The 57,671-nt window shown below is 70.3% G+C and carries 51 protein-coding genes (2 of these 51 running past the window's edge); 36 read left to right on the top strand and 15 right to left on the bottom strand.

Annotated elements, in window-relative coordinates; genetic code table 11:
• From OG758_RS23090 to OG758_RS23065, 6 genes are all read left to right on the top strand, one after another.
• Positions 1–459, top strand: partial view of a serine/threonine-protein kinase gene (locus OG758_RS23090; protein WP_326711722.1) — the 3' end only. 1,194 nt of this gene lie to the left of the window's left edge; the window shows 459 of its 1,653 coding nt (coding positions 1,195–1,653); its start codon lies off the left edge, out of view; the stop codon is at positions 457–459.
• 299 nt (positions 460–758) lie between these two features.
• The gene (locus tag OG758_RS23085; RefSeq protein WP_326711721.1) at positions 759–1,496 is read left to right on the top strand and encodes an A24 family peptidase; all 738 of its coding nucleotides are present in this window, start codon (positions 759–761) and stop codon (positions 1,494–1,496) included.
• 158 nt (positions 1,497–1,654) lie between these two features.
• On the top strand, positions 1,655–2,854 hold the full coding sequence (gene mqnC / locus OG758_RS23080; RefSeq protein WP_116511252.1) for a cyclic dehypoxanthinyl futalosine synthase: 1,200 nt from the start codon (positions 1,655–1,657) through the stop codon (positions 2,852–2,854).
• A 7-nt stretch (positions 2,855–2,861) separates the two neighbouring features.
• A complete protein-coding gene (locus tag OG758_RS23075; RefSeq protein ID WP_326711720.1) occupies positions 2,862–3,461 on the top strand; it encodes a hypothetical protein in 600 nt (199 codons plus the stop codon).
• Between the two features lie 34 nt (positions 3,462–3,495).
• Positions 3,496–4,185 (top strand): demethylmenaquinone methyltransferase, encoded by a 690-nt coding sequence (locus tag OG758_RS23070; protein WP_326711719.1) that lies wholly within the window; start codon positions 3,496–3,498, stop codon positions 4,183–4,185.
• 180 nt (positions 4,186–4,365) lie between these two features.
• The gene (locus OG758_RS23065; protein WP_326711718.1) at positions 4,366–6,897 is read left to right on the top strand and encodes a zinc ribbon domain-containing protein; all 2,532 of its coding nucleotides are present in this window, start codon (positions 4,366–4,368) and stop codon (positions 6,895–6,897) included.
• Between the two features lie 75 nt (positions 6,898–6,972).
• Here OG758_RS23065 and OG758_RS23060 read toward each other — a convergent pair whose 3' ends face one another.
• Complete coding sequence (locus tag OG758_RS23060) at positions 6,973–7,314, bottom strand: PASTA domain-containing protein (protein ID WP_116513482.1); 342 nt, start codon at positions 7,312–7,314, stop codon at positions 6,973–6,975.
• Between the two features lie 87 nt (positions 7,315–7,401).
• Positions 7,402–7,908, bottom strand: a complete 507-nt coding sequence (locus OG758_RS23055) for a GNAT family N-acetyltransferase (protein WP_326711717.1) — start codon at positions 7,906–7,908, stop codon at positions 7,402–7,404.
• Positions 7,909–8,006: 98 nt separating this feature from the next.
• Here OG758_RS23055 and OG758_RS23050 point away from each other — a divergent pair, with 98 nt between their 5' ends.
• From OG758_RS23050 to OG758_RS23040, 3 genes are all read left to right on the top strand, one after another.
• Positions 8,007–9,290, top strand: a complete 1,284-nt coding sequence (locus OG758_RS23050) for a geranylgeranyl reductase family protein (RefSeq protein ID WP_326711716.1) — start codon at positions 8,007–8,009, stop codon at positions 9,288–9,290.
• A gap of 86 nt (positions 9,291–9,376) precedes the next feature.
• Positions 9,377–9,703, top strand: a complete 327-nt coding sequence (locus OG758_RS23045; RefSeq protein ID WP_326711715.1) for a putative quinol monooxygenase — start codon at positions 9,377–9,379, stop codon at positions 9,701–9,703.
• Positions 9,704–9,812: 109 nt separating this feature from the next.
• On the top strand, positions 9,813–11,615 hold the full coding sequence (locus OG758_RS23040; RefSeq protein ID WP_326711714.1) for a hydroxysqualene dehydroxylase: 1,803 nt from the start codon (positions 9,813–9,815) through the stop codon (positions 11,613–11,615).
• Between the two features lie 122 nt (positions 11,616–11,737).
• On the opposite strand, the gene OG758_RS23035 is transcribed toward OG758_RS23040, so the two are convergent.
• Entirely contained in the window at positions 11,738–12,544 is an 807-nt protein-coding gene (locus OG758_RS23035; RefSeq protein WP_326711713.1) for a C40 family peptidase, read from the bottom strand.
• A gap of 714 nt (positions 12,545–13,258) precedes the next feature.
• Between OG758_RS23035 and OG758_RS23030 the strand changes: the two genes are divergently transcribed.
• The 15 genes from OG758_RS23030 to recQ all read left to right on the top strand — a co-directional run bounded on the left by OG758_RS23030 (position 13,259) and on the right by recQ (position 31,439).
• The gene (locus OG758_RS23030) at positions 13,259–13,618 is read left to right on the top strand and encodes an NADH-quinone oxidoreductase subunit A (RefSeq protein ID WP_007383963.1); all 360 of its coding nucleotides are present in this window, start codon (positions 13,259–13,261) and stop codon (positions 13,616–13,618) included.
• A gap of 13 nt (positions 13,619–13,631) precedes the next feature.
• Positions 13,632–14,186: a NuoB/complex I 20 kDa subunit family protein gene (locus tag OG758_RS23025; protein ID WP_006133126.1), complete on the top strand. Its 555-nt coding sequence runs from the start codon at positions 13,632–13,634 to the stop codon at positions 14,184–14,186.
• On the top strand, positions 14,183–14,923 hold the full coding sequence (locus OG758_RS23020) for an NADH-quinone oxidoreductase subunit C (protein ID WP_227296709.1): 741 nt from the start codon (positions 14,183–14,185) through the stop codon (positions 14,921–14,923). Before OG758_RS23025 ends, OG758_RS23020 begins: the two co-directional genes overlap by 4 nt.
• Positions 14,923–16,245 carry an NADH-quinone oxidoreductase subunit D gene (locus OG758_RS23015; RefSeq protein WP_326711712.1) on the top strand — a complete coding sequence of 441 codons (1,323 nt, stop codon included), beginning with the start codon at positions 14,923–14,925 and terminating at the stop codon, positions 16,243–16,245. Before OG758_RS23020 ends, OG758_RS23015 begins: the two co-directional genes overlap by 1 nt.
• On the top strand, positions 16,242–17,120 hold the full coding sequence (gene nuoE, locus OG758_RS23010) for an NADH-quinone oxidoreductase subunit NuoE (protein WP_326711711.1): 879 nt from the start codon (positions 16,242–16,244) through the stop codon (positions 17,118–17,120). The genes OG758_RS23015 and nuoE overlap by 4 nt, the downstream gene beginning before the upstream one ends.
• On the top strand, positions 17,117–18,472 hold the full coding sequence (nuoF, locus tag OG758_RS23005) for an NADH-quinone oxidoreductase subunit NuoF (protein ID WP_266561337.1): 1,356 nt from the start codon (positions 17,117–17,119) through the stop codon (positions 18,470–18,472). The genes nuoE and nuoF overlap by 4 nt, the downstream gene beginning before the upstream one ends.
• On the top strand, positions 18,469–20,967 hold the full coding sequence (locus OG758_RS23000) for an NADH-quinone oxidoreductase subunit G (protein ID WP_326711710.1): 2,499 nt from the start codon (positions 18,469–18,471) through the stop codon (positions 20,965–20,967). Before nuoF ends, OG758_RS23000 begins: the two co-directional genes overlap by 4 nt.
• Positions 20,964–22,346, top strand: a complete 1,383-nt coding sequence (gene nuoH / locus OG758_RS22995; RefSeq protein ID WP_326711709.1) for an NADH-quinone oxidoreductase subunit NuoH — start codon at positions 20,964–20,966, stop codon at positions 22,344–22,346. Before OG758_RS23000 ends, nuoH begins: the two co-directional genes overlap by 4 nt.
• Positions 22,339–22,950 (top strand): NADH-quinone oxidoreductase subunit NuoI, encoded by a 612-nt coding sequence (gene nuoI, locus OG758_RS22990; protein ID WP_227296714.1) that lies wholly within the window; start codon positions 22,339–22,341, stop codon positions 22,948–22,950. The genes nuoH and nuoI overlap by 8 nt, the downstream gene beginning before the upstream one ends.
• Positions 22,947–23,771 (top strand): NADH-quinone oxidoreductase subunit J, encoded by an 825-nt coding sequence (locus OG758_RS22985; protein WP_326711708.1) that lies wholly within the window; start codon positions 22,947–22,949, stop codon positions 23,769–23,771. The genes nuoI and OG758_RS22985 overlap by 4 nt, the downstream gene beginning before the upstream one ends.
• Positions 23,768–24,067 carry an NADH-quinone oxidoreductase subunit NuoK gene (gene nuoK / locus OG758_RS22980; RefSeq protein WP_100598032.1) on the top strand — a complete coding sequence of 100 codons (300 nt, stop codon included), beginning with the start codon at positions 23,768–23,770 and terminating at the stop codon, positions 24,065–24,067. Before OG758_RS22985 ends, nuoK begins: the two co-directional genes overlap by 4 nt.
• Before the next feature lie 14 nt (positions 24,068–24,081).
• Positions 24,082–25,983 (top strand): NADH-quinone oxidoreductase subunit L, encoded by a 1,902-nt coding sequence (gene nuoL / locus OG758_RS22975; RefSeq protein ID WP_326711707.1) that lies wholly within the window; start codon positions 24,082–24,084, stop codon positions 25,981–25,983.
• 5 nt (positions 25,984–25,988) lie between these two features.
• On the top strand, positions 25,989–27,560 hold the full coding sequence (locus OG758_RS22970) for an NADH-quinone oxidoreductase subunit M (RefSeq protein WP_326711706.1): 1,572 nt from the start codon (positions 25,989–25,991) through the stop codon (positions 27,558–27,560).
• Positions 27,557–29,221: an NADH-quinone oxidoreductase subunit NuoN gene (gene nuoN / locus OG758_RS22965; protein WP_326711705.1), complete on the top strand. Its 1,665-nt coding sequence runs from the start codon at positions 27,557–27,559 to the stop codon at positions 29,219–29,221. The genes OG758_RS22970 and nuoN overlap by 4 nt, the downstream gene beginning before the upstream one ends.
• Positions 29,222–29,462: 241 nt before the next feature.
• The gene (recQ, locus tag OG758_RS22960) at positions 29,463–31,439 is read left to right on the top strand and encodes a DNA helicase RecQ (RefSeq protein ID WP_326711704.1); all 1,977 of its coding nucleotides are present in this window, start codon (positions 29,463–29,465) and stop codon (positions 31,437–31,439) included.
• A gap of 58 nt (positions 31,440–31,497) precedes the next feature.
• On the opposite strand, the gene fahA is transcribed toward recQ, so the two are convergent.
• On the bottom strand, positions 31,498–32,760 hold the full coding sequence (gene fahA, locus OG758_RS22955; RefSeq protein ID WP_326711703.1) for a fumarylacetoacetase: 1,263 nt from the start codon (positions 32,758–32,760) through the stop codon (positions 31,498–31,500).
• 213 nt (positions 32,761–32,973) lie between these two features.
• On the opposite strand from fahA, the gene OG758_RS22950 reads away from it, so the two are divergent.
• The 3 genes from OG758_RS22950 (at position 32,974) to OG758_RS22940 (ending at position 36,450) form a co-directional block, all read left to right on the top strand.
• Positions 32,974–34,239 (top strand): carboxylate--amine ligase, encoded by a 1,266-nt coding sequence (locus OG758_RS22950; RefSeq protein WP_326711702.1) that lies wholly within the window; start codon positions 32,974–32,976, stop codon positions 34,237–34,239.
• A gap of 87 nt (positions 34,240–34,326) precedes the next feature.
• A complete protein-coding gene (locus OG758_RS22945; RefSeq protein ID WP_326711701.1) occupies positions 34,327–35,529 on the top strand; it encodes an NAD(P)-binding domain-containing protein in 1,203 nt (400 codons plus the stop codon).
• A gap of 99 nt (positions 35,530–35,628) precedes the next feature.
• A complete protein-coding gene (locus OG758_RS22940; RefSeq protein ID WP_326711700.1) occupies positions 35,629–36,450 on the top strand; it encodes an HAD family hydrolase in 822 nt (273 codons plus the stop codon).
• 31 nt (positions 36,451–36,481) lie between these two features.
• Here the strand turns inward: OG758_RS22940 and OG758_RS22935 are convergent, their stop codons facing one another.
• Together OG758_RS22935 and OG758_RS22930 are read right to left on the bottom strand one after the other, a co-directional pair.
• The gene (locus OG758_RS22935; RefSeq protein WP_326716002.1) at positions 36,482–38,482 is read right to left on the bottom strand and encodes a CocE/NonD family hydrolase; all 2,001 of its coding nucleotides are present in this window, start codon (positions 38,480–38,482) and stop codon (positions 36,482–36,484) included.
• A gap of 28 nt (positions 38,483–38,510) precedes the next feature.
• On the bottom strand, positions 38,511–40,025 hold the full coding sequence (locus tag OG758_RS22930) for a peptide MFS transporter (protein ID WP_326711699.1): 1,515 nt from the start codon (positions 40,023–40,025) through the stop codon (positions 38,511–38,513).
• 224 nt (positions 40,026–40,249) lie between these two features.
• On the opposite strand from OG758_RS22930, the gene OG758_RS22925 reads away from it, so the two are divergent.
• Entirely contained in the window at positions 40,250–41,260 is a 1,011-nt protein-coding gene (locus OG758_RS22925; protein ID WP_326711698.1) for a polyprenyl synthetase family protein, read from the top strand.
• Between the two features lie 49 nt (positions 41,261–41,309).
• Here the strand turns inward: OG758_RS22925 and OG758_RS22920 are convergent, their stop codons facing one another.
• Positions 41,310–41,609: a hypothetical protein gene (locus OG758_RS22920; RefSeq protein WP_326711697.1), complete on the bottom strand. Its 300-nt coding sequence runs from the start codon at positions 41,607–41,609 to the stop codon at positions 41,310–41,312.
• Between the two features lie 261 nt (positions 41,610–41,870).
• Here OG758_RS22920 and OG758_RS22915 point away from each other — a divergent pair, with 261 nt between their 5' ends.
• The 3 genes from OG758_RS22915 (at position 41,871) to OG758_RS22905 (ending at position 45,079) form a co-directional block, all read left to right on the top strand.
• Positions 41,871–43,127: a LolA family protein gene (locus tag OG758_RS22915; protein ID WP_326711696.1), complete on the top strand. Its 1,257-nt coding sequence runs from the start codon at positions 41,871–41,873 to the stop codon at positions 43,125–43,127.
• A 100-nt stretch (positions 43,128–43,227) separates the two neighbouring features.
• Complete coding sequence (locus OG758_RS22910; protein ID WP_326711695.1) at positions 43,228–44,184, top strand: ABC transporter ATP-binding protein; 957 nt, start codon at positions 43,228–43,230, stop codon at positions 44,182–44,184.
• Positions 44,171–45,079: an ABC transporter permease gene (locus OG758_RS22905; protein WP_326711694.1), complete on the top strand. Its 909-nt coding sequence runs from the start codon at positions 44,171–44,173 to the stop codon at positions 45,077–45,079. Before OG758_RS22910 ends, OG758_RS22905 begins: the two co-directional genes overlap by 14 nt.
• 12 nt (positions 45,080–45,091) lie before the next feature.
• Here the strand turns inward: OG758_RS22905 and OG758_RS22900 are convergent, their stop codons facing one another.
• The 3 genes from OG758_RS22900 to OG758_RS22890 all read right to left on the bottom strand — a co-directional run bounded on the left by OG758_RS22900 (position 45,092) and on the right by OG758_RS22890 (position 47,903).
• Complete coding sequence (locus tag OG758_RS22900) at positions 45,092–45,682, bottom strand: flavodoxin family protein (protein ID WP_326711693.1); 591 nt, start codon at positions 45,680–45,682, stop codon at positions 45,092–45,094.
• 168 nt (positions 45,683–45,850) lie between these two features.
• A complete protein-coding gene (gene rarD, locus OG758_RS22895) occupies positions 45,851–46,846 on the bottom strand; it encodes an EamA family transporter RarD (RefSeq protein WP_326716001.1) in 996 nt (331 codons plus the stop codon).
• Positions 46,847–47,045: 199 nt separating this feature from the next.
• Positions 47,046–47,903 (bottom strand): SDR family oxidoreductase, encoded by an 858-nt coding sequence (locus OG758_RS22890; RefSeq protein WP_326711692.1) that lies wholly within the window; start codon positions 47,901–47,903, stop codon positions 47,046–47,048.
• Positions 47,904–48,013: 110 nt separating this feature from the next.
• Here OG758_RS22890 and OG758_RS22885 point away from each other — a divergent pair, with 110 nt between their 5' ends.
• Complete coding sequence (locus OG758_RS22885; RefSeq protein WP_326711691.1) at positions 48,014–48,388, top strand: winged helix-turn-helix transcriptional regulator; 375 nt, start codon at positions 48,014–48,016, stop codon at positions 48,386–48,388.
• Positions 48,389–48,420: 32 nt separating this feature from the next.
• Here OG758_RS22885 and OG758_RS22880 read toward each other — a convergent pair whose 3' ends face one another.
• The 5 genes from OG758_RS22880 to OG758_RS22860 all read right to left on the bottom strand — a co-directional run bounded on the left by OG758_RS22880 (position 48,421) and on the right by OG758_RS22860 (position 55,254).
• Entirely contained in the window at positions 48,421–49,500 is a 1,080-nt protein-coding gene (locus tag OG758_RS22880) for a 2-oxoacid:ferredoxin oxidoreductase subunit beta (protein WP_326710788.1), read from the bottom strand.
• Complete coding sequence (locus tag OG758_RS22875; protein ID WP_326711690.1) at positions 49,493–51,424, bottom strand: 2-oxoacid:acceptor oxidoreductase subunit alpha; 1,932 nt, start codon at positions 51,422–51,424, stop codon at positions 49,493–49,495. The genes OG758_RS22880 and OG758_RS22875 overlap by 8 nt, the downstream gene beginning before the upstream one ends.
• 334 nt (positions 51,425–51,758) lie before the next feature.
• Positions 51,759–52,418: a response regulator transcription factor gene (locus OG758_RS22870; RefSeq protein ID WP_276314690.1), complete on the bottom strand. Its 660-nt coding sequence runs from the start codon at positions 52,416–52,418 to the stop codon at positions 51,759–51,761.
• Positions 52,419–52,593: 175 nt separating this feature from the next.
• On the bottom strand, positions 52,594–53,943 hold the full coding sequence (locus OG758_RS22865) for a sensor histidine kinase (protein ID WP_326711689.1): 1,350 nt from the start codon (positions 53,941–53,943) through the stop codon (positions 52,594–52,596).
• Positions 53,944–54,075: 132 nt separating this feature from the next.
• Positions 54,076–55,254, bottom strand: coding sequence for a sensor histidine kinase (locus OG758_RS22860; RefSeq protein ID WP_326711688.1), 1,179 nt, complete (start codon positions 55,252–55,254; stop codon positions 54,076–54,078).
• 165 nt (positions 55,255–55,419) lie between these two features.
• Here OG758_RS22860 and OG758_RS22855 point away from each other — a divergent pair, with 165 nt between their 5' ends.
• The 4 genes in view from OG758_RS22855 to OG758_RS22840 are tightly spaced (each overlapping or abutting the next) and all read left to right on the top strand, a layout consistent with a single transcriptional unit that may run on beyond the window.
• Entirely contained in the window at positions 55,420–55,812 is a 393-nt protein-coding gene (locus OG758_RS22855; RefSeq protein ID WP_326711687.1) for an NADH-quinone oxidoreductase subunit A, read from the top strand.
• The gene (locus tag OG758_RS22850; protein ID WP_266673248.1) at positions 55,803–56,432 is read left to right on the top strand and encodes an NADH-quinone oxidoreductase subunit B; all 630 of its coding nucleotides are present in this window, start codon (positions 55,803–55,805) and stop codon (positions 56,430–56,432) included. The genes OG758_RS22855 and OG758_RS22850 overlap by 10 nt, the downstream gene beginning before the upstream one ends.
• A complete protein-coding gene (locus OG758_RS22845; protein ID WP_326711686.1) occupies positions 56,429–57,535 on the top strand; it encodes an NADH-quinone oxidoreductase subunit C in 1,107 nt (368 codons plus the stop codon). Before OG758_RS22850 ends, OG758_RS22845 begins: the two co-directional genes overlap by 4 nt.
• Positions 57,532–57,671, top strand: partial view of a complex I subunit 1/NuoH family protein gene (locus tag OG758_RS22840; RefSeq protein ID WP_326711685.1) — the beginning only. The gene runs 829 nt beyond the window's last position; 140 of the gene's 969 nt are visible here — the first part of the coding sequence; its start codon is at positions 57,532–57,534; its stop codon lies beyond the right edge, outside the window. The genes OG758_RS22845 and OG758_RS22840 overlap by 4 nt, the downstream gene beginning before the upstream one ends.

The following is a 57,671-nucleotide window of genomic DNA, read 5'->3' as shown; positions in this document are numbered from 1 at the left end:
GCGGTCACCTTGGGCTCGGCCTTCCTCTTCGACCTGCTGCCGGGGAATTCGGACTCGCAAGGCGGCTCGGACACGGGTGGGAGGCCGCCCGCGGCCACGCCGTCCGGCGGGCAGGTCCCGTCCGGCTATCTCGGCAAGTGGCACGGCAAGGTGGTGCAGGCCGGGGTTCCGTTCGGCACCTTCGACGTCGAGGTGCGGCAGGCGAGGCCGGGGCAGAAGGTCGGCACGGTGACGTCGACCGATCCGCTGGGCATCAACTGTGTCGACGTACTCACCTTGAAGTCGGCCACGGGCAAGGAGCTGGTGGCTGGGGGAGAGGCCGCCGAGTCGAACCCCGGAACGTGCGCATCGTCCGCCCACACCGTGCATCTACGGCTGGAGGGGAAGGTGCTGGTGTACTCGTCGGAGTATCCGGAGGCGGGCAACCCGAAGGCGCGCCTGGCGCGGGTGGGCGGCTGAGCCGGGAGCGGCGGCGGGTGCTGTATCTGGCGACGTTCGGGGTCGACTTGGGTGCGCGGCGCATCCACGGCGTGCGCGTTCCGGTGGCGGTGAGGATGTGTGCTCGTCGTCAGTGTGTGACCGATGAACCGGTCCTCGTGTAGATCGGCCATGCGGCGACCGGACCTGGGTTCAACGTGTACGCGTGCCCGCCGTGCGCCGACACGTATCCGCCGATGAGTGACCCGCTGGACGCCCTCATGAGGTCGATGGGGGCTGACGCCTGACGGGCTCCCGGGGGAGTACGTAGGGTGCGAGGCGTGGATGTGGACCTGCTGTTGGTCATCGGGGCTGTCTTCTGGGGTGTGGTCGCCGGAGGGCTTGTGCCTCGTGCCGCCTACCGGTTCTCCGTCGAGCCCGACGAGGACTGGCGGGCCGTGTGCCCCGCCGGACATCCCATCGGCGGCCTCGCGGGCGGCTGGCTCGGGCGTGCCCGGTGCGCGGACGGCACCCCGTACGGGCCCCGCACCGCCCTCGTCTCCCTCGCCACCGCTCTTGTCTGTGCCGCCCTCGCCGCCGCGACCGGCGCTCGCCCCGAACTCGCGGCCTGGCTGCTGCTCGCGCCCGTGGGAGTGCTGCTCGCGGTGGTCGATGCCAGGGTGAAGCGGCTGCCCGACGTGCTGACCCTGCCGCTCGCCGCGGCCGCCCTCGCCCTGCTCGGGCTCGCCGCGCTGCTGCCCGAGCCCGGCGGCGCCTGGCGCACATCCCTGCTCGGCGCGGCCGCGCTCGGCGGCGGCTACCTCGCGCTCTTCCTCATCAACCCCGCCGGGATGGGATTCGGGGACGTGAAACTGGCCGTCGGACTGGGTGCGGTGCTCGGCTGGTACGGCTGGGGCCTGCTGCTCATCGGAACGTTTGCCGGGTTCCTGTTCGCGGCGCTGTACGGGGGTGTGCTCGTGGCGTTGCGGCGGGCGGGGCGGCGGACCGCGATCCCGTTCGGCCCGTTCCTGATCGCGGGCGCCTTCGCCGGCGTGCTGATGGGGGCGTACGCCGCCTGATCCCGGGTGAGGTCCGGTGGGGAACCGCGGTGTCGGCCGGTCCGCTGACCGGGCGGGCGGGGTGGGTCGGAGCGGGTCGGGGCGCCTGGCCTCGGGCAGCCTGAAGAGCTGGCGTACGCTGGATCGGTCCGTCCATTGACCCCCCGAAAGGGACCCCGGTGACCGAGAAGGCCGACCTTCAGACCGTCCTCGACCGTGCCGCCGCGGGTGGACGCATCACCCCCGAAGAGGCGCTCGACCTCTACCGCGACGCTCCCCTGCACGCGCTCGGCGCGGCCGCCGACGCCATCAGGCGCCGCCGGTACGCCGGCACCGAGCACATCGCGACGTACATCATCGAGCGGAACATCAACTACACGAACGTCTGCGTGACGGCGTGCAAGTTCTGCGCCTTCTACGCCGCGCCCAAGGACACCGCCAAGGGCTGGACGCGCGACCTCGACGACATCCTGCGCCGCTGCGCCGAGACCGTCGAACTCGGCGGCACGCAGATCATGTTCCAGGGCGGCCACCACCCGGACTACGGCGTCGAGTACTACGAGAAGCACTTCTCCGCCATCAAGCAGGCGTTCCCCCAGCTGGTCATCCACTCCCTCGGCGCGTCCGAGGTCGAGCACATGGCCCGCATCTCCAAGGTCTCCGTCGAGGAGGCCATCGAGCGCATCCACGCGGCCGGCCTCGACTCCTTCGCGGGCGCCGGCGCCGAGCTCCTCCCGGCCCGCCCCCGCAAGGCGATCGCCCCGCTGAAGGAGTCCGGCGAGCGCTGGCTGGAGATCATGGAGGCGGCCCACCGCCTCGGCGTCGAGTCGACGTCCACGATGCTGATGGGCACCGGCGAGACCAACGCCGAGCGCATCGAGCACCTCCGCATGATCCGCGACGTACAGGACCGCACGGGCGGCTTCCGCGCGTTCATCCCGTACACGTACCAGCCGGAGAACAACCACCTGAAGGGCCGCACGCAGGCGACGCTCTTCGAGTACCTGCGGATGATCGCCATCGCGCGGATCTTCCTCGACAACGTGGCCCACATCCAGGGCTCCTGGCTGACCACCGGCAAGGAGGTCGGCCAGCTGTCGCTGCACTACGGCGCCGACGACCTCGGTTCGATCATGCTGGAGGAGAACGTCGTCTCCTCGGCCGGTGCCAAGCACCGCTCGAACCGCCTGGAGATCATCGACCTCATCCGCAAGGCGGGCCGCGTCCCCGCGCAGCGCGCCACGACGTACGAGCACCTCGTCGTGCACGACGACCCGGCGAACGACCCGGTCGACGACCGCGTCCAGTCGCACATCTCGTCCACCGCGATCGAGGGCGGCACGGCCCACCCCGAGCTGAAGCTCGTCTCCACCAACTGAGGCTCATTTGCTGACGATCCACGTGGCCGAGGCCTCGCCCGAGGCCGCGGTCCTGGTCGACGGGGCGTCCGTCGCCGCCCTCGGCCCGTACGAGGACCTCGCCGCCGTCCGCCCGCAGGCGCGGGTGCGGCGGTGGCCCGGCATCCTCACACCCGGCCTGCTCAACCCGTACGGGCCCGAGATCCTCGAGGGCACGTACCACCCGGACCCGCGCGAGGCCGACGAGTTCGGCACGCGGCCGGTCGTCGGGGAGCGCGCGCGGGAGATCTTCCGCGCCGATCCGTCCCGGGTCGGGGCCAGCGCGCGTCGCGGCATCCAGCAGCTGTTCGCGCACGGCACGGTCGCCGTGGCCGGGGAACTGCGCTCCCGCGCCGTGGTGGACGCGGTGCGCAGGGCCGGGCTTGCTCTCGGGCAGCGCCCGCCGAACCAGCCCGGGCCGGTGTCCTTCGCGCCGGTGCCGCTCGTCCTGCTGCCGCCGCTGACCGCGGGCGGACCGGCCCGGTTCGCCGTGTTCGACGTGCCGGACCGTGCCTCACTCGCCCGGCTCGGCCCGGCCACCTGTGTGGCCACGGTCATCGAAGGGCGCCTGGTGTACCGGCGCCGCTGACGCCGGCCCGGGGGCGTACTGCCACAATGGACGCGTGACCCGCGCATCCCTGGACAAGCAGCCGCACGAAGTCGCTTCGATGTTCGACGACGTGGCGGACCGGTACGACCTCACCAACGACGTGCTCTCGCTCGGCCAGGCCCGGCTGTGGCGCAAGGAGGTGGCGAAGGCCGTCGACGCGCGGCCCGCGCAGAAGGTCCTCGACCTCGCGGCCGGTACGGCGACGTCCTCGCAGCCCTTCGCGCAGGCCGGCGCCTATGTCGTGCCCTGCGACTTCTCGATCGGGATGCTCCAGGTCGGCAAGAAGCGGCACCCGTGGATGCCGCTCACCGCGGGCGACGCGACGAAGCTGCCGTTCAAGGACGACACCTTCGACGCCGTGACCATCTCCTTCGGCCTCAGGAACGTGCAGGACACGGACACGGCGCTGCGCGAGCTGTACCGGGTGACGAAGCCCGGCGGACGCGTCGTGATCTGCGAGTTCTCGCAGCCGACGTGGGCGCCGTTCCGCACCGTCTACACCGAGTACCTGATGCGGGCCCTGCCGCCGGTGGCCCGCGCCGTGTCCTCGAACCCGGACGCGTACGTCTACCTCGCCGAGTCGATCCGCAGCTGGCCCGACCAGCCGGCGCTCGCGGCCCGCCTCCAGAAGGCCGGCTGGTCGGACGTGGCCTGGCGCAACCTGACGGGCGGCGTCGTGGCGCTGCACCGGGGCGTCAAGTAGCGGTCTTCCAAAGCGGGTTTCCAAGTGGCGGGCCCTCAATTCCCGCTCCGTGCCCGTCCGTTGTGCCGAATCCCCGCCGCGGGGAACCGGTCACCGGGAAAGATGTGTCCGTTGAGTACGTGGTGACAGCCGGTCACCTCTGGTGACGGTACGACTTTCCCGGATGACGGAGCACTTCCCATGGCGTCGTTCTGCCCGCACTGCGGAGCCCAGGCTCCCGACGAGGCCCGCTTCTGCATGAAGTGCGGGCGGGAACGAACGCCGGAGCGCGAGCCCACGGTTCAGGGGCCCGCGGCTCCTCCCGCGGCGTCCCCTGGTCAGCCGCCCGTTCCGCCGCTCGCGCCGCCCGTCGCTCCGCCGCCGCCCGCGTTCGCCCCCGGCGGGCCCTCGCCCGTCGGCGCCTTCCTCGGGCGCGCCTTCCGCGGCGACTGGGCCGGCTCGGCGCAGGCCGCGCTGTGGCCCGTCGGACTCCTGGTGATCGCCGCCGTCGCCCTCGCCGTCCCTTCGTACGGGCAGGGCAGCGACGTCGTCGTCGGGTTCGGCGACCGGATGCGGATCTCGCTCGCGCTGCTGCTCCAGTCGCTCGGCGGCGGCTTCGAGGTGTCGGCCTCCGGCGGCTCCTCGCCCTTCGGCGGCGGGGGCTCGCCGTTCGGCTCCGGCGGCGGTGACATGGGCGCGGAGTTCAGCGGCGGCGCCGCGCTCTCCCTCGTTCCTCTCACCGTCACCGCCCTGTGGATCCTGGCGCTCTGGATCGGCGTATGCGTCCTGCGCTCACGCCTCCGGGCCCGCGCGACGAGCCCGGCCGTCCCCGGCACTCCTGGGCTCGAAGCCGCCCTGCGTGTCGCCCTGTTGGTGACCGTCGGCGTTCTCGTCCTCGGCCTGTTCGCGCAGCCCTCGATCCAGGGCGTGCGGATCTCGTCGTCGCCCGTGCTCGCCGCGCTCGGCGCGCTCCTCATCTCGCTCGCCGTCGCCGCGGGAATGCTGCACAGGGACGATCTGGCCCAGTGGCTCGCCGCCCGGCCGGCGGCGCTGGCGCTGGTGCGGGCCACCGGGACGGCGCTGCGCGCGCTCGCCGTCGTCCTCGTGATCTGCTCGATCGCCGCGTTCATCAGCATCGCCCAGATCGACGACCTGGGCGATGTCTCCGACGTGTCCGACCTCGGCCAGGCCGACCTGTCGCCGCTGGTCGTCGCCCTGCTCGTGCTGCCGAACCTCGGCGCCATGGCGCTCGGCCTCGGCTGGGGCGCGCCCATCTCCTTCGAGGCGGGCGGCAGTTCGACGTACGGGGGCGGGTACCAGCACCAGTCGTTCGGCCTCTCCGAGCTCGGCGACGTCACCAACTCCTGGGCGGTCGTGGGGGCGCTGGCGCTCGGCACCGTCTGCGCGCTGACCGTGGGCGTGATGGCGGCCCGACGGTCGTCCGACCGGCGCGAGCAGCTTCTTTCCGCCGGGATCTTCCTCTGTCTGTTCCTGCTGCTCGGCGCGCTCGGCGGCCTCGGCGTGAAGGCCACCGGGGCAGCGTCCGACCTCGGCGGCAGCGGCACGGGCAGCGCCGGTGTGGGCCTCGGCATGGCGGAGGCGCTTCTGTTCGGGCTGCTGTGGGTGTTCGCGGCGGCGTTCCTCGCGCCGTATCTGATGCAGATGGCGGGGGCGCGGACCGGGATCGTCCCGGAACCGCAGGTGCCGCCGGGGGCGTTCGGGCCGGCGCCGGGTGCCCCTGTGCCGGGTGCCCCTGTGCAGGCGTATCCCGCGTCGGCGGCTCCCGTTCAGGCGCCTGCCGCGCCGGAAGCGCCCAAGGAACCGCCTGCCCCCAACGACCCGCCGAACCCCGCCGTGGCAGCCGCCCTGCCGACGGCCACCGCCGCTCCCGGGCCCACCCCCACGCCTCCCCCCGGGCCCACCCCCACGCCTCCCCCCGGGCCCACCCCCGGCCCCGCCGTCGCTGCTCTGTACGACCCGCACACCTTCCAGCTCGGCGTGCAGCAGGCCGCCGCGCCGGCCAAGTCCCCGCGCCGCGCCGGGATCTGGGTCGCCACCATCGCCGGCGCGTTCGTCATCGGGGGCGGCGTGGCGGCCGGGGTGCTGCTGCTCGAGGACAACGGCGGCAAGGACGACAGGGCGGGCCGCGACGACAAACCCGCCGTCAGCACCGAGCAGCCCGCCACATCGCAGGCGCCGACCCCGGCGCCGAGCCCCACCCCGAGCGCGACGCCGGACCGGGCCACGGACGCCACGCCGGGCACGACCCCGGACGCGACCGTTCCGTCCGGCTACCGCAAGGCCGTCGACCCCATGGGCTTCTCCTTCGTGATCCCCGACGTGTGGTCGCGCCAGGGCGTGGAGAACGGCAGCCAGATCACCTACGCGGGCAGCACCGGCGCCGAGCACTACCTCATCGGCGTCATCCCGGACGCGGGCTACACCTCGTACGACAACATCCTCAACATGGAGAAGCACGCCGAGGAGGACAGGAAGAAGCAGGACTACCAGCGGATCGACCTGCGCCGGAACACCTTCCAGGGGCGGCCCGGCGCGATCTGGGAGTACACCTACCGCGACGAGGGCGGCCGGACGATGCACGGCATCGACCAGTCGTACATCGCCGAGGACGGCACCGAGTACACGATCTACCTCGTGGGGCAGCAGGACGTGTGGGCCGACCTGAAGAGGACGTACCGGACCGGCCTGGAGTCCTGGCGCCTGACGAACTGACGCCGGCCGGGCGCCACGACGGTCACGGCCGGTCGTATGCGCCGGCCGCTGCGTGCCACCGCTGTGTGCCGACCACTATGTGCCGACCACCGTGTACGTCTCGCCCGGCTCGTCCAGTTCGCGCTGCAGCCCGCCGCCGCGCGGCCCCGGCATACGGGGCTCGTTCACCCCGGAGCCGCCGTGGCCCTCGCCGTCCGCCAGGTCGAACCAGACGGTGACGACGGCGCCGCGGGGCACCTCGGTGTCGGGCAGCGGGTACTGGCGAACGACGTAGTCGACCACGGTGAGACGGAAGTCGGGGCGGTCGGGCGCGGCCAGTTGCACGCCGCGCGCCGCCGCGGCCTCGCGCGCGTCGACGGCCATCAGGCCGACGAACTTCGGTACGCGCACTTCGGGCGTCTTGGGTGTAATGCGCACAGACTTCACCCCCAGCGGTACCCGAAGGGTAGCTCCGCCGGACCCCCGACCGGAAGCGGCAGGGCTGACGAGGCGAGCCGAAGGGAACTACAGTGCGAGCCTGAAGCAGAGGCCCGTACGCGGGTCACCCGGGACGGTGAACGTCTCGGCGGGTTCCATGCCGAGGCGTCGCGTCACCGCCACCGACCGCTCGTTGCGCGAGTCGACCATCGCCACCACGCTCCGTACACCCGCGGCCCGTACGCGCTCCACGGTTGCCAGGGCGGCCGCCGTCGCGTAGCCGCGGCCCCAGTGCGCCCGCCCGAGCCGCCAGCCGATCTCGATCTCGCCCGCCGGACCCCAGGCGTGCGGCCAGGGCTGCGCGCCCGTGAAGCCGATGACGTCGCCGTCGGTGCCGGTCATCGTCCACAGGCAGAAGCCGCGCTCCGCGTCGTGCCGGCGCTGCCGGGCGGTCAGCTCCTCGTACACGGACAGCTCGGCAGAGGCCCCGCCGTGGAACTCCATGACCTCCGGGTCGTCGAAGACGCGGTGCCAGGCGAAGGCGTCCTCGTCAGTGGGGACACGCAGCTGTACATCAGGCAGAGCTCGGTTCACAGGGCGGCCCTTCGGCTGGGTGATCAGTACCGCTGCATAGACTGCCCACATCCGGTGCCGTGCGGCACGCAGATTTCGAGTCTTCGGGAGAACCCGCCGTGACCGAGCCCCTCTCCGAGCACAGCGCAGATGTGATCGTCGTCGGGGCCGGGCCAGCCGGTTCGACGACCGCGTACTACCTGGCCAAGGCCGGACTCGACGTCCTCCTTCTGGAGAAGACCGCGTTCCCCAGGGAAAAGGTGTGCGGCGACGGCCTCACCCCGCGGGCCACCAAGCAGCTCGTGTCGATGGGCATCGACATCTCCGAAGAGGCGGGCTGGCTGCGCAACAAGGGCCTGCGCATCATCGGCGGCGGTGTCCGGCTCCAGCTGGACTGGCCGGATCTCGCCTCCTACCCGGACTACGGACTCGTCCGCAAGCGTGACGACTTCGACGAGCAGCTCGCCCGGCAGGCGCAGAAGGCGGGCGCGCGCCTGTACGAGCGCTGCAACGTCGGCGCCCCGATCATCGACGACCGCACGGGCCGTATCACCGGCGTCAACGCCAAGATCGGTGAGGAGAAGCGCGAAGTCACCTTCCACGCGCCCCTCGTCGTCGCCGCGGACGGCAACTCGACCCGGCTGTCCCTCGCGATGGGCCTGCACCGGCGCGACGACCGTCCGATGGGCGTCGCCGTCCGCACGTACTTCACCTCGCCGCGCCACGACGACGACTACCTGGAGTCCTGGCTGGAGCTGTGGGACCGCCGCGGCGCCCAGGACCGGCTGCTGCCCGGCTACGGCTGGATCTTCGGCATGGGCGACGGCACGTCGAACGTCGGCCTCGGCATCCTCGACTCCTCCGCCGCGTTCAAGGAGCTCGACTGGCGCGAGGTCCTGAAGGCCTGGTGCGCCTCGATGCCGGAGGACTGGGGCTACACCCCGGACAACATGACGATGCCGATCCGCGGCGCCGCCCTGCCCATGGCCTTCAACCGCCAGCCGCACTACACCAAGGGTCTGCTCCTGGTCGGCGACGCGGGCGGCATGGTGAACCCGTTCAACGGCGAGGGCATCGCGTACGCCATGGAGTCCGGCCAGATCGCGGCCGACGTCATCGTGCAGGCGCACGCCCGCGCGACCGACGCCCAGCGCGAACTCGCCCTCCACCGCTACCCGAAGGTCCTCAAGGACACCTACGGCGGCTACTACACGCTCGGCCGCGCCTTCGTGAAGCTCATCGGCAACCCGAAGGTCATGAAGATCGCGACGCAGCGCGGTCTGTCGCACCCGGTGCTCATGAAGTTCACGCTGAAGATGCTCGCCAACCTGACCGACCCGACGGGCGGCGACGCGATGGACCGCATCATCAACGGCCTGAGCAAGGTGGCGCCGAAGGCGTGACGTTCGGGCGACGCCCCGTACGCACTCCCACGATCGGGCGTTCGCCCGATTTGGCCCCCGCGCTCCGCGGGGGCCACCCTGGATGCATGATTTTCATCGCCGTGAAGTTCACCGCCCGGCCCGAGTACGCCGACTCCTGGCTGGAGCACACCGCCGATTTCACCCGCGCCACGCGCGCCGAGGAGGGCAACCTCTTCTTCGACTGGTCCCGCAGCGTCGAGGACCCGAACCAGTACGTCCTCCTGGAGGGGTTCCGGGACGGGGACGCGGGGGCCGCGCACGTGGGCTCCGACCACTTCAAGGCCGGCCTGGAGACGATGTCCGGTCTGATCGCCTCCGTACCGGAGATCATCAACACGGAGATCCCGGGCGGCAGTTGGTGCCCTATGGGTGAATTGTCCCCGAAGGGCTGATGTGCGGACGATGTGAGGGTGCTGTGGGCGCTGCCGCGCACCGGGTTACCGGGCGCGCCCCGGCTCCCTAGCCTGACGCATTCATGTCACATGCGTCAGGGGGCAGGGGATGACCACTTCCACCGGACCGGGCGGACCGACCCGTAGACGGATCCTGGCCGGCACCGGCGCCGTGGTCGGGGCCGCCGCGCTGCCGGCGACCGGTGCCACGGCTGCCCCCGGCACCGGCGCCAGCGTCGCCGTCCTCGGCGGCGGCGTCTCCGGCCTCTCGGCGGCCCATGAACTCGCCGAACGCGGCTACGCGGTGACGGTCCACGAGTACTACGACGTCCTCGGCGGCAAGGCCCGCTCCATGGACGTACCGGGCTCGGCCTCGGGGGGCCGCAGACCGCTCCCCGGCGAGCACGGCTTCCGCTTCTTCCCCGGCTTCTACCGGAACCTGCCCGACACGATGCGCCGCATCCCGTTCCCTGGCAGTCCGGGCGGTGTGCGCGGCAATCTCCGTAACGCCACCGAGGAACTCTTCGCCCGCCACGAGGGCCGCCCGGACCTGCACTTCCCCCTGCGGCGTGCCACGACCCCACCGCGTGCGGGCGATCTGACGACGACCTGGCTGCGCGACGAGATCACGGCAGCCCTGGACACGGGGACCCGTCTCCCCGCGCATGAGGTCGCCTACTTCGTGAACCGCCTCCTCGTCCATCTCACCAGCTGCGACGCCCGCCGCGAGGGCGAGTGGGAGGCCGTGCCGTGGTGGGACTTCATCCGCGCCGGCGACTTCAGCGAGGAGTACCGCACGCTCCTCGGCATCGGTCAGACCCGCAACCTCGTCGCCACCCGCGCCCAGGAGGCCTCCACCCGCACGGTCGGCCGCGTCATCATCGAGGCGCTGATCCTCTGGGGACTGCTCGGCCGCGGCCTCGACGGGCCCGACGCCGACATCGACCGCGTGCTGAACGCTCCCACGAGCGAGGCGTGGATCGACCCCTGGCGCACCCATCTCGCCTCCCTCGGCGTCGGGTTCGTGTTCTCCAGTGACGTACGGGAGGTGCTCTACGCCGACGGGAGCGTCACCGGCGTGCGGATCACCGACCCCGACGGCGGACGCGAGCGCGTCGTCACCGCCGACTACTACGTCCAGGCCATGCCCGTCGAACACGCTCGGCCCACCTGGGGCGCCGCCTTACGTGCGGCCGACCCGCAGCTCGCGCGCTGCGACCGGCTCCGCACGGACTGGATGACCGGGATCATGTTCTATGTGCGCCGGCCCGTTCCCTTGGTGCACGGACACGTCAACTGCCTCGACTCGCCGTGGGCGGTGACGGCGATCGGACAGGCGCAGTTCTGGGACGGGCGGGACTTCGCCGCCGACTACGGCGACGGGAGGGTCGCCGACTGCGTCTCGACGATCATCTCGGAATGGGATGTTCTTGGCATTCTCTATGGAAAGCGGGCCCGGGAGTGCACCCGCGAGGAAATCGTGGAGGAGTGCTGGGCGCAGCTCAAGGACGGCGTCAACGACAGCGGGCGCGCGCTCATCGAGGACGCGGACCGGCTGTCCTGGTTCATGGACCCGGCGGTGACGGGGCTCGGCGGGCCCGCTCCCGGCAACCGCGAACCGCTGTTCATCCACCCGACCGGCACCTGGCACCTGCGCCCCACGGCCCGCACCGCGGTGCCGAACCTCTTCCTCGCCGGGGACTACGTCCGTACCGACGTGGACCTCGCCACGATGGAAGGCGCCAACGAGTCCGCCAGACGGGCTGTCAATGCCCTCCTGGACCAGGACAATTCGGGTGCCGAGCGCTGCCGGGTCTGGGAGCTGTACCGGCCGCCCGAGCTCGAACCCCTCAAGCGCGTCGATGAGGCCCGCTTCCGGCTCGGCCTGCCGAACACCTTCGATCTGGGCTGAGGCCCGTTCGCGGCCCTTCCCACGGGCCTTCTTGCGCGTACGGCAAAGGCCGCCGCGCCCCGGGCGGGGGAGCGACGGCCTTTGCCGTACCTGTGTGTCTGCGTGTATGCGCTGCGAGAACCTCAGAGAACGCGGACCGCACCGCTCGCCGGGTAGCCGGACAGGTCCTGGATGACAACGCCCTTGGAGGGGTTGGCGGCGTCCAGGTACTGGCCGTTACCGATGTACACACCCACGTGGTACGCCGAGCCCGCGGCACCCCAGTAGAGGAGGTCGCCGACCTGCAGGTTGTCGAGGGAGACCGGGGTGCCGGCCGTCGACTGGTCCTGCGAGACGCGCGGCAGGCTGACGCCGGCCTGCGCGAACGCGGCCTGGGTCAGGCCGGAGCAGTCCCAGGAGTTGGGGCCGGTGCCGCCCATGACGTACGCGTCGCCGAGCTGCGCCTTCAGGAAGGCGATGACAGACGCGACGCTGCCGCTGGCGGGGGCCGCGACGTGGGAGGCCGCGGAGGAGGCGGTGGAGAGGGTGGTGCGCTCGGCGGAGCGCGACGCGCGCGCTTCCTCGGCCTTGCGCTTCGCCTCGGCCTCGGCCTTCTTCTTGGCCTCCGCCTTCTTCTCCGCGAGGGCCTGGTCCGCCTTGGCCTGCTTTGCGGCCTTTGCGACGGCCAGATCCTGCTCGGCCTGCAGCGCGTACGAGTTCGCGGCCTGCTGGGTGGCGTCCGCGGACTGGGCGACCTGAGTGGAGAGGTCCGCCGTGATGGTGGGCATCTCGATGGTCTCGGTCACCGGCTCGGCGGCGAACGCCGGGCCGGACGCACCGGCCACTGCCAGGGTGCTGAGGACGCCACCGGCAACTCCGGCGCGCAGGGCGATTTTCGACGCGCTGCGACGGGGCTTCCGGTGGCTGGGTATGTGAGCGGTGTGGGACATGAGTACAACCGCTATCAGGGCCTCCATGGTTCCTTCAAGAAACGTGTGGTGCGCCACAGTTGTCGTGTGAACGTTTGAATCCCGGGCGCGGCGGCCTTTATTGACGCCGTAACGGGCAATACGGACAGGGCTGATCAAGCCTGTGATCATGGGCTTTCTGCAATACGCCCGAATTGCCCTCGACCTACCACTCGTTGACACCGATGGCCAAGCCCGGTTTCTAACAGGTAACGGGCGGTGTGACGCAGGTCACAAAAGGGCCGCCTCTGCCGTCGGGCGCTCCTCGTGGACGCGTGCCCGCGTCCACTTACGTCCACACCTCTCCCCCTGATGTGTGAATGGCGGCCACTATCAGCCAGTTCTGTCCAGCGCCAATTTGCCTGCGCGCGCCAGCTCTTGATAGTGAGCCAACGCTTCTACCTGGGGTAACGAGCCAAGATGTCACCTCTGGTGATCACTCAGGCGCTTCGCGTGTGAAGATCACCGCTCATCCGACTTCATGATCCTTCGTCAGGTGGTGGAGATCACAAAGCTGTTGGCGCACCCCGTGTCGCAGATCACAGACCGGCAGGCATAGGATGCGGGGCAGTTGGGCTTGTGACCTGCTTCACATGTGAGCGATCTTCGTGCAATCGGGGGGTGGCTTCGCGGGGAGCGGGGGCGGGCCCGACGTATCCGCCAGCAGTCAGCGCCGACTGAGAGGAGCGAGGAGCGGTGAACGCGTATGCGCCCATCCTCGTACTGGGAGCCCTCGGGGCAGGCTTTGCGATCTTCTCCGTGGTCATGGCCACGCTTATCGGTCCAAAGCGGTACAACCGGGCCAAGCTCGAGGCCTACGAGTGCGGTATCGAGCCGACCCCCACGCCGGCCGGCGGCGGGCGCTTCCCCATCAAGTACTACCTGACGGCGATGCTCTTCATCGTCTTCGACATCGAGATCGTCTTCCTCTACCCCTGGGCTGTCACCTTCGACGCCCTGGGTGTTTTCGGGCTCGTGGAGATGCTGCTCTTCGTGCTCACCGTCTTCGTCGCGTACGCGTACGTATGGCGGCGCGGCGGCCTGGAATGGGACTGAGGGGCCTTAAGCCATGGGACTCGAAGAAAAGCTGCCGAGCGGCTTTCTGCTGACCACTGTCGAGCAGGCCGCGGGCTGGGTGCGCAAGTCATCCGTCTTCCCGGCCACGTTCGGCCTGGCGTGCTGCGCCATCGAGATGATGACGACGGGCGCCGGCCGCTATGACCTGGCGCGCTTCGGCATGGAGGTCTTCCGCGGCTCGCCGCGGCAGGCGGACCTGATGATCGTGGCCGGGCGCGTGAGCCAGAAGATGGCGCCCGTCCTGCGGCAGGTCTACGACCAGATGCCGAACCCCAAATGGGTCATCTCCATGGGCGTGTGCGCCTCGTCGGGCGGGATGTTCAACAACTACGCGATCGTGCAGGGCGTCGACCACGTAGTCCCTGTGGACATCTACCTGCCCGGCTGTCCGCCGCGGCCGGAGATGCTGATGGACGCGATTCTCAAGCTCCATCAGAAGATCCAGTCCTCCAAGCTCGGCGTGAACGCCGAGGAGGCGGCCCGCGAGGCGGAGGAAGCGGCGCTCAAGGCGCTCCCGACGATCGAGATGAAAGGGCTGCTGCGGTGAGCGACGCGGACAGCAACGGGGTCAACCCCGAGAAGGACCTCAGCGCGGCCAACCTTCCGGGGCAGCGCGGCGACCAGGGCGAGGAGATCCGCGTCCAGCGCGGCATGTTCGGCGCCAACAACGGCGGCGACACCTCGGGATACGGCGGCCTCGTCCGCTCCGTACGGCTGCCCGGCGCCGCCTCGCGGCCGTACGGCGGCTGGTTCGACGAGGTGGCCGACGAGCTGGAGGGGGCCCTGGAGGAACAGGGCCTCGTCCCCGAGAACGCGATCGACAAGACCGTCGTCGACCGCGACGAGCTCACCTTCCACATCGAACGTGAGTACCTGGTGCGCGTCGCCCAGACCCTGCGCGACGACCCGGCCCTGCGCTTCGAGCTCTGCACGGGCGTGAGCGGGGTGCACTACCCGGACGACAAGGGCCGTGAGCTGCACGCCGTCTACCACCTGCGCTCGATCACCCACAATCGCCTGATCCGCCTCGAGGTCAGCGCCCCCGACGCGGATCCGCACGTCCCCTCGCTGGTCGCCGTCTATCCGACGAACGACTGGCACGAGCGCGAGACGTACGACTTCTTCGGTCTGGTCTTCGACGGCCACCCGGCGCTGACGCGGATCATGATGCCGGACGACTGGCAGGGCTTCCCGCAGCGCAAGGACTACCCCCTCGGCGGCATCCCCGTCGAGTACAAGGGCGCCCAGATCCCGGCTCCGGACCAGCGGAGGTCGTACTCCTGATGTCTACTCCTTCTGCATCGCCGCGCGAGACGACCGAGGGGACCGTATATACGGTCACCGGCGGCGACTGGGACGAGGTCGTCCAGTCCGCGGCCAAGGCCGACGACGAGCGCATCATCGTCAACATGGGCCCGCAGCACCCGTCCACGCACGGCGTGCTCCGGCTGATCCTGGAGATCGACGGCGAGACGGTCACCGAGGCCCGCTGCGGCATCGGCTATCTGCACACCGGCATCGAGAAGAACCTCGAGTACCGCACGTGGACGCAGGGCACCACGTTCGTGACGCGCATGGACTATCTGACGCCGTTCTACAACGAGGCGGCGTACTGCCTCGCGGTCGAGAAGCTCCTGGGAATCACGGACGAGATCCCCGACCGGGCCTCCGTCATCCGCGTGCTCCTGATGGAGCTGAACCGGATGTCGTCGCACCTGGTCGCCATCGCCACCGGCGGCATGGAGCTCGGCGCCACGACGATCATGATCTACGGCTTCCGCGATCGTGAACTCATTCTCGATATCTACGAACTCATCACCGGCCTGCGCATGAACCACGCGTACATCCGGCCCGGCGGACTCGCCCAGGACCTGCCGCCCGGCGCGGTGGACCAGATCCGCGAGTTCGTGAAGAAGATGTCGAAGAACCTTCCCGAGTACGACAAGCTCGCCACCGGGAACCCCATCTTCAAGGCCCGTATGCAGGACGTCGGCTATCTCGACCTCACCGGCTGCATGGCCCTCGGCGCCACCGGACCGATCCTGCGCTCGGCGGGCCTCCCGCACGACCTGCGCAAGTCGCAGCCGTACTGCGGCTACGAGAACTACGACTTCGAGGTCCCGACCGCCGACACCTGCGACTCCTACGGACGTTTCCTGATCCGCCTGGAGGAGATGCGCCAGTCGCTGCGCATCGTCGAGCAGTGCCTGGACCGGCTCGCCCCGGGCCCGGTCATGGTCGGCGACAAGAAGATCGCCTGGCCTGCGCAGCTCGCGCTCGGCCCGGACGGCCTCGGCAACTCGCTCGACCACATCAAGCAGATCATGGGCACCTCCATGGAGTCCCTGATCCACCACTTCAAGCTGGTGACCGAGGGCTTCCGGGTCCCCGCCGGGCAGGCGTACTCCGCCGTCGAATCCCCCAAGGGGGAGCTGGGGGTGCACGTCGTGTCCGACGGCGGCACCCGTCCCTACCGGGTCCACTACCGCGACCCTTCGTTCACCAACCTTCAGGCCATGGCGGCGATGTGCGAGGGCGGCCAGGTCGCCGACGTCATCGTCGCCGTCGCGTCCATCGACCCCGTGATGGGAGGCGTCGACCGGTGACCACCACTCCTTCCGAGCAGGGCCAGGGCGTCAGCCTGGGCATGCCCCAACTGCCCGCGCCCGACTACCCGGACGACGTTCGAGCCCGGCTCGAGACGGACGCGCGCGAGATCATCGCCCGCTACCCGGGATCGCGCTCCGCGCTCCTCCCGCTGCTGCACCTCGTGCAGTCGGAGGAGGGTCATGTCACGCGCACGGGCATGCAGTTCTGCGCCGACATGCTGGGTCTGACCACCGCCGAGGTCACCGCCGTCGCGACCTTCTACACGATGTACCGGCGCAAGCCGAGCGGTGACTACCAGGTCGGGGTCTGCACGAACACGCTGTGCGCCGTGATGGGCGGCGACGCCATCTTCGAGGCCCTCCAGGAGCACCTGGGCGTCGGCAACGGCGGGACCACCGAGGACGGCAAGGTCACCCTCGAGCACATCGAGTGCAACGCGGCCTGCGACTTCGCGCCCGTCGTGATGGTCAACTGGGAGTTCTTCGACAACCAGACGGTGGGCAGCGCGAAGCGGCTGGTCGACGACCTGCGCGCGGGAGCGCAGGTCGAACCCACCCGCGGCGCCCCCCTGTGCACGTACAAGGAGACCGCGCGGATCCTCGCCGGATTCCCGGACGAGCGGCCCGGCGCCGTCGAGGCGAGCGGCAGCGCGGGACCTGCCTCGCTGATCGGCCTGCGCCTCGCCAGGGGCGAGGCCGCCCCCGCGCGCGTGGTCCATCCGCGCGACGGAGGTCCCCAGCGGGACGCCGGCGACGCGCCACCGCACGACGCGTCGCCCGCCGAGCACCTGAGCTCGCACGACGCGCCCCAGGACACGTCGTCCTCCGATCCGGCCCACCCGGCGGGCCCTGTCGCCGAGGAGGGGGAGTGATGACCTTGGCAGCCGAGATCGACAACGACACCAGCCCCGAGAAGCTGCTCGCGCCGGTACTTTCGGCGTTCTGGGACGAGGACAAGTCCTGGTCCCTGGACGTCTACCGGCGGCACGACGGCTACGAGGGTCTGCGCAAGGCCCTCGCCATGTCGCCGGACGACCTGATCGCCTATGTGAAGGACTCCGGCCTGCGCGGCCGGGGCGGCGCGGGCTTCCCCACCGGAATGAAGTGGCAGTTCATTCCGCAGGGCGACGGCAAACCGCACTATCTAGTTGTCAACGCCGACGAGTCGGAGCCGGGGACCTGCAAGGACATCCCGCTCCTCTTCGCGAACCCGCATTCCCTCATCGAGGGGATCGTGATCGCGTGCTACGCGATCCGCTCTTCGCATGCCTTCATCTACCTGCGGGGCGAGGTCGTCCCCGTACTGCGACGGCTCCACGAGGCCGTACGGGAGGCCTACGCGGCGGGCTACCTCGGCGAGAACGTGCTGGGCAGTGGGCTGAACCTCGAACTCACGGTGCACGCGGGCGCGGGCGCGTACATCTGTGGCGAGGAGACCGCACTGCTCGACTCGCTGGAAGGCCGCCGTGGCCAGCCGCGGCTCCGTCCCCCCTTCCCCGCGGTCGCGGGGCTCTACGCGTGCCCCACTGTTGTCAACAACGTCGAGTCCATCGCGTCGGTTCCCGCGATCCTGAATCGCGGCAAGGACTGGTTCAAGTCGATGGGCAGCGAGAAGTCCCCGGGCTTCACGCTGTACTCGCTCAGCGGGCACGTCACCAACCCTGGCCAGTACGAGGCGCCGCTCGGCATCACGCTGCGCCAGCTCCTCGACATGAGCGGCGGCATGCGTCCGGGCCATCGCCTCAAGTTCTGGACGCCCGGCGGCAGTTCGACCCCGATGTTCACCGACGAGCACCTCGACGTGCCCCTCGACTACGAGGGCGTCGGCGCCGCGGGATCCATGCTCGGCACGAAGGCGCTCCAGTGCTTCGACGAGACGACCTGCGTCGTGCGGGCGGTCACCCGCTGGACCGAGTTCTACGCCCACGAGTCCTGCGGCAAGTGCACACCGTGCCGTGAAGGGACGTACTGGCTCGTGCAGTTGCTGCGGGACATCGAGGCCGGCAAGGGCTCGATGACCGACCTCGACAAGCTGAACGACATCGCCGACAACATCAACGGCAAGTCGTTCTGCGCGCTCGGCGACGGCGCCGCGTCCCCGATCTTCTCCTCGCTCAAGTACTTCCGTGAGGAGTACGAGCAGCACATCACGGGCAAGGGCTGCCCCTTCGACCCCGCCAAGTCGACCGCTTGGGCGGACCAGCGCACGGAGGTGAACGCATGACGGTAACCACAGGCGCTCCCTCCGGGGGCGGTGAGGCGGCGGTGCCGCCGGAAGATCTCGTCTCGCTGACGATCGACGGCATCGGGATCAGCGTGCCCAAGGGCACCCTGGTCATCCGTGCCGCCGAACAGCTCGGCATCGAGATCCCCCGCTTCTGCGACCACCCCTTGCTCGACCCGGCCGGCGCCTGCCGTCAGTGCATCGTCGAGGTCGAGGGCCAGCGCAAGCCGATGGCGTCCTGCACCATCACCTGCACCGACGGCATGGTGGTCAAGAGCCAGCTCAGCTCGCCCGTCGCCGAGAAGGCGCAGCGCGGTGTGATGGAGCTGCTCCTCATCAACCACCCGCTGGACTGCCCGGTCTGCGACAAGGGCGGCGAGTGCCCGCTGCAGAACCAGGCCATGTCGCACGGCCAGTCCGACTCCCGCTTCGACGGGAAGAAGCGGACGTTCGAGAAGCCGGTCCCGATCTCGACCCAGGTCCTGCTCGACCGTGAGCGCTGTGTGCTCTGCGCCCGCTGCACGCGGTTCAGCAACCAGATCGCCGGTGACCCGATGATCGAGCTGCTCGAGCGCGGCGCGCTCCAGCAGGTCGGCACCGGCGAGGGCGACCCCTTCGAGTCGTACTTCTCCGGGAACACCATCCAGATCTGCCCGGTCGGCGCGCTGACCTCGGCGGCGTACCGGTTCCGCTCCCGGCCCTTCGACCTCGTGTCCTCGCACAGCGTGTGCGAGCACTGCGCGGGCGGCTGTGCGACCCGCACGGACCACCGGCGCGGCAAGGTCATGCGGCGCCTCGCGTCGCCGGACCCCGAGGTCAACGAGGAGTGGGTCTGCGACAAGGGCCGCTTCGGGTTCCGGTACGCGCAGAAGCCCGACCGGCTGACGACGCCGCTCGTGCGTAACGCGGAGGGCGTTCTGGAGCCCGCTTCCTGGCCCGAGGCCCTGGACATCGCCGCCCGCGGACTCACCTCGGCGCGCGGGCGCGCCGGGGTCCTCGCCGGTGGCCGGCTCACCGTCGAGGACGCGTACGCGTACAGCAAGTTCGCGCGCGTGGCGCTCGACACGAACGACATCGACTTCCGCGCGCGCGTGCACAGCAGCGAGGAGGCCGACTTCCTCGCGGCGCGGGTCGCGGGACGCGGGCGTGACCTCGACGGTGTCGGGGTCACCTACACGTCTCTGGAGAAGGCGCCCGCCGTACTCCTCGTCGGGATCGAGGCCGAGGAGGAGGCGCCCGGCGTCTTCCTGAAGCTGCGCAAGGCGTGGCGCGGGCACGGCCAGCGGACGTTCGGGCTCGCCCCGTTCGCGACCCGGGGCCTGGAGAAGGCGGGCGGCACGCTGCTGCCGGCCGCTCCGGGCACCGAGACCGAGTGGCTCGACGCGCTCGCCTCCGGCTTCGGCCTGGAGGACGGCGGCGCCGAGGCGTCCGAGGCGCTGCGCGCCGAGGGTGCCGTCATCGTCGTCGGCGAGCGGCTCGCGGCCGTGCCGGGCGCCCTGACGGCCGTCGTACGGGCCGCCACGGCGACCGGAGCCCAGCTGGTGTGGATTCCGCGCCGGGCCGGGGAGCGCGGCGCGATCGAGGCGGGCGCGCTGCCGTCCCTGCTTCCGGGCGGACGCCCGGCCACCGACCCGCGCGCGCGGGAAGAGGTCGCGGCCGCCTGGGGGGTGTCCGAACTCCCGCACCGCTACGGGCGCGACACGGGCCAGATCGTGGAGGCCGCCGCCGGCGGCGAGCTGCGGGCCCTGGTTGTCGCCGGTGTCGAGGTCGCGGACCTGCCGGACCCGGCACGCGCGCGTGAAGCACTGCACGAGGTGGCGTTCGTCGTCTCCCTGGAGCAGCGTCCCAGCGAGGTCACCGACCACGCGGACGTCGTGCTTCCGGTCGCCGCGGTTGCCGAGAAGGCGGGCACGTTCCTCAACTGGGAAGGCCGGGCACGCCTCTTCGAGGCCGCGCTCAAGCCCGACCAGATGACGCGCTCCGTGGCGCCCGCAGACGCGCGGGTCCTCCAGATGCTCGCGGACGCCATGGACGTACACCTGGGCCTGCCGGACCTGCGGGCCGCGCGGGGGGAGCTCGACCGCCTCGGCGGCTGGAGCGGGCCCCGCGCGACGGACTCGCTGGAGTCGGCCACGCAGCTGCCGCGGCCCGCGTCCGGTGAGGCCGTCCTCGCGGGGCACCGGCTGCTGCTCGACCAGGGCCGCCTCCAGGAGGGCGACGACGCGCTCGCCGGCACACGGCACGCGGCACGCGCGCGTGTGTCGGCCGCCACGGCCGCCGAGGCGGGCGTCAAGGACGGCGACGTACTCGCCGTCACGGGACCCGCGGGGACGACCCAACTCCCGCTCCAGGTCACGGAGATGCCGGACCGCGTCGTGTGGCTTCCGCTGAACTCCACCGGCGGGGGCGTGGCCTCCGACACGGGGGCCGTGCCCGGCACGCTCGTCCGGATCGGTCCCGCGGGCATCGACGAGGCCAAGGAGGTGCAGTCATGATCCCGCTCGCTCTCGAAGACCTCTCGTTGTTCGGCCGCGATCCCTGGTGGCTGGTCGTGGTCAAGGCGGTCTTCTGCTTCGCCTTCCTGATGGTGACCGTGCTCTTCTCCATCGTGTGGGAGCGCAAGGTCGTCGCCTGGATGCAGCTGCGCATCGGCCCCAACCGGCACGGCCCCTGGGGCATGCTCCAGTCGCTCGCCGACGGCATCAAGCTGATGCTGAAGGAAGACGTCGTCGTCAAGCGCGCCGACAAGGTGGTCTACATCCTGGCGCCGGTCGTCGCCGCGATCCCGGCCTTCATGGCGATCGCCGTGATCCCCTTCGGGCCCTCTGGCAACGAGGTCTCGATCTTCGGCCAGCGCACGACGATGCAGCTCACCGACCTGCCGATCGCGATGCTCTACATCCTCGCGGTCGCCTCGGTCGGCATCTACGGGATCGTGCTCGCGGGTTGGAGTTCCGGATCGACCTACCCCTTGCTGGGTGGTCTGCGGTCCTGCGCCCAGATGATCTCGTACGAGATCGCGATGGGCGCGGCCTTCGCCTCGGTGTTCCTCTACTCCGGGTCGATGTCCACCTCGGAGATCGTCGCCCAGCAGCACGACCGCTGGTACATCCTGCTCCTGCCGGTCTCCTTCCTCATCTACATCGTGACGATGATCGGCGAGACGAACCGCGCGCCGTTCGACATGCCGGAATCCGAGGGCGACCTCGTCGGCGGCTTCAACACCGAGTACTCGTCGATCAAGTTCGCGCTGTTCATGCTCGCCGAGTACGTGAACATGGTGACGGTCTCGGCCGTGTCGGTGACGCTCTTCCTGGGCGGCTGGCGGGCCCCGTGGCCGGTGTCCACCTTCTGGGAGGGCGCGAACCACGGCTGGTGGCCGATGCTCTGGTTCGTCATCAAGGTCCAGCTGCTGCTGTTCTTCTTCATCTGGCTGCGCGGCACGCTCCCGCGCGTGCGCTACGACCAGCTGATGAAGCTCGGCTGGAAGGTCCTCATCCCGGTCTCCGTGGCCTGGCTGATGCTCGTCGCCACTGTGCGGACCCTGCGGAACGAGAACTACGACTTCGCCTCCATCGCCCTGTACGTGGGCGGCGGCGTCCTCGCCCTGCTTCTGCTCTCGTTCCTCGTCGACATCTTCAGGGACCGCGGCGGCAAGGAACGCGAGGCGCGGGAGGCGGCCGAACAGACCGCGGCCTTCGACCCGATGGCAGGCGGCTTCCCGGTTCCGCCGCTGCCCGGCCAGACCCCGCCGGCCGTCCCGCGCCGACGCCCGCGCGGGGAGCGGGAGTTGATTGTCAGTGGCGGACCGGATACTGCCGGTGACGGAACCGGTGAGGGTCCCAGTGACGGAAAGGAGGCGTCCCATGGCTGAGGAGTCGACGGAGGGCGGGCAGACCAAGCCCGGCTTCCAGAATCCCGTGGCCGGCTTCGGCGTGACCTTCAAGGCCATGTTCAAGAAGCGGCTGACGGAGCAGTACCCGGAGCAGCCCAAGACCACAGCCCCGCGCTTCCACGGCCGGCACCAGCTCAACCGTCATCCGGACGGCCTGGAGAAGTGCATCGGCTGCGAGTTGTGCGCCTGGGCCTGTCCCGCGGACGCCATCTACGTGGAGGGCGCGGACAACACCGACGAGGAGCGCTACTCGCCGGGCGAGCGGTATGGCCGCGTCTACCAGATCAACTACGCCCGCTGCATCCTGTGCGGCCTGTGCATCGAGGCGTGCCCCACGCGCGCGCTGACGATGACGAACGAGTTCGAGCTCGCCGACAGCAGCCGCGAGAACCTGATCTACACCAAGGAGCAGCTGCTCGCCGGGCTCGAGGAGGGCATGGTCGAATCGCCCCACTCGATCTTCCCCGGCACGGACGAGCAGGACTACTACCGGGGTCTGGTGACGGAGGCCGCGCCCGGCACGGTGCGTCAGGTCGCCGTCTCCAAGGGCGAGAAGCCCGAACCCGAGGGGGCGGAGGCATGAGCCAGCTCGCCGCCGCAGCCACTCTTTCTGCGGGCACCTCCACCGGTGAGGCCTTCCAGTTCTGGGTCCTCGGCACGGTCGCCGTCATCGGCGCCCTGGGCACGATCCTGATGAAGAAGGCGGTGCACAGCGCGCTGTGCCTCGCCGGGACCATGATCATCCTGGCGATCTTCTACCTGGCCAACGGCGCGTACTTCCTGGGCGTCGTCCAGATCATCGTCTACACCGGCGCGATCATGATGCTGTTCCTCTTCGTGGTCATGCTCGTCGGCGTCACCGCGGCGGACTCCCTGAAGGAGACCATCAAGGGGCAGCGCTGGCTGGCCCTGCTGTGCGGACTCGGCTTCGGGATCCTGCTCCTCGTGGGCATCGGGAACGCCTCGCTCCACCAGTTCATCGGACTGGGCAAGGCGAACGCCGGGGGGAACGTGGAAGGGCTCGCCGCCCTCATCTTCACGAAGTACGTCTTCGCCTTCGAGATCACCGGCGCCCTGCTGATCACGGCCACCCTCGGAGCCATGGTCCTCACGCACCGCGAGCGCGTCGAGCGGGCGAGGACGCAGCGGGAGCTGGCCGAGCAGCGTGTGCGCGAGGGCAAGCACCTGCCGCCGCTGCCCGCCCCGGGTGTCTACGCCCGGCACAACGCGGTCGACATCGCGGGCCTGCTCCCCGACGGCACCCCGTCGGAGCTCACGGTCATGCAGACGCTGCGCGAGCGCGGCCAGATCCGCGACGTGTCGGACGAGGCACTCGGTGACCTGAAGGCCCTGGAGCAGCGCTCGGCCGAGCGCCTTGAGCGGACCGAGGAGGCATCGAAGTGAATCCGGTCAACTACCTGTATCTCGCCGCCCTGTTGTTCACGATCGGCGCCACCGGCGTGCTCATCAGGCGGAACGCGATCGTCCTGTTCATGTGCGTCGAGCTGATGCTCAACGCGTGCAACCTCGCGTTCGTCGCGTTCTCCCGGATGCACGGCAATCTCGACGGCCAGATCATCGCCTTCTTCACGATGGTCGTCGCCGCCGCGGAGGTCGTGGTCGGGCTTGCGATCATCGTGTCGCTGTTCCGTTCCCGCCACTCGGCCTCGGTCGACGACGCCAGCCTGATGAAGCTGTAAGGGGTCGCTGCACAGTGGAAAACCTGATTGCGCTGCTGGTAGCGGCGCCACTGCTCGGAGCGGCCGTACTGCTGTGCGGCGGACGGCGGTTGGACCGTGTGGGCCATCTGCTCGGCACGCTGCTCTCGGCCGCCTCCTTCGTCATCGGCGTCCTCCTCTTCACCGACATGCTCGGCAAGAGCGCCGACGACCGCACCTTCACCCAGCACCTGTTCAGCTGGATCCCGGTCGAGGGCTTCCAGGCGGACGTCTCCTTCCAGCTGGACCAGCTGTCGATGACGTTCGTGCTCCTGATCTCCGGTGTGGGAACGCTGATCCACATCTACTCGATCGGGTACATGGAGCACGACGAGCGGCGCCGCCGCTTCTTCGGCTACCTGAACCTGTTCCTCGCGGCGATGCTCCTCCTGGTCCTCGCCGACAACTATCTGCTCCTGTACGTCGGCTGGGAGGGCGTGGGCCTCGCCTCGTACCTCCTGATCGGCTTCTGGCAGCACAAGCCCAGCGCGGCCACCGCGGCGAAGAAGGCCTTCCTGGTCAACCGCGTCGGCGACATGGGCCTGTCGATCGCCATCATGCTGATGTTCACGACGTTCGGGACGTTCGCCTTCGCGCCGGTCCTGAAGGCGGCGGAGGAACACCGGGGCGGCGGCGCGACGCTGACGGGCATCGCCCTGATGCTGCTGCTCGCCGCGTGCGGCAAGTCCGCCCAGGTGCCGCTGCAGTCCTGGCTCGGTGACGCGATGGAGGGCCCGACCCCGGTCTCGGCCCTCATCCACGCCGCGACCATGGTGACCGCGGGTGTCTATCTGATCGTCCGTTCCGGCGCGGTGTTCAACGCGTCGCCGGATGCTCAGCTCGTCGTCGTCATCGTCGGTTCGGTCACGCTCCTGTTCGGTGCGATCGTCGGTTGCGCGAAGGACGACATCAAGAAGGCGCTGGCCGGCTCGACGATGTCGCAGATCGGTTACATGGTGCTGGCCGCGGGCCTCGGCCCCATCGGCTACGTCTTCGCGATCATGCACCTGGTGACGCACGGCTTCTTCAAGGCGGGCCTCTTCCTCGGCGCCGGTTCGGTCATGCACGGCATGAACGACGAGGTGGACATGAGGAAGTACGGCGCCCTCAGGAAGTACATGCCGGTCACGTTCGTCACGTTCGGCCTCGGCTATCTCGCGATCATCGGCTTCCCCGGTCTGTCCGGCTTCTTCTCCAAGGACAAGATCATCGAGGCGGCGTTCGCGAAGGGCGGCACGGAGGGCTGGATCCTCGGCTCGGTGGCCCTGCTCGGCGCGGCCATCACCGCGTACTACATGACACGCGTGATGATCATGACGTTCTTCGGCGAGAAGCGCTGGCAGCCGGACGCCGAGGGCCACGAGCCGCACCCGCACGAGTCGCCGAAGTCCATGACGATCCCGATGATCGTGCTCGCGTTCGGATCCGTCTTCGCGGGTGGCTTCTTCAGCATCGGCGACCGCTTCCTGAACTGGCTGGAGCCCGTCACCGAGCACAGCCACGGGAACGCGCCGATCAGCGCCACGACCGTCACCTCGGCCACCATGGTGGTCCTGGTGATCGGTGTGGTCCTGGCCTACCTCCAGTATGGCCGCCGCCCGGTCCCCGTCGCCGCCCCGCGCGGCTCGTTGCTCACCCGGGCCGCCCGCCGTGACCTGCTCCAGGACGACTTCAACCACGTGGTCCTGGTCCGCGGCGGCGAGCACCTCACCCGCTCCCTGGTCTACGTCGACCACACCCTGGTCGACGGCGTGGTCAACGGGACGGCGGCCTCGGTCGGCGGGCTCTCCGGCCGGCTGCGCAAGCTCCAGAACGGCTACGCCCGCTCGTACGCCGTCTCGATGTTCGGCGGTGCGGCACTCATCGTCGCCGCGACCCTGCTGATGAGGGCGGTCTGATAGCAATGTCCTTTCCTCTGCTGACAGCGACGGCGGTGCTCCCCGCCGTGGGAGCCGTCGCCACGGCTGCCGTCCCGGCCGCGCGGCGCACGGCGGCGAAGTGGCTCGCGCTGCTCGTCTCGGTCGCCACGCTCGCGCTGGCCGCGGTCGTGCTCGTGCGCTTCGAGCCCGGCGGCGACCGCTACCAGCTCACCGAATCCCACTCCTGGATCAAGGACTTCGGGGTGCGGTACGAGCTGGGCGTGGACGGCATCGCGGTGGCGCTCATCGCGCTCACCGCCCTCCTGATCCCGTTCGTGATCCTCGCGGGCTGGCACGACGCCGACCCGCAGGAGACCGGGAGTTCGAGGTGGCGGCCGACGCAGGGCTTCTTCGCCCTGATCCTCGGCGTCGAGGCGATGGTGATCATCTCCTTCGAGGCCACCGACGTCTTCCTCTTCTACATCTTCTTCGAAGCCATGCTCATCCCGATGTACTTCCTCATCGGCGGCTTCGGAGACCGTGCCCACTCGGGCAGCGACGAGAACGCGGCGGCCCAACGCTCGTACGCCGCCGTGAAGTTCCTCCTCTACAACCTCGTCGGCGGCCTCATCATGCTGGCGGCCGTGATCGGTCTCTACGTAGTGGCGGGGAACTTCTCGCTCCAGGAGATCGCCGCCGCGCGGGCGAACGGTTCGCTGCACATGGCGACCAGCACCGAGCGCTGGCTCTTCCTCGGCTTCTTCTTCGCCTTCGCGGTGAAGGCGCCGCTGTGGCCGCTGCACACCTGGCTGCCGAACGCGATGGGGGAGGCCACCACCCCGGTCGCCGTCCTCATCACGGCGGTGGTCGACAAGGTCGGCACGTTCGCGATGCTCCGCTTCTGCCTCCAGCTCTTCCCGGAGGCGTCGAAGTGGGCGACGCCGGTCATCCTTGTCCTGGCCCTCATCAGCATCATCTACGGTGCGCTGCTCGCGGTCGGCCAGCGGGACATCAAGCGCCTGGTGGCGTACGCGTCGATCTCGCACTTCGGGTTCATCGTCCTCGGCATCTTCGCGATGACGAGCCAGGGCCAGTCGGGTGCGACCCTCTACATGGTCAACCACGGGATCTCGACGGCCGCCCTGATGCTTGTGGCGGGCTTCCTGATCTCGCGCCGCGGCTCGCGACTGATCGCGGACTACGGAGGCGTGCAGAAGGTCGCGCCGGTGCTCGCCGGCACGTTCCTGATCGGCGGCCTCGCGACCCTCTCGCTGCCGGGCCTCGCGCCCTTCGTGAGTGAGTTCCTGGTCCTGGTCGGCACGTTCTCGCGCTACCCGGTGATCGGGATCATCGCGACCTTCGGCATCGTGCTCGCCGCGCTCTACACGCTCGTCCTCTACCAGCGGACGATGACGGGCCCGGTGAAGCCGGAGGTCTCGGCCCTGCCGGACCTGCGGGTGCGTGAACTCGCGGTGGTCGTCCCGCTGATCGCCGCACTGATCTTCCTGGGCGTCTACCCGAAGCCGGTCACCGACCTGGTGAACCCGGCGGTCAAGCAGACCCTGTCCGACGTACACAAGAAGGACCCGAAGCCAGCGGTGGAGGCGGCCAAGTGAGCGCAGCAGCCGTCCACAGCCTGTGGACAACGGCGGCCACGTCGCCGCTCAAGGAACAGATCTCGAAGATCGACGCGCCGAAGATCGAGTACGGCCAATTGTCGCCCACCCTGATCGTCATCGGTGCGGCGGTCCTCGGGGTCCTTGTCGAGGCGTTCGTGCCCCGCAAGTCCCGCTACTACGTCCAGGTGTTCCTCGCCGTCGTCGCCCTGGCCGCCGCGTTCGCCGCGGTGGTCGGGCTCGCGGCCGGCGGGTACGGCACCACCAAGGCGCACATCGCGGCCATGGGCGCGATCGCCGTCGACGGCCCGGCCCTGTTCCTCCAGGGCGTGATCCTGCTGACGGGCCTCGTCGCGATCTTCACCTTCGCCGAGCGCCGCCTGGACCCGGAGGCGCACGGCAACCGCGTCGACTCGTTCGCCGCGCAGGCCTCGTCCGTCCCCGGCAGCGACAGCGAGAAGGCCGCCGTGAAGGCCGGGTTCACCACCACCGAGGTGTTCCCGCTCGCGCTCTTCGCGATCGGCGGCATGCTGGTCTTCCCCTCGGCGAACGACCTGCTGACGCTGTTCATCGCCCTGGAGGTCTTCTCCCTGCCGCTGTACCTCCTGTGCGCCGTGGCCCGCCGCAAGCGGCTCATGTCGCAGGAGGCGGCGGTCAAGTACTTCCTCCTCGGTGCCTTCGCCTCGGCGTTCACCCTGTTCGGCATCGCCCTCCTGTACGGGTACGCGGGCTCGGTGACGTACGCGACGATCGCCGATGTCGTGGACGGATCGATCCAGAACATCGACCCGGCGCTCGCCGACACCATGGGGAACGACGCGCTACTGCTCATCGGCGTCGCCATGGTCGTCATGGGCCTGCTGTTCAAGGTCGGCGCCGTGCCGTTCCACATGTGGACCCCGGACGTCTACCAGGGCGCGCCCACGCCGGTCACGGGCTTCATGGCGGCCGCCACGAAGGTCGCCGCCTTCGGCGCCCTCCTGCGGCTCCTGTACGTCGTCCTGCCCGGCCTGCGCTGGGACTGGCGGCCGGTCATGTGGGCCATCGCGATCATCACGATGCTGGGCGGCGCGATCGTCGCCATCACCCAGACCGACATCAAGCGGCTCCTCGCGTACTCGTCGATCGCGCACGCCGGATTCATCCTCGCCGGTGTCATCGCCACGACGCCCGACGGCATCTCGGCCGTACTCTTCTACCTGGGCGCGTACTCGTTCGTGACCGTCGGTGCGTTCGCCGTGGTGACGCTGGTCAGGGACGCGGGCGGCGAGGCCACGCACCTGTCGAAGTGGGCGGGGCTCGGGCGCCGCTCGCCGCTGGTCGCGGCCGTCTTCGCGGTGTTCCTGCTCGCCTTCGCCGGCATCCCGCTGACCTCGGGCTTCGCCGGAAAGTTCGCCGTGTTCAAGGCGGCGGCGGAGGGCGGCGCAGGCGCGCTCGTCGTGGTCGGTGTGATCTCGTCGGCCATCGCGGCGTTCTTCTACATCCGTGTGATCGTGCTCATGTTCTTCAGCGAGCCGAAGGCGGACGGCCCGACGGTCGCCGTGCCCTCGCCGCTCACCATGACCACGATCGCGGTGGGTGTGGCGGTCACGGTGGTGCTGGGCCTCGCGCCGCAGTACTTCCTGGACCTGGCGAACCAGGCGAGCGTGTTCGTGCGGTAACCGCGCCACGCACGGTCTTCACCGCCCGGTGTCCCCGCGAGGGGGTGCCGGGCGGAGGCGTTCCTGGCCGCCGTGGGGCACCGTGGGGGACGCCTCCACGGGCCCCCGGCCGGGAGGTGACTTCACCCCCAGCCTGTGGATAACTTTTCGGGCTGTCGGTGCGGAGCCCTATCGTGGCAGCAGTGGTCGAACCACGGAGTATGGACGTACGGGGGACAGGGCGATGAATGGGATCGGTGGCATGAGCGAGGTGACGGAGCCCGGCGTGGCGACGGCGATGCGCGGCGGCGCGCTGGAGACGCTGCACCGCGTCTTCGGATATGACGCTTTCCGCGGCGAGCAGGAAACGATCATCGACCATGTCGTGGACGGCGGGGACGCCGTCGTCCTGATGCCGACCGGCGGCGGAAAGTCCCTGTGCTACCAGATCCCGGCCCTGGTCAGGCCCGGCACGGGCGTCGTGATCTCGCCCCTCATCGCCCTCATGCAGGACCAGGTGGACGCGCTGCGCGCGCTCGGCGTCCGCGCCGGGTTCATGAACTCGACGCAGGACTTCGACGAGCGCCGCACCGTCGAGGCCGAGTTCCTCGCGGGCGAGCTGGACGTCATCTATCTGGCGCCGGAGCGACTGCGCCTCGACTCCACGCTCGACCTGCTCTCCCGCGGCAGGATCTCCGTCTTCGCGATCGACGAGGCGCACTGTGTGGCGCAGTGGGGGCACGACTTCCGTCCGGACTACCTGGCCCTGTCCGTCCTCGGCCGGCGCTGGCCGGACGTGCCGCGCATCGCGCTCACGGCGACCGCGACGCACGCCACGCACCAGGAGATCACCCAGCGCCTGGGCATGCCGGACGCGAAGCACTTCGTGGCGAGCTTCGACCGGCCCAACATCCAGTACCGGATCGTGCCGAAGGCCGACCCGAAGAAGCAGCTCCTCACCTTCCTCAAGCAGGAGCACGAGGGCGACGCGGGCATCGTGTACTGCCTGTCGCGCAAGTCGGTGGAGGCGACGGCCGAGTTCCTCAGCCGGAACGGCATCGAGGCGGTCCCGTACCACGCGGGTCTCGACGCGGGCACCCGCGCGGCGCACCAGTCCCGCTTCCTGCGTGAGGAGGGCCTGGTCGTCTGCGCGACCATCGCGTTCGGCATGGGCATCGACAAGCCCGACGTCCGTTTCGTCGCGCATCTCGATCTGCCGAAGTCCGTCGAGGGCTACTACCAGGAGACGGGCCGCGCCGGGCGTGACGGGCTCGCGTCCACGGCCTGGATGGCGTACGGGCTGCAGGACGTCGTCCAGCAGCGGAAGCTGATCAATATGGGGGAGGGGGACGAGGCGTTCCGGCGTCGGGCGGGGTCCCACCTCGACGCGATGCTGGCGCTGTGCGAGACGGCGCAGTGCCGCAGGTCCCAGCTGCTCATGTACTTCGGGCAGGAGCCGCAGACGGCCAGCTGCGGCAACTGCGACACGTGCCTCTCGCCGCCGGAGACCTGGGACGGCACCGTCGCCGCGCAGAAGATCCTCTCCACGGTGGTGCGCCTCGACCGCGAGCGCAGGCAGAAGTTCGGCGCGGGCCAGGTCATCGACATCCTGATGGGCAAGCGCACGGCCAAGGTCATCCAGTTCGACCACGACCAGCTCTCCGTCTTCGGCATCGGCGAGGACCTGAGCGAGGCCGAATGGCGCGGTGTGGTGCGGCAGTTGCTGGCGCAGGGGCTCATCGCCGTCGAGGGTGAGTACGGGACGCTGGTGCTCACCGAGGACAGCGGGAGCGTCCTCGGGCGGCAGCGGGAGGTGTGGCTGCGCAAGGAGGCGCCGCGGCCCGCCACGTCCCGCTCGGCCTCGCGCGACCGCAAGGCGAAGTCGCCCGCGGCGGACCTGCCGGAGCAGTTGCTGCCCGTCTTCGAGGCGCTGCGCGCGTGGCGCGGAGCGCAGGCGAAGGAGAACGGGGTCCCGGCGTACGTCATCTTCCACGACGCGACGCTCAAGGAGATCGCCCTCCAGTACCCCACGTCCATCGGCCAGTTGGGCACGATCGGCGGCGTAGGCGAGAAGAAGCTGGCGACGTGGGGCGAGGGTGTCCTCGAGGTCCTGGCGGGCCTGGACGGCGCCGGTTCCGGCGGCGGCCCGGCCCCGACCGGCTCGGCCGCCGGGGAGGCGCCGGAGCCGGACCCCGGCTGGCCCGAGGACGAGCCGGAGCCCGAGGACATCGATTGGTGAAGGTGGTGACGGTGGTGGCGCCGCCCTCAGGCCACTGACGGCGCCGCCCCCAGACGTCTTACACCGCGGCGCCGGCCACGATCCGCCCCGTCACCTCGCCGAGGCCCACGCGGGTGTTGTTCGGGCCGGGGGCCCACGCCGTCATCGTGACCACGTCGCCGTTCTCGAGGAACGTCCGCTTGCCGTCGGGGAGTTCGATGGGGTCGCGGCCGTTCCAGGTGATCTCGATGAGGGAGCCGCGTGCGTTCTCCGAGGCGCCGCTGATCGTGCCGGAGCCGTACAGGTCGCCCGTGCGCAGGGAGGCGCCGGCCACCGTCATATGGGCCAGCATCTGCGCCGCCGTCCAGTAGAGGGAGGCGGAGGAGGTCTCGGAGATGACATGGCCGTTGAGGGTGACGGTGATGTGCAGGTCGTAGCCCCCGGGCTCGTCCGCGATGCCGTCGGCGGAGGGCGCCGAGTCGTCCAGATACGGCAGCAGCGGGTACGTGCGCTCCGGGGGCGTCACGCGCGCCTCGTCCAGCGCGTCCAGCGGAGTGATCCAGGCCGAGATCGACGTGGCGAACGACTTGCCCAGGTGCGGGCCGAGCGGCACGGTCTCCCAGGACTGGATGTCACGCGCCGACCAGTCGTTGAGGAGGCAGAGCCCGAACACGTGGTCGCGGTACGCGGGCAGCGGCACCGGCGTGCCCTGCGCGGACGGCGTCCCGACGACGAAGCCGAGCTCCGTCTCGATGTCGAGCCGCACCGAGGGGCCGAAGACGGGAGCCGGGTCGGCCGGGGGCTTCCGCTGGCCCGAGGGGCGGACCACGTCCGTGCCCGAGACCACGACCGTCCCGGCGCGACCGTGGTAACCCACCGGCAGATGCTTCCAGTTGGGCTTCAGCGGCTCCTCGTCCGGGCGGAACATCCGGCCCAGGTTCCGGGCGTGGTTCTCCGAGGCGTAGAAGTCGACGTAGTCCGCGACCTCGAAGGGGAGGTGCAGGGTGACATCGGCGAGCGGGTGCAGCAGGGGCCGTACGGTCTCGCGGTGGGCCGGGACCGTGACCCAGGCGGTGAGCGCGCGGCGCACGTCCGACCAGGCGGTGCGGCCCGCCGCCATGAGCGGATTCAGGGTGGGACGGGCGAGCAGGGAGACGTAGGGCGAGCCGAGCGCTGCCGCCGCGGCGCCCGCGTCCAGTACGTACGAGCCGAGGCGCACGCCGACCCGGCGCGCTTCCACGGCGTCCCCCGGCAGGGAGAACACCCCGTACGGGAGGTTGTGCGGTCCGAAGGGGTCGCCTTCGGGGAGGTCGAGGGGGGTGAGCGGGGTCTGCTCGGACATGCGTACCTGCCTCGCTTTCCATATGGGTGGGCCACACGTTACGTGGGAGCGCCGCGTTGGGGCAGTGCCTAAAGAGTTCGCAATGTCCGGATAAGCCTTGCTGGAGTGGTCAATTCCGGCTTAGCGTCCTATCGGGGGACGCGGGCGGGGTGGGTCCGGGTCCGAAGGGGGACAGGACACGTGGGGGGACCCGTGGCCAGGAGCGCCAGCAGCGTGCCGTTCGAAGTCGACCGGGACGTGCCGGGCCTGATCGTGAAGTTCGGCGACTATCCACTGCACCACGGAGGAGTGGGAGCGATCCGCAGCCTGGGGCGCCTCGGCGTGCCCATGTATGCGATCACGGAGGACCGTTACACCCCCGCGGCGTCCTCGCGCTATCTGCGCCGGGCCTTTCCCTGGCGGACCACCGGGGCCGAGGAACCGGAGCGGCTCGTCGAGGGCATGCTGCGCATCGCGCGCCGGATCGGCAGGCCTACGGTCCTGATCCCGACCGACGAAGAGGCGGCCGTCCTCATCGCGGAACACCAGGAGGAGCTGGCCGGCGGCGGGAAGTTTCTGTTCCCGCGCGTCGAGCGGGACCTGCCGCGCCGGCTCGCCAGCAAGCAGGGGCTGCACGAACTGTGTGTGGAGCACGGCGTCGCGTCGCCGGCGGCGGCGTTCCCCGAGTCGTACGCCGACATCGAGGAGTTCGCCGCGTCGGCCCGATTTCCGGTGGTCGCCAAGAACCGTGAGGCGTTCACCCGCCGCAAACGGCCCGCGGTGAACGGGACGACGAAGATCGCGACCCCCGAGGGCCTGCTCGAACTCGCCCGCGACTGGGGCGGGCGGCCCGGCGTGATCCTCCAGGAGTATCTGCCGAGGGAGCAGGCCGAGGACTGGATCGTGCACGCGTACTTCGACGCGGACTCCACGCCGCTGGCCCTCTTCACCGGTGTCAAGGTGCGCTCCTGGCCGCCGCACGCGGGCATGACGGCGCACGCGTACGTCGTCGACAACCCGGAACTCGCGGACCTCGCCGCGCGTTTCATCAAACAGATCGGCTTCACCGGCGTCATCGACCTCGACCTGCGCTTCGACCGGCGCGACGGCCAGTACAAGCTCCTCGACTTCAATCCACGCATGGGCGCCCAGTTCCGGCTCTTCGAGAGCGAGTCCGGGATCGACGTCGTCCGTGCCATGCATCTCGACCTGACCGGCCGCGCCGTCCCGGAGGGGGAACAGCGAGCGGGCCACCGGTACGTGGTGGAGAACATCGACCTGCCCGCTCTCATCGCCTACCGCCGTAGCGGATACACGACCCCGCACGCCCCGGCCCGCGCCACGGGCACGGAGCTCGCGTGGCTCGCCACCGACGACCTGCGGCCCCTGTTCACGATGCTCGCCCGGTTCGTGGGCCCGGGAGCCCGCCACCTCCATCAGCTGTGGCGGACCAGCCGCCGCGGCAGCGGCACGACGAAGGCCAAGGCCAAGACCGAATAGCGCACCAGTAAGACGAGTTACGGGCACACAAGCACCAAGTGCCACGCGAAGTTGGAAGCAAATGTTCTTCCCTGGGGAGGGGACTTCGTGATTCATCCGGTAGCTGTCATCGGAGCGGGCCCGTACGGCCTGTCGACCGCCGCCCATCTGCGGGCGCGCGGCATTCCGGTACGGGTCTTCGGCGACCCCATGGTGAGCTGGCGCTCGCACATGCCTGCGGGAATGCTCCTGAAGTCCGTGCCGTCCGCCTCGAACATCGACGCCCCGCAGCGGGGCCACGACCTCGTCGACTACTGCGACGCGGCCGGTATCCCGCGCCTGGTGACGGACGAGGACATCGTCCCCGTCGAGACGTTCGTCGCCTACGGGGACTGGTTCCAGCAGAAGCTCGTGCCCGACCTCGAGCGGGTCAGGGTCGTGTCGGTCGACCGGCGGGGACACGAGAACTTCGAGGTCAAGCTGGACTCCGGGGAGCAGTTCACGGCCCGCGCGGTCGTCGTGGCCACCGGTCTCTCGGGCCTCGACCACCTGCCGCACGAACTCGCCGCGGCGGCGCCCGACGGGCCCGCCCCCACAGGTCCCGTGTCCCACAGCTCGCAGCACCACGACCTGTCCCGGTTCTCCGGCAGGGAACTCATCGTGGTCGGCGCCGGACAGTCCGCCCTGGAGACCGCCGCGCTCGCCGCGGAGGCCGGGGCGAGCGTACGGATCGTGGCGCGCGGCAAGGGTTCCGTGCGGTTCGGCGCGCCGCCGTGGGGCCAGCCGAAGCTGCGCCCCGAGACGCCGTTCGGCCGGGCCTGGTCGCTGTACGCGCTGACGTACTACCCCCACCCGTACCGCCATCTCCCGCCGCAGGCACGGCACTTCCTCGTCCGGCGGGTGCTCGGTCCGCTCGGGGCGTGGTGGCTGCGTGAGCGGTTCGAGGACAAGGTGCGGGTGCGCGAGGTGGAGGGCATCGTGGGGTCCGCCGCGGCGGACGGGGGCGTGAGCCTCGCCGTGCGGGCCCCCGGCGGACGCCGCGAGGAGCTGACCGCGGACCATGTCATCGCCGCGACGGGCTACCGCGTCGACCTCGCCGCGATGGACTTCCTCGGCGACGGCCTGCGGACCCGCATAGCCGCCAGCCGGGGCACCCCCATGCTGGGCGCCGGCTATGTGTCCTCGGTGCCGGGGCTCTACTTCACGGGCATGCTGGGCGGGTCGTCGTTCGGGCCGGTCATGCGGTTCGTGTGCGGCACCGAGTTCGCCTCGCCACGTCTGGCGAAGCACCTCGCGGCGGCCCACGCGTGAGGCGCCCGCGCAAGGGTGAACGAGCGGGGTAGGGGATGGGGCAACGGAGGGGGTGACCGGGCGGAGTGACCCGGGGGAGCGGTCCGTATTCTCTCGATCATGCCCGCTCCGTTTCGCTCCGCCCCGTTCGAACTCATCGCCACAGACCTGGACGGGACGCTGCTGCGCGGCGACGACACGGTCTCCGACCGAACGCGTGGTGCCCTCGCGGCCGCGGCCGCCGCGGGGGCCCGCCACCTCGTGGTGACGGGACGGCCCGCGCCGCGCGTGCGGCCGCTCCTCGACGAGCTCGGCGGCACCGGGCTCGCGGTCTGCGCCCAGGGCGCCCAGTTGTACGACGCGGCGACGGACCGCATCGTGTGGTCCCTGACCCTCGACCGTGACCTCGCCGAACAGGCCCTCGGCAAGATCGAGGCCGAGGTCGGCCAGGTCGACGCGGCGGTCGATCAGGACGGCAGGGACGGCCTGACGCTCATCGAGCCCGGCTATGTGATGCCGCACCCCACGCTTCCCGCCGTGCGCGTCGAGCGCCGCGAGGAGCTGTGGGCCGAGCCCATCAGCAAGGTGCTGCTCCGCCATCCGCGGCTGGCCGACGACGAGTTGGCGACGGCGGCGCGGGCGGTCGTCGGCGACCTGGCGACGGTCACCATGTCGGGCCCCGGCACCGTGGAGCTCCAGCCGTGCGGCGTCACCAAGGCGACGGGGCTCGCGCTGGCCGCCGAGCGGCTCGGCCTGACACCGGAGCGCACGATGGCCTTCGGCGACATGCCGAACGACCTGCCGATGTTCGCGTGGGCCGGCCACGGCGTCGCGATGGCCAACGCGCACGCCGAACTCAGGGCGGCGGCCGACGAGGTGACCCTGTCGAACGAGGAGGACGGCGTCGCCGTGATCCTCGAACGCCACTTCGCGCGACGCTAGCCACGCGCCCCGCCGGCCCCGCCCCGCACGCTCACCCCGCCGTACGCGGAATCCGCTGCTCCCAGGTCCGGTGGAAGACCACCTCGCCGCCGTCCCGGCACACCACCTCGTTGCTGGTGATGAAGTCCGTCGCGTCGCAGGCGATTTCGGAGCGGGTCTTGATCGTCACGTCCCACGCCAGCTCGGGCCGGTGCAGGCGGATCGACCAGTCGGAGCGGGTGCGCGCGCGCAGCGGGTCCGACTCCTGGATGACGTACGTCTCCACGGCGTCCTCGGTGAATTCGAGGCCGTCGGGGTAGACGCGGGTGCCGCCGTAGCGCGGGTCGACCTCGAGGCGCCATTCGCCCTTGGCGACGTCGCGGACGCAGAGCCGCTCGGGGCGCTGTTCGTCCAGGGTGGCCGGGTAGACGACACCCATCGGCTCGGACTGTTCGGGCCGCTCGAAGCCGATGTCGGCGCCGTTCTCCGCGTCGACCATCCTGACGGGCAGTTCGAGGGTGCTGCCCGCCGGTTCGAGGGTGAAGCCGGCTTCCGACCCGGGCTGCGGCCAGATCCACGGCCAGTACGCGGACGACACCGCGAGGCGGATGCGGTGCCCGGCCGGGAAGGTGTGGCCGATGCCGTTCAGCTCGAAGTCGACCTCGTCCGTGGTGCCGGGGGGCCAGGCGACGGCCTTGTCGCGGCCCTCGCGCGAGGAGAGGCTCAGGACGCCGCGTGTGACGAGTGTGGACGAGCCGTCGGGCGCCACGTCGCACACCCGGACGGCGACCTGCCCGCGCGGTACCTCGCTGGTGATCCGCAGCGTCACCCGCGGCCGGCCGAGGACCTGGATGTCCGAGGGCACCTCGAAGTCGAAGCACGCCGACTTGGCGTCCTCGTCCCGCTGGTCCGGCGGCAGGTCGGCGTCGTTCCCGAAGGGGAAGAAGCGGCCCGCGTCCAGGCCGGTCTGCTGGGGCGACCTCACGATCACGGGCGGGCCCTGAAGGGCGTACGCGAGGGGCGCGACGTTCGGGGACGGCCAGGACGGGTCGCCGACCCAGTGGCCCGGCAGCGTTGGGTAGACGGTGGCGGGCGGGTGCGATTCGCTGATCCAGGAGCGGAGTTTGGGCTCCGCCATGACGCCGTTGTCCACGCCCTTGAGGTGGTGGTCCCACCAGCGGAGGGTCTCCTGGAGGAAGCCGATCGCGGGGCCCGGCGGCAGGCCGCGGTCGGGGTACTGGTGCGACCAGGGGCCGATGATCCCGCGCACCTGCTGGTCGGGCAGGTTCTCTACCAGGCGCAGGACGGTGTCGCGGTACGGGTCGTGCCAGCCGCCCACCGCGAGGACGGCCGCCCGCACGGCGGTGTAGTCCTCGCAGACGCTGCCGTGCTGCCAGTACGCGTCGCGCGTCTGGTGGCCTAGCCAGGTGTGGATGAACGGGTCGACCGCTTCGAGGCGCTTCAGCCACATCGCGCGCCAGCCGTCGCCGACGAACTGCGGGTCGGGCGGCCGCGACACGAAGGCGAGCATGGTCGCCGCCCACGCGTGCATGTCCACCGCGAGGACGGAACCTCCCATGTAGTGCACGTCGTTGTCATAGCGGTCGTCCGTCGAGCAGACCGTGACGACCGCCTTGAGCGGCTCGGGCGCGAGGGCCGCGATCTGGAGGGAGTTGAATCCGCCCCAGGAGATGCCGAACATGCCGACCTTGCCGCTGCACCAGGGCTGTGCGGCCAGCCAGTTGACGACGGCGACCCCGTCCGCGAGCTCCGTCGCGTCGTACTCGTCGCCGGGCAGGCCCTCCGAGTTGCCGTGCCCGCGCACGTCGACGCGTACGGAGGCGTAGCCGTGGCCCGCGTACCAGGGGTGGCGCTGCCAGTCGCGCGGCGCCGTCCAGTCGCTCAGGCGGTACGGAAGGTATTCGAGGATGGCGGGCACCGGCTCGTCGGTCACCGGACGCCAGATGCGGGCGAACAGCGTGGTGCCGTCAGGCAGGGGTACGCGAACGTCCTCGCGGGTCGTCTCGTAGGGGAAGGAGGTGCGGATGGTGATGGCCGGGGTTTCTGACATGGGAGTTACCTCAGTGAACGGGGTGCATGGTCCTGCGCAGCCACGGCGCGAGGGCGACCACGACCAGGCCGATGGCGACGGCGATGGCGCCGTTGACGCCGAAGTACACGGGATTGGAGACCTCGCCGTAGAGCTTCACGGTCTGTGCCTGGATGCCGTTGGCGAGGGCGAGCGACAGGAACCAGAGCGACATGGTCTGGCTGGAGAAGGCCTTCGGGGCGAGCTTCGTCGTCGCCGACATGCCGGAGGTCTCCAGGAGGATGTCGCCGAGGCCGAGCAGCAGATACGAGCCGACGATCCACCAGGCGGCCATCTTGTACGTGTCCCCGCTGTGGCCCGAGGTGGGGATGACCATGAGCAGGAACGACAGACCGCCCAGGATCACACCGAACGCGATCTTGTTGGAGGCGTGCGGCTGGCGCGGCCCCATCCGGGCCCACAGACCGGCCACCACGGGGGCGAGCGCGACCTCGAAGGCGCCGAGCGCGGACGCGTACCAGCCGGCTGGGAAGTGGAAGCCGAGGATCTCGGTCCTGGCGTTCGTCGAGGCCAGCAGGATCATCGTCGAGTACGCCTGGAACAGGATGAAGTTGAAGACCACGGAGGCCAGGAAGAGCACGACGTACGGCTTGAGCCTGCCGCGCTCCTCGGCGGTCACACGGGGGCTGCGGAACATCACCGCGAAGTACACGACCGGCGCGATCACCGATATGACCGTGAGGACGTCCACGAAGCGGTCCATCGTCAGCCGGCCGGCCCACACGAGGACCACGGCGAGTACGGCGACGGCGATCGCGCCCGCGATCATCAGCCGGATGGCGCGCCGCATCCCCTCGGGCGGCAGGGCGTACTCGGCCGCGTGCTTGCGTCCGGCCAGGTGACGCCGCCCGGCGACGTACTGGATGAGACCGAACGTCATGCCGATCGCGGCGGCCGAGAAGCCCCAGTGCCAGCCCTGGTGGTCGCCGAGCCAGCCGGTGATCAACGGGCCCGCGAAGGCGCCGATGTTGATGCCCATGTAGTACAGCGCGAAGCCGGCGTCGCGGCGCTCGTCGTCGGTGCGGTAGAGCTTGCCGACCATGGTGGCGACATTGGGTTTGACCAGGCCGGTTCCCGCGCTGATCAGGCCGAGGCCGACCCAGGTCATGGCCGCCGTCGGCACCGCCATGGCGTAGTGGCCGCAGGCGATCAGGATGCCGCCGTACAGGACCGCGCGGTACGAGCCGAGGATCCGGTCGGCGAGCCAGCCGCCCCCCACCGAGACGAGATAGACGAGGGTTCCGTACGCTGCCGATACGGACGCCGCCGTTCCCGCGGACATGCCCAGGCCACCGTGTGCCACCGTGTCCGCGAAGTAGAGGACGAGGATGGCCTGCATGCCGAGGAACGAGAAACGCTCCCAGACCTCGAGGCCCGACAGCGTGAGCAGGCCGCGCGGCTGGCCGAAGAACGCCTGGTCGTCGCCCGGCGGAGGCTGGTCGCTCGCCGGTTTGTTCGGCTCGGCCTCGGCCGTGGTGCGGGACAAAGGGGAGACTCCCGGTCTACTCGGTCGTATGAGCTGATCAAGAACATACCGGGGGTGTTCGTGGGTCGCTCGGCCTGGTCTGTGCGGGCAGGCCCCCACTGTGATCGAAACGCGACCGGATACGCTGACTTGAGTGATGGCAGCGACACATCGACAAACCGTGTCATCGACCAAATGATCGACCGAGTTCGCCATGTGATCGTCAGCAGACAGGAGAACCTCTCGTGACCGTCGTCGGGACTTTCGGTCTTAGCGTGCGGGACCAGGCTCTCGAAGCCGATGTCCAGGCCGGGTTGGCGGCTGTCGAGGAGGGTCTGCTCGAGGCAACGAAGAGCGAGGTCCCCTTCATCACGGAGGCCGCGCAGCATCTCGTGCGCGCGGGCGGCAAGCGCTTCAGGCCCCTCCTCGCGATGCTCGCCGCGCAGTTCGGCGACCCGTACGCGCCGGGTGTCGTGCCCGCCGCCGTCGTCGTCGAGCTGACGCATCTCGCGACGCTCTACCACGACGACGTGATGGACGAGGCCGACGTGCGCCGCGGCGTCGACAGCGCTAACACCCGCTGGGGCAACTCCGTCGCGGTCCTGACCGGCGACTTCCTCTTCTCGCGCGCCTCCCACATGCTGGCCGACCTCGGGCCCGAGGCCGTCCGCATCCAGGCGGAGGCCTTCGAGCGCCTCGTCACCGGGCAGATCCTGGAGACTGCCGGACCGCGCGACGGCCGCGACCCGGTCGACCACTACCTCGACGTCCTCGGTGGCAAGACCGGCTCACTGATCGCCGTGGCCGTGCGGTTCGGCGCGATGATGGCGGGCGCCGACGAGCGCATCGTGGACGTCCTCGCGCAGTACGGCGAGCGGCTCGGCGTAGCCTTCCAGCTCGCCGACGACGTCCTGGACATCGCCTCCGACTCGCACGAGTCCGGCAAAACCCCCGGCACCGACCTGCGCGAGGGCATTCCCACGCTGCCGGTGCTTCGCCTGCGCGAGCGCGCCGAGCAGCTCGGCCTGCCCGAGGACCGCGCCCTGTGCGAGCTCCTCGACTCCGACCTGACGGATGACGCGCGCCACGCCGAGGCGCTCGAACGGCTGCGCGTCCATCCGTCCCTGGAGCAGGCCCGCAGGGACACCGTGCGGTACGCGGAGGAGGCGCGGGCGACCCTCGCGCCGCTGCCCGAGTGCGACGCGAAGGCGTCCCTTCTGGAGCTGTGCGACGCGGTGGTGCACCGGGCGGGCTGACGCCCTCCCGGCTCACCCCCACCGGGCCGCCACGCGCGGGTCGGCGGGGTCAGTAGCCGTTGCTGCTCGACCCCGCGCTGCCCTGCGCCCTGGCGCCGGTGGGTGTCGCCGCGAACCATGTGCCGTCCACGCCCCGCCCGTACGCCTCCTTCGGCTCGTCGTCCTTGGCGTAGCGGTGGAGCGGCCGGCCCGCGAGGGTGATCCGGGTGGTGCCGTCCGGCCGTTTCACCGTCGGGACCAGCTTCTTGTCGACGCCCTTGACCGTGACGTTCCTGGCGTCGGTGGTCGTGGCGGCCGGCCAGAGCTTGGCGCAGTTGTCGAAGCAGGTCACCTTGTCGGCAAGCGGCACGGGCTGCTCTCCGGCACCGGCGAGATCCTGCGGCTGAACATCGTCGTTGGCGTGTCCCCTACGGGATGGGGGAGGCGACGCCCTCCCGTGTCATACCGCGGGAGTACGCGGAGTTGATCCTTGGGTCTGACGCTTCCGGCCGGCCGATTTGGTCAGATTGATAGCACCACTCCCGACCAGTTCGGGTGAGAATGGCGGCTTGGGGTGGACAGACGAGCAAGGACGGTAGGCCGCCGCCCAACACGGAGGTAGGGCAACAACATGGCACCGTACGAATCCGAAAGCGCCGGTCGTCGCAAGGCGACCCGCTATGTGGTCCCGGTCGCGGTGGTGGGGGTGGCCGCGGCGACGATCGGGCTCGTCCCCGCGCTGGCCGACTCCGGCAATCCCGATCTGCCGAAGATCAGCGCACAGCAGCTCATCGAGAAGATCGCCAAGTCGGACGTGCAGCAGATGTCCGGCACGGTGAAGATCTCCACGGATCTCGGACTCCCGTCCCTGGGCGGTATGGCGGGCGGCTTCACCCCGGGCGCCGGCGGCTCCTCGGACGGCAAGGCGGGCTCCTCCGCCGACCCGCAGTCCAAGTTGACGGAGCTGGCCACCGGCACGCACACGCTGCGTATCGCGGCGGACGGGGCAGACCGGCACAAGCTGTCCGTCCTGGACAGCGCCGCCGAGTACAGCGTGATCCACAACGGCGACGAGGTCTGGGCCTACGACAGCGCGTCGAACGAGGCGTACCACACCAAGGACGCCGCTGCCGCAGGTGACCGGGCCGCGAAGCACCGCAAGGGCGAGACGCCGAAGGGTGTCCCGGCCACGCCGAAGGAGCTCGCGGACGAGGTCCTGAAGGCGTCCGGCAAGACGACGTCGATCTCCGTGGAAGGCACCTCGCAGGTCGCGGGGCGTGACGCGTACAAGCTGCTCGTCAAGCCGAAGCAGGCCGGCTCGACGGTCGGCGGGATCACGATCTCGGTGGACGCGAAGACCGGTGTGCCGCTGAAGTTCACGCTGACGCCCGCGGGCGGCGGCAAGGCGGTCGTGGACGCGGGCTTCACCAAGGTGGACTTCTCCAAGCCGGCCGCTTCGACGTTCGACTTCACCCCGCCGAAGGGCGCCAAGGTCACCGAGGGCGACGACCTCAAGGCGCGGGACAAGTCCCACGCGCCCAAGGACATGCCCAAGGACATGCCCAAGGACATGCCGAAGGAGCTGGGGGACGCTCAGGGCGGCGGCATGAAGGACCTGAAGGTCATCGGTGAGGGCTGGACGTCCATCGCCGAGCTGAAGCTGCCCGGCGGGCAGGGCCTGCCGACGGGCGGCTCGGCCTCGGGCGATGTCCCGCCGGAGGCACAGAAGTTCATGGACGCGCTCGGCGACCATGTGACAGGCAAGTTCGGCTCGGGCACGGTCTTCTCGACGCGCCTGGTCAACGCTCTCGTCACGGACGACGGCAAGGTCTACGCGGGCGCGGTCACCAAGGACGCGCTCGTGAAGGCGGCGAACGCGGCGCAGTAGCCGTACGCGGCACGAGAGTTGGCAGGCAGGAGTGGAGGCGCCGGTCCCGGTGCCTCCACTCCCGCACTCCACCAGGACCGACGGGCACGACGGGAGCGAGATGGCGGCGAGCACTGCCGAGCAGTCCGTGATCGAGACGCGGGCTCTCACCAAGCGCTACGGCGGCGACCAGTTGGCGGTCGACGGCCTCGACCTCACCGTCCCCGCCGGCAGCGTCTTCGGCTTCCTCGGGCCGAACGGCTCGGGCAAGACCACCACCATCCGCATGCTGATGGGCCTGATCGAGCCGACGTCCGGCACGGCCAGCGTCCTCGGCCTCCCCATGCCCCGCGCCACGCGGACGGTCCTCCCGCACGTCGGCGCGCTCATCGAGGGCCCCGCCCTGTACGGGTTCCTGTCCGGCCGGGACAACCTCGTCCGGTACGACTCCGCGGATCCGGCCGCCGACCCCCGCACCCGCCGCGCCCGCGTCGCCACCGCGCTCGACCGGGTGGGCCTGACGGCCGCCGCGGGCAAGAAGGCGAAGGCGTACTCGCTCGGCATGAAGCAGCGCCTCGGGCTCGCGGCCGCGCTGCTCCAGCCCCGCAGACTCCTCGTGCTCGACGAGCCGACGAACGGCCTCGATCCGCAGGGCATGCGCGAAATCCGTTCCCTGGTGCGGGAGCTGGCGTCGGACGGCACGACGGTCTTCCTCTCCTCGCACCTCCTCGATGAGATCGAGCAGGTCTGCACGCACGCGGCCGTGATGGCGCGGGGCCGGCTCATCACGCAGGGTCCGGTCGCCGAGCTGGCGGCGGGCGTCCGAGGCCGGCTCGTGGTCACGACCCCCGACCCGGGCGACGCGGCGCGCGTCCTGAAGGAGCGCGGCATCGCGGACCTGACCGTGACGGACGACCAGGTGACCGGCGAGCCGCCCGGTCCGGGCACCGACCTCGCCGAGCTGAACGCCGCGCTGGTCACCGCGGGTGTCCGTGTCCGCGGCTTCGGACTCGAACGGGCTTCGCTGGAGGACGCGTTCGTGGCCCTGACGGGAGAGGGATTCGATGTCGCAGGCTGAGGCCACGGCCGCCGGCACCACCGACACCGCCGTGACGGACGCGTCGCCCGTGCGGAAGAGGATCTGGACGCTGGGCCTGTTCCGCAGCGAGCTGGTCACCACGTTCCGCCGCTGGCGCACGATCGCCCTGCTCGCCGTCCTGGCCGGGGTGCCCATCCTCGTCGGGATCGCCGTGAAGATCGAGACGAGCGGCAGTTCACCGGCCGCGGGCGGCGGCGGGGGAGGACCCGCGTTCATCGCGCAGATCACCAACAACGGCCTGTTCCTGGTCTTCACGTCGCTCGCCGCGACGCTCCCGTTCTTCCTGCCGATGGCCGTCGGGGTGATCGCGGGCGACGCGATCGCCGGGGAGGCGAACGCGGGGACGCTGCGCTATCTGCTCGTCGCCCCCGCGGGCCGCACCCGTCTGCTGCTCACCAAGTACGCGACGACGATGACGTTCTGCCTGGTCGCGACGTTGGTCGTGGCGGTGACGGCGCTCGCCACGGGTGTCCTGCTCTTCCCGCTCGGCGACCTCGTCACGATCTCCGGCACCCGGATCGGCTTCGGCGAGGGACTCGTACGGGCCCTGCTGATCGCCCTCGTCGTGGCCGCGTCACTCGTCGGGATCGCCGCGCTCGGACTGTTCGTCTCGACCCTCACCAACAGCGGGATCGCGGCGATGGCGACGACGGTGGGCCTGCTCATCACCGTCCAGATCCTCGATCAGATCCCCCAGCTGCACGCGATCCAGCCGTACCTGTTCTCGCACCACTGGCTGTCCTTCGCCGACCTGATGCGCGAGCCGGTCTACTGGGACGACCTGCTCAAGAACCTGGGCCTCCAGGGCCTGTACGCGGCCGTGTTCGGCTCAGCGGCGTGGGCGCGCTTCACGGCGAAGGACATCACGGCGTAACCAACTGCCGTGCTACCGCACCTCGTACGGGAAGCGGGCGATCTCCGGTTGCCGTTCGGGCGCGAAGAACGTCTTGGCGCGCAGTAGCGCCTCCTCGTCCTTGAGCACGTCGCCGGGCTTGCTGCCGTTGCCGAGCAGGACGCCGCCGAAGCGCATGCCCATGTACGCGGCCGAGTTGCGCAGCGTGCCGACCAGCGGGTCCGCGACGACCTGCTCCTCGTGGGCGAGCGCCGTCACGCCCCACAGGGTGCGCCCTTCGAGGGTCGCCTTGAAGTCGATGCCGGGGGTGCGCAGCCAGCCCGACCAGTGGTCGAGGTAGCGCTTGGTGGGGGCCGAGAGGGAGTACCAGTACAGCGGCGACGCGATGACGATGTCGGTGGCTTCGAGGGTCGCGTCCAGGAGCAGCGCCGTGTTGTCGCCGGTGGGCCGGGCGTGGTCGCTGTCGTGGCGCAGGTCCTCGAAGTCGGGGAGGGGGTGCGCGGTGAGGTCGATCCAGCGCTGCCCGACCTCGGGGGAGAGCTGCTCGGCGGCCTTGCGGGCCAGGATCTCGGTGTTTCCTTGGCCGCGGCTGCTGCCGAGCAGAAAGAGGAACGTGCGGGACATAGGGCACTCCGGGGTCGGTTGGTCGCGCCGATTACCTGCACATGCAGTTTATGCATGCGCAAGTAATCCCGTCCAGAGGGTTCGCCGGGGTCCGGGGGTCACGGCGGCTCGCGTAGTCCGCCGCTGCGGCCGTCTCCTCTTCCGCGCTCGTGTCGGGGGCGTGCGGGATCAGGCGGCCGGCTCGCGCCGCGGATCCGTCTGCGGCTCCGACTGCGACTGGGTCTGCGACTGGGTCTGCGACTGGGTCTGCGACTGGGTCTGTGCCTGGGGATTCGTCGTCGACTCCGGCACCGTCTCCGGGGCCGTCACCCGTGCCTCCTGCTCGGCAAGCGCGATCCGCCCCCGCCGGGCCGTCCGCAGCGCGTCCCACGTCAGGAGCGTGAGCGCCACCCACACGAGAGCGAAGCCCGCCCAGCGTTCGGCGGGCATCGCCTCGTGGAAGTACAGGATGCCGAGCAGGAACTGGAAGACCGGCGCCAGGTACTGGAGCAGCCCCAGCGTCGACAGCGGTACGCGGATCGCGGCGGCGCCGAAGCAGACCAGGGGGATCGCGGTGACCAGGCCCGTCGCCGCGAGCAGCGTGGCGTGGCCCGCGCCGTCGCCGAAGGTGGACTCGCCCTGCGCGCCGATCCACAGCAGATAGGCGAGCGCGGGCACGAACTGGATCGCGGTCTCGGCGGCGAGCGACTCCAGGCCGCCGAGGTTGACCTTCTTCTTCACCAGGCCGTACGTGGCGAAGGAGAAGGCGAGGCAGAGGGAGATCCAGGGCGGCTGCCCGTATCCGAAGGCGAGGACGAGGACCGCGGCGAGGCCGACGCCGACCGCCGCCCACTGCGCGGGCCGCAGTCGCTCGCCCAGGAGCAGGACGCCCATGGCGATGGTGACCAGCGGATTGATGAAGTAGCCGAGCGAGGCCTCGACGACATGGCCCGCGTTCACGGCCCAAATGTAGACGCCCCAGTTGACCGTGATGACGGCCGCGGCGACGGTGACGAGTGCCAGCCTGCGCGGGTTGCGCAGCAGCTCACCGGCCCAGGCCCAGCGGCGCACGAAGAGCAGGGCGATGCCGACCACGGCCAGCGACCACACCATCCGGTGGGCGAGGATCTCACCGGCGCCGGCGGGCTTGAGCAGGGGCCAGAACAGGGGCACCAGGCCCCACATTCCGTAGGCCGCGATGCCGTTCAACAGTCCTGTGCGCTGTTCGCTTCTCGACTGCCCAGCCTCCACGGCCCCTCCTCCACACGCGCGGACGCCCCGTGGCGGCCACCCATGAAGGTAGCGCCGCGGGGCACCGGCTGTCATGTCCGTATCTCTATACGGTCATGACAGGACATCTGTGCAGGTGGGAGACCGCCCGTTCCTAGGCGAGCGCGGCCTTGATCGCGTCCGCGAGCGGGGTGGTGGGGCGGCCGGTCAGCCGGGACAGGTCGCCGCCGGTGGCGGCGAGCAGGCCCTGCTCGATGGCGGTGTCGACGCCGACGAAGATGTCGGCGACGGGCGCGGGCAGTCCGGCGCCGAGCAGGATCTCCCGGTTCTGCTCGGGCGTGACGGAGTTGTACGTGATCGTCCGGCCGGTCTGCTTCGACAGCTCGGCGGCGTACTCCGCGAAGGACCAGGCGACGTCGCCGCTCAGCTCGTACGCCTGGTTCTCGTGGCCCTCGCCGGTGAGGACGGCCACCGCGGCGGCGGCGTAGTCGGCGCGGGAGGCGGAGGCGACGCGGCCCGCGCCCGCGGAGGCGGTGACGGCGCCGTGCTCCAGGACCGGGGCGAGGTTCTCGGTGTAGTTCTCGTGGTACCAGCCGTTGCGCAGGAACGTGTACGGCAGACCGGAGTCGAGGATCGCCTGCTCGGTCACCTTGTGCTCGGCCGCCAGGTCGAAGTCGGCACCGGGCCCGCCGAGGACGCCCGTGTACGCCAGCAGCGCGACGCCCGCGCCCTTCGCGGCGTCGATCACGGCCTGGTGCTGCGCCACGCGCTGCCCGACCTCGCTGCCGGAGATCAGCAGGCCCCTGTCCCCGGTGGCGAAGGCCCCGGTCAGCGTCTCGGGCGCGCTGTAGTCGGCGATCCGCAGCTCGACGCCGCGGGCGGCGAGGCCGGCGGCCTTCTCCTTGTCGCGGACGACGGCGGCGATGCGCTCCGCCGGGACGCCGGCGGCGAGGAGGCCGTCGATGACGAGACGGCCGAGGTGTCCGGTGGCTCCGGTGACGACGATGCTCATGTCTGGAATCTCCTCTTAGGGGGTTATCTGACCTTAGGGGCTTATCTGGTACCGAGCCTACGGGTAGCGCTAACTATTGGAAAGTACCCACTTTGAAGTAAGGTACTGGCATGGCAGTAAGTAAGGGGAGTTCCGGCGGCGAGGACATGTGCCCGTACCGCCTCGTGCTCGAACACGTCACCAGTCGCTGGGGCGTCCTCGTCCTGATCGCCCTTGAGGAGCGCTCGTACCGGTTCAGTGAGCTGCGCCGGGAGATCGGCCGCGTCAGCGAGAAGATGCTCACGCAGACGCTCCAGACCCTGGAGCGCGACGGCATGGTGTACCGCGACGCGAAGCCGGTCATCCCGCCGCGCGTGGACTACTCGCTCACCGGCCTCGGCCGCGAGGCGGCGGAACAGGTCCGCACGCTGGCGACCTGGACGGAACGCCGCATGGAAGCGGTGGCGCAGGCCCGCAGCGCATACGACGAGACCCGCGCCCCGTAGGGGGACGCGGGTCTGTTCGGGTGCGGGGGCGACTAGCCGACGACGGTCCAGGTGTCGCCGCCGGCGAGCAGGGCGGCCAGGTCGCCCTTTCCGTTCTGTTCGATTGCTTCGTCGAGCTGGTCGGACATCTGCACGTCGTAGACGGGCCGCTCGGTGGAGCGGAAGACGCCGATGGGGGTGTGGTGCAGGGTGTGCGGGTCGGCCAGGCGGGACAGGGCGAACGCGGTGGTGGGTGAGGCCGTGTGTGCGTCGTGGACGAGGATCTGTGACTGGTTGTCCTCGTTCACGTCGACGACCTCCAGGTCACCGGTCTGCGGGTCCCGTACGACGCCCTTGGCGAGGTCGGTGCCGAAGCGGATCGGCTGCCCGTGTTCGAGGCGGATGACCGCCTCCTCGGCCTGTTGCTTGTCTTTGAGGACTTCGAAGGCGCCGTCGTTGAAGATGTTGCAGTTCTGGTAGATCTCGACGAGGGCGGTGCCGGGGTGGGCGGCCGCCTGCCGCAGCACGTCGGTGAGGTGTCTGCGGTCGGAGTCGACGGTGCGGGCCACGAAGGAGGCTTCCGCGCCCAGTGCGAGGGAGACCGGGTTGAAGGGTGCGTCGAGGGAGCCCATCGGCGTGGACTTGGTGATCTTGCCGACCTCGGAGGTGGGGCTGTACTGGCCCTTGGTGAGCCCGTAGATCCGGTTGTTGAACAGGAGGATCTTCAGGTTCACGTTGCGGCGCAGGGCGTGGATGAGGTGGTTGCCGCCGATGGACAGGGCGTCGCCGTCTCCGGTGATCACCCACACGGACAGGTCGCGGCGGCTGGAGGCCAGGCCGGTCGCGATGGCCGGGGCGCGGCCGTGGATGGAGTGCATCCCGTAGGTGTTCATGTAGTACGGGAAGCGGGAGGAGCAGCCGATGCCCGAGACGAAGACGATGTTCTCCTTCGCCAGGCCGAGTTCGGGCATGAAGCCCTGCACGGCGGCGAGGATCGCGTAGTCACCGCAGCCGGGGCACCAGCGCACTTCCTGGTCGGACTTGAAGTCCTTCATGGACTGCTCGGCCTCGGCCTTGGGTACCAGCGAGAGCGCCTCGATCGTGCCCGTGCCTTTCGTGCCGGTGTCAGCCATGGATGGCCTCCTTGAGAGCCGTGGCGAGCTGCTCGGCCTTGAACGGCATGCCGTTGACCTGGTTGTAGGAGTGGGCGTCCACCAGATATCTGGCCCGGATGAGGGTGGCGAGCTGGCCGAGGTTCATCTCCGGGACGACGACGCGTTCGTAGCGGGCGAGGACCTCGCCGAGGTTCTTCGGGAACGGGTTGAGGTGGCGCAGATGGGCCTGCGCGATGTTCTCGCCCGCCGTGCGCAGCCGGCGCACCGCCGCGGTGATCGGTCCATAGGTCGAACCCCAGCCCAGCACCAGGGTGTCGGCGTCGCCGCGGGCGTCGTCGACCTCGATGTCCGCCACCTCGATCCCGTCGATCTTGGCCTGCCGGGTGCGGACCATGAACTCGTGGTTGGCTGGATCGTAGGAGATGTTGCCTGTGCCGTCCTGTTTCTCGATCCCGCCGATACGGTGTTCAAGACCCGGCGTGCCCGGGATCGCCCACGGGCGGGCCAGGGTTTTCGCATCGCGCTTGTACGGCCAGAACACCTCCGCACCGTCCGCGTCGGTGTGATTCGGCCCCGACGCGAACTGGGTCCGCAGATCGGGGAGTTGGTCGATCTCCGGGATGCGCCACGGCTCCGACCCGTTGGCCAGATAGCCGTCCGAGAGGAGGAACACCGGGGTCCGGTAGGTGATCGCGATCCGGGCCGCCTCGATCGCCGCGTCGAAACAGTCCGCCGGCGTCTTCGGCGCCACCACCGGAACCGGCGCCTCACCGTTACGCCCGTACATCGCCTGCAGCAGATCCGCCTGCTCGGTCTTCGTCGGCAGACCCGTCGAGGGGCCGCCGCGCTGGATGTCCACGACCAGGAGCGGCAGTTCGAGGGAGACCGCGAGCCCGATCGTCTCCGACTTCAGCGCCACACCGGGACCGGAAGTCGTCGTGACGGCCAGGGAACCGCCGAACGCCGCACCCAGCGCCGCCCCGATCCCAGCGATCTCGTCCTCCGCCTGGAACGTGCGCACACCGAAGTTCTTGTGCTTCGACAGCTCATGCAGGATGTCCGAGGCCGGCGTGATCGGATACGAGCCCAGATACAACGGCAGGTCCGCCTGCCGGGACGCCGCGATCAACCCGTAGGACAGCGCCAGATTCCCCGAAATGTTGCGGTAGGTGCCCGTCGGGAACGCGGACGCGGCCGGGGCGACCTCGTAGGAGACCGCGAAGTCCTCCGTCGTCTCACCGAAGTTCCAGCCCGCATGAAAAGCCGCGATGTTCGCCTCCGCGATCTGCGGCTGCTTCGCGAACTTCGAACGCAGGAACCTCTCCGTGCCCTCGGTCGGCCGGTGATACATCCACGACAGCAGACCCAGCGCGAACATGTTCTTCGAACGGCCCGCGTCCTTACGCGACAGCTCGAACTCCTCCAGCGCCTGAACCGTCAGCGTCGTCAACGGCACCCGATGCACCTGATAGCCGTCCAGCGAACCGTCCTCCAGCGGAGACGTGCCGTAACCGACCTTCTGCATCGCCCGCTTGGTGAACTCGTCCGTGTTGACGATGATCTCCGCACCACGCGGCACATCCGCGATGTTCGCCTTCAGCGCCGCCGGATTCATCGCCACCAAAACATTCGGCGCGTCACCCGGCGTCAGAATGTCATGGTCCGCGAAATGCAACTGGAACGACGACACACCCGGCAACGTGCCCGCGGGCGCCCGAATCTCGGCGGGAAAGTTCGGCAGCGTGGACAGATCATTCCCGAACGACGCCGTCTCCGAAGTGAACCGGTCACCCGTCAGCTGCATACCATCGCCCGAGTCACCCGCGAACCGAATGATCACCCGGTCCAGACGCTGCACGTCCTTGTCGTTCGCGTGTTTGCGCTGCTCTCCGACCACTGCGCCATCGGCCTGCTCGGCCGGGCTACTGACCTGGCTGGTCACTGAACTGGACCTCCCTCGAGGCGGCTCTGCGGGAGCGGCCGGCCGACCGGCCTCTCCATGGCCCACCCTACGTCTGTAAGGGTCGCCTTCCCTGGTTAGTTCGCATGGTGGACGCGACAATGAGACACCCTGATGACCTTGTTTGGCATGATTTACCCACCCCCATGGCCCCCTGTTCGAAGACGCGCCCACTCATCCTTTGGTTCTAGGACCGGCTCAGGGCCGACCCCGGAGCCGGCCCTGGAATCGACACTGGAGCCGGCCCTGAAGTCGGCCCGGAGCGCCCTGGAGTCCGCCAACCGATTCCCGCCATATCTGACAGAGTGTCAGGTCTTCACGAGTTCAGGTAGGTGAGCACCGCCAGAACACGCCGGTGATCCCCGTCACTCGGGGACAGCCCCAGCTTCAGGAAGATATTGCTGACGTGCTTCTCCACCGCGCCGTCGCTCACGACCAGTTGACGCGCGATCGCCGAGTTCGTCCGACCCTCGGCCATCAGGCCGAGCACCTCGCGCTCACGCGGGGTCAGCCCCGCCAGCACGTCCTGCTTGCGGCTGCGCCCAAGGAGCTGGGCCACCACCTCGGGGTCGAGCGCCGTACCGCCCTGCGCCACTCGCACGACCGCGTCCACGAACTCGCGCACCTCGGCCACCCGGTCCTTGAGCAGATAGCCCACACCGTGGCTGGAACCGGCGAGCAGTTCGGTCGCGTACTGCTCCTCCACGTACTGCGAAAGGACCAGCACCCCGAGCCCCGGGTGCTGCTTGCGCAGCAGGACCGCGGCGCGCACGCCCTCGTCCGTGTGGGTCGGCGGCATCCGCACGTCGGCGACCACGACGTCCGGCAGCGCGTCCTGCGCGGCCAGGTCGGTGATGGTCTTGACCAGCGCGTCCCCGTCGCCCACGCCTGCCACCACGTCGTGCCCGCGGTCGGTCAGCAACCGGGTCAGGCCCTCCCTGAGCAGCACTGAATCCTCGGCGATGACCACTCGCACTCTGTCCTCCACGTTTCTCGGCCCCCCACAGCCCGTCCCACCCGTTCAACAGCCACCAGCATCCCAGCATCCGGACGGTCCCGGGCCGTGGCGCCGGGATTGGCCGTGAAGAGGAAGGACACGCGTGTGCGGTGCACCCCGGGAAGAGGTGCACCGCACACGCGGGAGCTGGTCGTCAGGCGCGCCGCCACGGCAGTTCCGCCGTGATCCGGGTCGGGCCCACCGCCGGTGAGTCCACCAGGAGGATCCCGTCGACGGCGTCGAGCCGCTCGGCGAGCCCGGCGAGGCCGGAGCCGGCGGCGGCGTGGGCGCCGCCCACCCCGTTGTCCGTCACCTGGAGCATCAGCCGGTCCTCGACCCGCCACACGTCGACCGTGGCGCGTGTCGCCCGGCTGTGCTTGCTGACGTTCTGCAGGAGCTCGCTGACCGTGAAGTAGGCGATGCCCTCGATGGCCGGGGCCGGCCGCGCGGGCAGGTCGACCTCGACCTGCACCGGAACCGTGCAGCGGGAGGCCACGGAGGACAGGGCCGCGTCCAGGCCGCGGTCGGTCAGGATGGCGGGGTGGATGCCGCGGGCCAGATCCCGCAGCTCCTGGAGCGCCGTCTTCACCTCGCCGTGCGCCTCGTCCACCATGCGCGCCGCCTCCTGCGGGTCCTCCGTCAGCTTCTCCTTGGCGAGCCCCAGATCCATCGCGAGGCTGACCAGGCGGGCCTGTGCGCCGTCGTGCAGGTCGCGCTCGATACGGCGCAGGTCGGCAGCGGCCGTGTCGACGACGACGCCGCGGTCCGACTCCAGCTGCACGACGCGCGTGGCAAGCCGCGACGGGCCGAGCAGCCCGCCCACCAGTGCCCGGTCCACGGAGGCCAGCGCCCTGATGATCCACGGCGTCGCGAGCGTGATCAGCAGGCCGACCGCCGCGGTGACGGTGATCTCGAAGGGGTTGTCCAGGTAGATGTTGTGCGCGCCGTCGCCGTAGAGCTGGATCCCGCCCTGGCCGGTGTACATGGGGAAGACCCACTGCCACAGCGGATACGTGAGCAGGGACCAGCCCACCGTCCAGAAGACCAGCGCGACGTTGAACGCGAAGACCGCCCACGGGAAGTGCACGACCGTGTACAGCAGGTTGCGCCACGACTCGCCGCTCTTGAGGAAGGCGCCCATCCACGCCATCGGGCCGTGCGTGCGGGGCCGCAGCGGGACCGGCGTGCCGACGTCGATGCCGAGCAGTGCGCGCGCCCTGGCCCGCTCCATCGCGGCGAATCCGCGCGCCCCGGCGAGGGCGGCGGCCAGCACCGGGATGCCAAGGAACGTGATCAGCAGGCCGGCGCCGAGCGACACCATCGTCACCGCGTACACGAACGTGATGATGCTGAGCGGGAGGCTCAGGAGCAGATAGCCGAGCTCGCGGAACGTACGGGCCTCGAACGGCGCGCGCAGCCCGGCCGGGAGACGGCGGCGCCGTTCCCCGGCCACCGCGTCGTCGCGGTAGCCGTGTCCCTGTCCGTACTGCGTGGGCGTGATCATCGGTGAGGTCCGTCCGTTCTGCTCGTCCGCCTGGTACTTCCAGACTCCTCGCGGCGACGCCTCGCGACCATGGAGCCGGTCGGCGTCTTGGACCGGGGGTTTTCCCTACCCCGCCGGCCGCAGCCGTGCCGCTTACGCGGGTGTGCGGTCGCGCCAGGGCAGCTCCGCGGTCACCGTCGTCGGACCGCCCTCCGGCGAGTCCACGACGAACAGGCCGTCCACCGCGCCGAGCCGGTCCGCGAGGCCCGACATGCCCGTGCCCTTGTCGAGGCTCGCGCCGCCGCGCCCGTCGTCCTGCACCTGGATCAGCAGCCGGTCCGCGGAGCGCCACACGTCGACCGACGCCGACCGCGCACCGCTGTGTTTGCTGACGTTCTGCAGCAGCTCGGACACCGTGAAGTACGCGATGCCCTCGATCGCCGCGGCGGGCCGCTGAGGCAGGTCCGCCGTGACCTTCACCGGAACCGTGCAGCGCGAGGCCACGGAGGAGAGTGCCGCGTCCAGGCCGCGGTCGGTGAGGACCGCCGGGTGGATGCCGCGGGCCAGATCGCGCAGCTCCTGAAGCGCCAGCTTCACCTCGCCGTGTGCCTCGTCGACCATGGCGGCAGCGGCGTCCGGGTCCTCGAGGAGCTTCTCCTTCGCAAGACCGAGGCCCATCGCGAGGTTGACCAGGCGGGCCTGTGCGCCGTCGTGCAGGTCGCGCTCGATGCGGCGCAGGTCGGCGGCGGCCGTGTCGACGACGACGCCCCGGTCCGACTCCAGCTCGGCGATCCGCCGCTCCAGTTCGTCCGACGGCGACAGGAGCGCCCGCGCCATCGCCCGGTCCGCGTTGGTCAGGCCCCGCACGATGAACGGGAGCACCGGCCACAGCACGAAGAGACCGGTCAGCGTGATGGCGAACGTGAGCACACCCCACGGCAGCCGTATGAACTCGTAGAGCACCGCCCGCCAGCCCACCGGGTCCTTCAGGCCGGACCACAGCCGGCCGAAGAAGCCCTCGTCGCGGCTGCGCGGCAGCGGGCTCGGCTCCTCGATGCGCAGTCCGAGCAGCGCGCGGGCCCGCCCCCGCTCCGCCTTGCCGAGCTGACGCGCGCCGAGCAGACCGGCCGCGAGAACGGGCAGACCGATCACCGTCACGGCCAGGCCGACGCCGGTGGCCAGCATCGTCACGACATAGATGAAGCCGAGCACGGCGATCGGCAGATTGCTGAGGAGATACGCGATCTCCTTCCAGGTGTGCCGGTCGAAGGCGAAGCGCGGGGCCGGCGGACGGTCCACGTCCGGCTCTGTGGTGACGATGCGAGCGGTCATATGCGACAGCGTGCCCGGCCGGGCGCCGGGGCGCCATGAGGCGGGCTGCCGGACCCGACGGGGGATAACCCCACCTCAACCCTGGACGCCTGCTTACCGTCTCTTTAACAGGCCCTAGACTCCCGTGCGTACAGATCGTCGAACACCACGGAGCGAGGGGCGGACGTGCCGGAATCGACCATCGTCGCCGCGGGCTACTTCCAGACGTACTCTGTAGTCGGCGCAATTGCCGTCGTGGGCGTCCTGTTCGTGGCCGTCGCCTTCGGCGCGGGGCGGCTGCTGAGGCCGGTGGTCCCGACCCCCGAGAAACTCCTGACGTACGAGTGCGGAGTCGACCCCGTCGGCGAAGGCTGGGCCCACACCCAGGTCCGCTACTACGTCTACGCGTTCCTCTACGTCGTCTTCGCCGTCGACTCGATCTTCCTCTTCCCGTGGGCGACCGTCTTCGCCGATCCGCAGTTCGGCGCGGCGACGCTCGTGGAGATGTTCATCTTCCTCGGCTTCCTCGCCGTGGGCCTGCTGTACGCATACAAGAAGGGCGTCCTCACATGGACGTGACCCCCTCGGAGCCCGTGCTCCTGCCGGAGCCCGTCAGCCCGAAGAAGCTGGGTGTGCTGTCCCGCCTGGCCCCCGAGCCGATGAAGGTGGTCCTCAACTGGGGCCGCCGCTACTCGCTCTGGGTCTTCAACTTCGGCCTGGCCTGCTGCGCCATCGAGTTCATCGCGGCGTCCATGGCGCGGCACGACTTCATCCGCCTCGGCGTCATCCCCTTCGCGCCGGGCCCGCGCCAGGCCGACCTGATGGTCGTCTCCGGCACGGTCACGGACAAGATGGCCCCGGCCGTGAAGCGCCTGTACGAGCAGATGCCCGAGCCCAAGTACGTCATCTCGTTCGGCGCCTGCTCCAACTGCGGCGGCCCGTACTGGGACTCGTACTCGGTCACCAAGGGCGTCGACCAGATCATCCCGGTCGATGTGTACGTGCCCGGGTGCCCGCCCCGGCCGGAGGCGCTGCTCCAGGGCATCCTCAAGCTTCAGGAGAAGATCGCGCGCGAGTCGCTCGGCGAGCGCTACGGCGCCGACGCGGCGGCGGGACGGCCGTCGGCGGCCGCCCTCAGCAGCGGCCTCGTGAAGCCGCCGGTCCCGACGCGCGACGACTCCGGGGAGGGCGAGCGGTGACCGGCTGGCTGCCCCGACCCGTCGAGGAGATCTTCGGCCCCGACGCCACGGCTGAGGAGTCGTACGAGGTCCTCACCGTCGATGTTCCCGCGGCCACGTGGATCGCCGCCCTCGAAACGGCCCGCACCACGCTGGGCTGCACCTACTTCGACTGGCTGAGCGCGGTCGACGAGCCCGGCACCGGGTTCCGCGTCTGCGCGCACGTCGTCGCCCTGTCTCCCGTACGCCGACTGCTCCTGCGCACGACCGTGCCGCACGACGCCCCCGTCCTGGCCACCGCGGTCGACGTGTACGCGGGCGCGGGCTGGCACGAGCGCGAGACGCACGAGATGTTCGGCGTCCGCTTCGAGGGCCACCCGCACCTGGTGCCGCTCCTCCTCCCCGACGGCTTCGAGGGCCATCCCCTGCGGAAGGACTTCGTGCTCGCGGCGCGGGTCGTGAAGGCGTGGCCGGGAGCCAAGGAGCCGGGGGAGTCTGCGGGGCACGGCGCGCCGAAGCGGCGTCAGATGCTGCCGCCGGGTGTTCCGGACCCGAACGAGTGGGGCCCGCTGAAGGGCCAGCTTCCGCCCGCCCCGGCCCGCCCGGCCCGTGGCGCGGCGCGCGCGGCGGGCGACCGTCCGGTGCGGCGGACGCGCACGGCGGGGGAGGGGTCGGCCAGCCAGGCCGCCCCGGCTGGCACGGATGCGGCGGCTGCCGCACCCCCGAGGCGCTCGCGGAGCGCGTCGCAGGGGTCGGCTTCGCAGACGTCGCCAACTCCTGAGGCCCCTGCGGCACCGGAGGTCCCTGCGGCACCGGAGAGCCCTGCGGCGCCCAAGACTCCCGCGGCGCCGAAACCCGACGCCGCGGGCAAGTCCGGCGGCACCGGTGACGCGCCCTGGCACCACGCCCGCCCGGCCTTCGACGAGCCGAAACCGGCCACGCCCGAGGAGCCCACGCCTGAAACACCGGACGCCCCGGACGACGCACCGGATGCTCCGGCTACCTCGGAAGCTCCGGATGCTCCGGCTACCTCCGAGGCCCCGGACGCCCCGGCCACCCCCGAGGCCCCGGACGCCCCGGCCACCCCCGAAGCCCCCGAAACCCCCTCAGGAGGAACGGAGTGAACGACGTTCTCGACGTCGCTCTGCGGCTCATCGTCGTCTTCGTCGCCTTCCTCGTCCTGCCCCTCGTCGTCGGCCAGACCGAGCACAAGGTGATGGCGCACATGCAGGGCCGACTCGGCCCGATGTACGCGGGCGG

Source organism: Streptomyces sp. NBC_01474, from assembly GCF_035918215.1.
Taxonomy (GTDB): domain Bacteria; phylum Actinomycetota; class Actinomycetes; order Streptomycetales; family Streptomycetaceae; genus Streptomyces; species Streptomyces aureus.
The sequence above is the reverse complement of the archived record's forward strand: the minus strand, read 5'-3'. Positions and strand labels throughout refer to the sequence as shown.

Coding starts and splice junctions, on each gene's coding strand:
- OG758_RS23065 (WP_326711718.1), top strand. CDS start 4,366: ATGGCGTCGTTCTGCCCGCACTGCGGAGCCCAGGCTCCCGACGAGGCC.
- OG758_RS23045 (WP_326711715.1), top strand. CDS start 9,377: ATGATTTTCATCGCCGTGAAGTTCACCGCCCGGCCCGAGTACGCCGAC.
- OG758_RS23040 (WP_326711714.1), top strand. CDS start 9,813: ATGACCACTTCCACCGGACCGGGCGGACCGACCCGTAGACGGATCCTG.
- OG758_RS23035 (WP_326711713.1), bottom strand. CDS start 12,544: ATGTCCCACACCGCTCACATACCCAGCCACCGGAAGCCCCGTCGCAGC.
- OG758_RS23025 (WP_006133126.1), top strand. CDS start 13,632: ATGGGACTCGAAGAAAAGCTGCCGAGCGGCTTTCTGCTGACCACTGTC.
- OG758_RS23015 (WP_326711712.1), top strand. CDS start 14,923: ATGTCTACTCCTTCTGCATCGCCGCGCGAGACGACCGAGGGGACCGTA.
- OG758_RS23000 (WP_326711710.1), top strand. CDS start 18,469: ATGACGGTAACCACAGGCGCTCCCTCCGGGGGCGGTGAGGCGGCGGTG.
- nuoH (WP_326711709.1), top strand. CDS start 20,964: ATGATCCCGCTCGCTCTCGAAGACCTCTCGTTGTTCGGCCGCGATCCC.
- nuoI (WP_227296714.1), top strand. CDS start 22,339: ATGGCTGAGGAGTCGACGGAGGGCGGGCAGACCAAGCCCGGCTTCCAG.
- OG758_RS22985 (WP_326711708.1), top strand. CDS start 22,947: ATGAGCCAGCTCGCCGCCGCAGCCACTCTTTCTGCGGGCACCTCCACC.
- OG758_RS22970 (WP_326711706.1), top strand. CDS start 25,989: ATGTCCTTTCCTCTGCTGACAGCGACGGCGGTGCTCCCCGCCGTGGGA.
- recQ (WP_326711704.1), top strand. CDS start 29,463: ATGAGCGAGGTGACGGAGCCCGGCGTGGCGACGGCGATGCGCGGCGGC.
- fahA (WP_326711703.1), bottom strand. CDS start 32,760: ATGTCCGAGCAGACCCCGCTCACCCCCCTCGACCTCCCCGAAGGCGAC.
- OG758_RS22940 (WP_326711700.1), top strand. CDS start 35,629: ATGCCCGCTCCGTTTCGCTCCGCCCCGTTCGAACTCATCGCCACAGAC.
- OG758_RS22915 (WP_326711696.1), top strand. CDS start 41,871: ATGGCACCGTACGAATCCGAAAGCGCCGGTCGTCGCAAGGCGACCCGC.
- OG758_RS22910 (WP_326711695.1), top strand. CDS start 43,228: ATGGCGGCGAGCACTGCCGAGCAGTCCGTGATCGAGACGCGGGCTCTC.
- OG758_RS22905 (WP_326711694.1), top strand. CDS start 44,171: ATGTCGCAGGCTGAGGCCACGGCCGCCGGCACCACCGACACCGCCGTG.
- OG758_RS22900 (WP_326711693.1), bottom strand. CDS start 45,682: ATGTCCCGCACGTTCCTCTTTCTGCTCGGCAGCAGCCGCGGCCAAGGA.
- rarD (WP_326716001.1), bottom strand. CDS start 46,846: ATGTGGGGCCTGGTGCCCCTGTTCTGGCCCCTGCTCAAGCCCGCCGGC.
- OG758_RS22890 (WP_326711692.1), bottom strand. CDS start 47,903: ATGAGCATCGTCGTCACCGGAGCCACCGGACACCTCGGCCGTCTCGTC.
- OG758_RS22885 (WP_326711691.1), top strand. CDS start 48,014: ATGGCAGTAAGTAAGGGGAGTTCCGGCGGCGAGGACATGTGCCCGTAC.
- OG758_RS22880 (WP_326710788.1), bottom strand. CDS start 49,500: ATGGCTGACACCGGCACGAAAGGCACGGGCACGATCGAGGCGCTCTCG.
- OG758_RS22865 (WP_326711689.1), bottom strand. CDS start 53,943: ATGATCACGCCCACGCAGTACGGACAGGGACACGGCTACCGCGACGAC.
- OG758_RS22860 (WP_326711688.1), bottom strand. CDS start 55,254: ATGACCGCTCGCATCGTCACCACAGAGCCGGACGTGGACCGTCCGCCG.
- OG758_RS22850 (WP_266673248.1), top strand. CDS start 55,803: ATGGACGTGACCCCCTCGGAGCCCGTGCTCCTGCCGGAGCCCGTCAGC.